Source organism: Asanoa ishikariensis, from assembly GCF_900107455.1.
GTDB classification, from domain to species: Bacteria; Actinomycetota; Actinomycetes; order Mycobacteriales; family Micromonosporaceae; genus Asanoa; species Asanoa ishikariensis.
In genome coordinates, this window is sequence record NZ_FNQB01000002.1 from 1,633,588 (window position 1) to 1,691,258 (window position 57,671).

At 70.6% G+C, this 57,671-nt stretch carries 49 protein-coding genes (2 of these 49 only partly in view); 30 read left to right on the forward strand and 19 right to left on the reverse strand.

Features of this window, described 5'->3' with window-relative positions; genetic code table 11:
• Positions 1-303 carry the 5' portion of a GNAT family N-acetyltransferase gene (locus BLV39_RS22050; protein WP_090797674.1) on the reverse strand. It extends 231 nt beyond the left edge of the window, so 303 of the gene's 534 nt are visible here — the first part of the coding sequence; it begins with the start codon at positions 301-303; the stop codon falls past the left edge of the window.
• 46 nt (positions 304-349) lie between these two features.
• On the opposite strand from BLV39_RS22050, the gene BLV39_RS22055 reads away from it, so the two are divergent.
• Entirely contained in the window at positions 350-1,102 is a 753-nt protein-coding gene (locus BLV39_RS22055; protein WP_239083787.1) for a 2-phosphosulfolactate phosphatase, read from the forward strand.
• Here BLV39_RS22055 and def read toward each other — a convergent pair.
• Positions 1,068-1,583: a peptide deformylase gene (gene def / locus BLV39_RS22060; RefSeq protein WP_090795870.1), complete on the reverse strand. Its 516-nt coding sequence runs from the start codon at positions 1,581-1,583 to the stop codon at positions 1,068-1,070. The genes BLV39_RS22055 and def overlap by 35 nt on opposite strands.
• Before the next feature lie 63 nt (positions 1,584-1,646).
• Between def and BLV39_RS22065 the strand changes: the two genes are divergently transcribed.
• Positions 1,647-2,156 (forward strand): winged helix-turn-helix domain-containing protein, encoded by a 510-nt coding sequence (locus BLV39_RS22065; RefSeq protein WP_204082829.1) that lies wholly within the window; start codon positions 1,647-1,649, stop codon positions 2,154-2,156.
• A complete protein-coding gene (locus BLV39_RS22070) occupies positions 2,153-2,680 on the forward strand; it encodes a GNAT family N-acetyltransferase (protein WP_090795878.1) in 528 nt (175 codons plus the stop codon). Before BLV39_RS22065 ends, BLV39_RS22070 begins: the two co-directional genes overlap by 4 nt.
• Here BLV39_RS22070 and BLV39_RS22075 read toward each other — a convergent pair.
• Positions 2,602-3,138, reverse strand: a complete 537-nt coding sequence (locus BLV39_RS22075; RefSeq protein WP_239083786.1) for an NUDIX domain-containing protein — start codon at positions 3,136-3,138, stop codon at positions 2,602-2,604. The genes BLV39_RS22070 and BLV39_RS22075 overlap by 79 nt on opposite strands.
• Positions 3,139-3,218: 80 nt before the next feature.
• Here BLV39_RS22075 and BLV39_RS22080 point away from each other — a divergent pair, with 80 nt between their 5' ends.
• Entirely contained in the window at positions 3,219-4,046 is an 828-nt protein-coding gene (locus tag BLV39_RS22080) for an SMP-30/gluconolactonase/LRE family protein (RefSeq protein WP_090795881.1), read from the forward strand.
• Here the strand turns inward: BLV39_RS22080 and pdxR are convergent.
• On the reverse strand, positions 3,995-5,350 hold the full coding sequence (pdxR, locus tag BLV39_RS22085; protein ID WP_090795885.1) for a MocR-like pyridoxine biosynthesis transcription factor PdxR: 1,356 nt from the start codon (positions 5,348-5,350) through the stop codon (positions 3,995-3,997). The genes BLV39_RS22080 and pdxR overlap by 52 nt on opposite strands.
• Before the next feature lie 47 nt (positions 5,351-5,397).
• Here pdxR and BLV39_RS22090 point away from each other — a divergent pair, with 47 nt between their 5' ends.
• The 4 genes from BLV39_RS22090 (at position 5,398) to BLV39_RS22105 (ending at position 8,368) form a co-directional block, all read left to right on the forward strand.
• Positions 5,398-5,847 carry a carboxymuconolactone decarboxylase family protein gene (locus tag BLV39_RS22090; protein WP_090797680.1) on the forward strand — a complete coding sequence of 150 codons (450 nt, stop codon included), beginning with the start codon at positions 5,398-5,400 and terminating at the stop codon, positions 5,845-5,847.
• Entirely contained in the window at positions 5,844-6,581 is a 738-nt protein-coding gene (locus BLV39_RS22095) for an isocitrate lyase/PEP mutase family protein (protein WP_090795888.1), read from the forward strand. Before BLV39_RS22090 ends, BLV39_RS22095 begins: the two co-directional genes overlap by 4 nt.
• A 16-nt stretch (positions 6,582-6,597) precedes the next feature.
• Positions 6,598-7,110, forward strand: a complete 513-nt coding sequence (locus BLV39_RS22100; RefSeq protein ID WP_204082828.1) for a DinB family protein — start codon at positions 6,598-6,600, stop codon at positions 7,108-7,110.
• A 67-nt stretch (positions 7,111-7,177) separates the two neighbouring features.
• Positions 7,178-8,368, forward strand: coding sequence for an endonuclease/exonuclease/phosphatase family protein (locus BLV39_RS22105; RefSeq protein ID WP_090795896.1), 1,191 nt, complete (start codon positions 7,178-7,180; stop codon positions 8,366-8,368).
• A gap of 67 nt (positions 8,369-8,435) precedes the next feature.
• Here the strand turns inward: BLV39_RS22105 and BLV39_RS22110 are convergent, their stop codons facing one another.
• Positions 8,436-9,353 (reverse strand): sulfite exporter TauE/SafE family protein, encoded by a 918-nt coding sequence (locus BLV39_RS22110; protein ID WP_090795900.1) that lies wholly within the window; start codon positions 9,351-9,353, stop codon positions 8,436-8,438.
• A 140-nt stretch (positions 9,354-9,493) separates the two neighbouring features.
• Between BLV39_RS22110 and BLV39_RS22115 the strand changes: the two genes are divergently transcribed.
• On the forward strand, positions 9,494-11,356 hold the full coding sequence (locus tag BLV39_RS22115) for an AMP-binding protein (RefSeq protein WP_090795904.1): 1,863 nt from the start codon (positions 9,494-9,496) through the stop codon (positions 11,354-11,356).
• Here the strand turns inward: BLV39_RS22115 and BLV39_RS22120 are convergent.
• Positions 11,353-12,669, reverse strand: coding sequence for an NAD(P)/FAD-dependent oxidoreductase (locus BLV39_RS22120; protein ID WP_090795908.1), 1,317 nt, complete (start codon positions 12,667-12,669; stop codon positions 11,353-11,355). The two genes, BLV39_RS22115 and BLV39_RS22120, sit on opposite strands and share 4 nt — an antisense overlap.
• Before the next feature lie 233 nt (positions 12,670-12,902).
• On the opposite strand from BLV39_RS22120, the gene BLV39_RS22125 reads away from it, so the two are divergent.
• The 13 genes from BLV39_RS22125 to BLV39_RS22185 all read left to right on the forward strand — a co-directional run bounded on the left by BLV39_RS22125 (position 12,903) and on the right by BLV39_RS22185 (position 33,859).
• Positions 12,903-16,046, forward strand: coding sequence for a fascin domain-containing protein (locus tag BLV39_RS22125; protein WP_090795912.1), 3,144 nt, complete (start codon positions 12,903-12,905; stop codon positions 16,044-16,046).
• Between the two features lie 119 nt (positions 16,047-16,165).
• Positions 16,166-17,326: a ThuA domain-containing protein gene (locus BLV39_RS45120; protein ID WP_373315376.1), complete on the forward strand. Its 1,161-nt coding sequence runs from the start codon at positions 16,166-16,168 to the stop codon at positions 17,324-17,326.
• Positions 17,327-17,419: 93 nt separating this feature from the next.
• Positions 17,420-20,290, forward strand: a complete 2,871-nt coding sequence (locus tag BLV39_RS22135; protein ID WP_090795920.1) for a ricin-type beta-trefoil lectin domain protein — start codon at positions 17,420-17,422, stop codon at positions 20,288-20,290.
• 76 nt (positions 20,291-20,366) lie between these two features.
• The gene (locus BLV39_RS44305; protein ID WP_090795924.1) at positions 20,367-22,481 is read left to right on the forward strand and encodes a ThuA domain-containing protein; all 2,115 of its coding nucleotides are present in this window, start codon (positions 20,367-20,369) and stop codon (positions 22,479-22,481) included.
• An 11-nt stretch (positions 22,482-22,492) separates the two neighbouring features.
• A complete protein-coding gene (locus BLV39_RS22145; RefSeq protein ID WP_090795927.1) occupies positions 22,493-25,324 on the forward strand; it encodes a PQQ-dependent sugar dehydrogenase in 2,832 nt (943 codons plus the stop codon).
• 127 nt (positions 25,325-25,451) lie between these two features.
• Entirely contained in the window at positions 25,452-26,759 is a 1,308-nt protein-coding gene (locus BLV39_RS22150; protein ID WP_090795931.1) for an L-fuconate dehydratase, read from the forward strand.
• 36 nt (positions 26,760-26,795) lie between these two features.
• Entirely contained in the window at positions 26,796-27,860 is a 1,065-nt protein-coding gene (locus BLV39_RS22155; RefSeq protein WP_090795935.1) for a sugar ABC transporter substrate-binding protein, read from the forward strand.
• Entirely contained in the window at positions 27,860-29,398 is a 1,539-nt protein-coding gene (locus BLV39_RS22160) for a sugar ABC transporter ATP-binding protein (protein WP_090795938.1), read from the forward strand. Before BLV39_RS22155 ends, BLV39_RS22160 begins: the two co-directional genes overlap by 1 nt.
• On the forward strand, positions 29,395-30,420 hold the full coding sequence (locus tag BLV39_RS22165; protein ID WP_090795942.1) for an ABC transporter permease: 1,026 nt from the start codon (positions 29,395-29,397) through the stop codon (positions 30,418-30,420). The genes BLV39_RS22160 and BLV39_RS22165 overlap by 4 nt, the downstream gene beginning before the upstream one ends.
• Before the next feature lie 9 nt (positions 30,421-30,429).
• Positions 30,430-31,101: a FadR/GntR family transcriptional regulator gene (locus BLV39_RS22170; RefSeq protein ID WP_090795946.1), complete on the forward strand. Its 672-nt coding sequence runs from the start codon at positions 30,430-30,432 to the stop codon at positions 31,099-31,101.
• 105 nt (positions 31,102-31,206) lie between these two features.
• Positions 31,207-31,662, forward strand: coding sequence for a hypothetical protein (locus tag BLV39_RS22175; protein ID WP_176985011.1), 456 nt, complete (start codon positions 31,207-31,209; stop codon positions 31,660-31,662).
• Positions 31,659-33,227, forward strand: a complete 1,569-nt coding sequence (locus BLV39_RS22180) for a multicopper oxidase family protein (RefSeq protein WP_090795949.1) — start codon at positions 31,659-31,661, stop codon at positions 33,225-33,227. The genes BLV39_RS22175 and BLV39_RS22180 overlap by 4 nt, the downstream gene beginning before the upstream one ends.
• A gap of 86 nt (positions 33,228-33,313) precedes the next feature.
• Entirely contained in the window at positions 33,314-33,859 is a 546-nt protein-coding gene (locus BLV39_RS22185) for a hypothetical protein (RefSeq protein WP_090795953.1), read from the forward strand.
• 14 nt (positions 33,860-33,873) lie between these two features.
• On the opposite strand, the gene BLV39_RS22190 is transcribed toward BLV39_RS22185, so the two are convergent.
• Positions 33,874-36,858 carry an EAL domain-containing protein gene (locus BLV39_RS22190; protein ID WP_176985012.1) on the reverse strand — a complete coding sequence of 995 codons (2,985 nt, stop codon included), beginning with the start codon at positions 36,856-36,858 and terminating at the stop codon, positions 33,874-33,876.
• Positions 36,859-37,137: 279 nt separating this feature from the next.
• On the opposite strand from BLV39_RS22190, the gene BLV39_RS22195 reads away from it, so the two are divergent.
• Entirely contained in the window at positions 37,138-37,746 is a 609-nt protein-coding gene (locus BLV39_RS22195) for a short chain dehydrogenase (RefSeq protein ID WP_090795959.1), read from the forward strand.
• Positions 37,747-37,755: 9 nt separating this feature from the next.
• Positions 37,756-38,598, forward strand: coding sequence for an ATP-grasp domain-containing protein (locus BLV39_RS22200; protein ID WP_090795963.1), 843 nt, complete (start codon positions 37,756-37,758; stop codon positions 38,596-38,598).
• Positions 38,599-38,607: 9 nt separating this feature from the next.
• Here the strand turns inward: BLV39_RS22200 and BLV39_RS22205 are convergent, their stop codons facing one another.
• From BLV39_RS22205 to BLV39_RS22220, 4 genes are read right to left on the reverse strand one after another with little or no spacing between them, the layout of a single operon-like run.
• Positions 38,608-39,720, reverse strand: a complete 1,113-nt coding sequence (locus BLV39_RS22205) for a winged helix DNA-binding domain-containing protein (RefSeq protein WP_090795966.1) — start codon at positions 39,718-39,720, stop codon at positions 38,608-38,610.
• Positions 39,717-40,361 carry a spermine/spermidine synthase domain-containing protein gene (locus tag BLV39_RS22210; protein WP_090795970.1) on the reverse strand — a complete coding sequence of 215 codons (645 nt, stop codon included), beginning with the start codon at positions 40,359-40,361 and terminating at the stop codon, positions 39,717-39,719. Before BLV39_RS22210 ends, BLV39_RS22205 begins: the two co-directional genes overlap by 4 nt.
• Positions 40,361-41,191, reverse strand: coding sequence for a dioxygenase family protein (locus BLV39_RS22215; protein ID WP_090795973.1), 831 nt, complete (start codon positions 41,189-41,191; stop codon positions 40,361-40,363). The genes BLV39_RS22210 and BLV39_RS22215 overlap by 1 nt, the downstream gene beginning before the upstream one ends.
• Positions 41,192-41,228: 37 nt before the next feature.
• The gene (locus BLV39_RS22220) at positions 41,229-42,278 is read right to left on the reverse strand and encodes a LacI family DNA-binding transcriptional regulator (protein WP_090795978.1); all 1,050 of its coding nucleotides are present in this window, start codon (positions 42,276-42,278) and stop codon (positions 41,229-41,231) included.
• A gap of 213 nt (positions 42,279-42,491) precedes the next feature.
• Here BLV39_RS22220 and BLV39_RS22225 point away from each other — a divergent pair, with 213 nt between their 5' ends.
• Together BLV39_RS22225 and BLV39_RS22230 are read left to right on the forward strand one after the other, a co-directional pair.
• Positions 42,492-44,117 (forward strand): glycoside hydrolase family 43 protein, encoded by a 1,626-nt coding sequence (locus BLV39_RS22225; protein ID WP_090795981.1) that lies wholly within the window; start codon positions 42,492-42,494, stop codon positions 44,115-44,117.
• A 203-nt stretch (positions 44,118-44,320) separates the two neighbouring features.
• Positions 44,321-45,514 (forward strand): endo-1,4-beta-xylanase, encoded by a 1,194-nt coding sequence (locus BLV39_RS22230; RefSeq protein WP_090795985.1) that lies wholly within the window; start codon positions 44,321-44,323, stop codon positions 45,512-45,514.
• Positions 45,515-45,544: 30 nt separating this feature from the next.
• On the opposite strand, the gene BLV39_RS22235 is transcribed toward BLV39_RS22230, so the two are convergent.
• Positions 45,545-46,603 carry an amidohydrolase family protein gene (locus tag BLV39_RS22235; protein WP_239083785.1) on the reverse strand — a complete coding sequence of 353 codons (1,059 nt, stop codon included), beginning with the start codon at positions 46,601-46,603 and terminating at the stop codon, positions 45,545-45,547.
• Between the two features lie 17 nt (positions 46,604-46,620).
• Here BLV39_RS22235 and BLV39_RS22240 point away from each other — a divergent pair, with 17 nt between their 5' ends.
• A complete protein-coding gene (locus BLV39_RS22240; RefSeq protein WP_204082827.1) occupies positions 46,621-47,958 on the forward strand; it encodes a type I glutamate--ammonia ligase in 1,338 nt (445 codons plus the stop codon).
• Here BLV39_RS22240 and BLV39_RS22245 read toward each other — a convergent pair.
• Positions 47,939-48,505: a TetR/AcrR family transcriptional regulator gene (locus tag BLV39_RS22245; protein WP_090795993.1), complete on the reverse strand. Its 567-nt coding sequence runs from the start codon at positions 48,503-48,505 to the stop codon at positions 47,939-47,941. The genes BLV39_RS22240 and BLV39_RS22245 overlap by 20 nt on opposite strands.
• 105 nt (positions 48,506-48,610) lie before the next feature.
• Between BLV39_RS22245 and BLV39_RS22250 the strand changes: the two genes are divergently transcribed.
• Positions 48,611-49,516 carry an SDR family NAD(P)-dependent oxidoreductase gene (locus BLV39_RS22250; protein WP_090795996.1) on the forward strand — a complete coding sequence of 302 codons (906 nt, stop codon included), beginning with the start codon at positions 48,611-48,613 and terminating at the stop codon, positions 49,514-49,516.
• Here the strand turns inward: BLV39_RS22250 and BLV39_RS22255 are convergent.
• From BLV39_RS22255 to BLV39_RS22265, 3 genes are all read right to left on the reverse strand, one after another.
• On the reverse strand, positions 49,513-49,956 hold the full coding sequence (locus tag BLV39_RS22255; RefSeq protein ID WP_090796000.1) for a hypothetical protein: 444 nt from the start codon (positions 49,954-49,956) through the stop codon (positions 49,513-49,515). The two genes, BLV39_RS22250 and BLV39_RS22255, sit on opposite strands and share 4 nt — an antisense overlap.
• A 112-nt stretch (positions 49,957-50,068) precedes the next feature.
• Positions 50,069-51,184, reverse strand: a complete 1,116-nt coding sequence (locus tag BLV39_RS22260) for a hypothetical protein (protein ID WP_090796003.1) — start codon at positions 51,182-51,184, stop codon at positions 50,069-50,071.
• Between the two features lie 56 nt (positions 51,185-51,240).
• Positions 51,241-52,128 (reverse strand): DUF4142 domain-containing protein, encoded by an 888-nt coding sequence (locus tag BLV39_RS22265; RefSeq protein ID WP_239083822.1) that lies wholly within the window; start codon positions 52,126-52,128, stop codon positions 51,241-51,243.
• Positions 52,129-52,446: 318 nt separating this feature from the next.
• On the opposite strand from BLV39_RS22265, the gene BLV39_RS22270 reads away from it, so the two are divergent.
• The gene (locus tag BLV39_RS22270; protein ID WP_090796007.1) at positions 52,447-53,355 is read left to right on the forward strand and encodes a ferredoxin; all 909 of its coding nucleotides are present in this window, start codon (positions 52,447-52,449) and stop codon (positions 53,353-53,355) included.
• Positions 53,352-54,650 carry an NAD(P)/FAD-dependent oxidoreductase gene (locus tag BLV39_RS22275; protein ID WP_090796011.1) on the forward strand — a complete coding sequence of 433 codons (1,299 nt, stop codon included), beginning with the start codon at positions 53,352-53,354 and terminating at the stop codon, positions 54,648-54,650. Before BLV39_RS22270 ends, BLV39_RS22275 begins: the two co-directional genes overlap by 4 nt.
• A 514-nt stretch (positions 54,651-55,164) precedes the next feature.
• Here the strand turns inward: BLV39_RS22275 and BLV39_RS44830 are convergent.
• The 3 genes from BLV39_RS44830 to ligA all read right to left on the reverse strand — a co-directional run.
• Entirely contained in the window at positions 55,165-55,296 is a 132-nt protein-coding gene (locus tag BLV39_RS44830) for a hypothetical protein (protein WP_275414273.1), read from the reverse strand.
• Between the two features lie 377 nt (positions 55,297-55,673).
• Positions 55,674-55,913 (reverse strand): hypothetical protein, encoded by a 240-nt coding sequence (locus BLV39_RS42435; protein ID WP_143049842.1) that lies wholly within the window; start codon positions 55,911-55,913, stop codon positions 55,674-55,676.
• Positions 55,914-55,950: 37 nt separating this feature from the next.
• A protein-coding gene (ligA, locus tag BLV39_RS22280) for an NAD-dependent DNA ligase LigA (protein WP_239083784.1) crosses the window boundary here: on the reverse strand, positions 55,951-57,671 show its 3' portion. Its footprint extends 433 nt past the window's final position; the window shows 1,721 of its 2,154 coding nt (coding positions 434-2,154); the start codon falls outside the window, past its right edge; it ends in the stop codon at positions 55,951-55,953.

A 57,671-nucleotide genomic window follows, 5' to 3' on the forward strand; every position in this document is an offset into this window, starting at 1 on the left:
GCCCCGGAAGTCCGGGAGCAGCGCGATGCCGATCTCCCAGTAGGGCGCCCGCCCGGCGTAGAGGCCCTCGTTGAAGCTAACGAACCCGGCCCGCTTGCTGCCGGCCACCTCGACGACCAACCGCCCGTCGCGTTCACCGAGAAAACCGTCCTCCGCGTAACGCTTCGCGACCCCCTGCGCGTCCAGGAAGCCCCGCCAGTCGAGCCCGATCAGCCCTGGCTCGACGCAGAACCGGCGGAACATGTCGAGGTCGTCTTCGTCGGACACCGGCCGCAGCCGGATCGCGATGTCGGTCACCACCATCCGGCCATCCTGCCGGCCGGAAACGCGCCTGTGTGACCCTGCTCGCGTGGAGGCATGGTCGCAGCGCGGGTACGGGGTCCGGTTCGAGTGGGGTCCGGAGGGGGCACGACGGCTTGCGCCGGGCAGCGCGTACGCGGTGGTCGTCGACGTTCTGTCGTTCACCACCTCGGTGTCGGTGCTGGTCGACGCCGGCACCCGGGTGCGTCCCCGGGCCTGGCACGCCGACCCCGACGAGGACGAAGCAGGAGTGCCGGTCGCGGTCGGCCGCCGCGCGGTGACGCCGGAACGCCCGTGGTCGCTGTCGCCGGCGGCGTTGCGCCGCGCGCCGCGTACACCGGAGCTCGTCCTGCCCTCACCCAACGGCTCGGCCATCGCCGCCGCGATCAAGGACCACTGCGGCCTCGTCGCCGGCAGCCTCCGCAATGCCGAAGCGGTCGGCCGGTGGTTGCGGCAATCAGGCGTAGGTACGCCCGACCGCCCGCTTACCGTGATCGCCGCGGGGGAGCGCTGGCCGGACGACAGCCTGCGCCCGGCCGTGGAGGACCTGCTCGGCGCCGGCGCGGTGATCGCTGCCCTGGGCGCCGCCACTCTCTCCCCGGAGGCGGAGACCGCGATGCGGGCGTACGGGGGAGCAGACCTCGAACGCACCATCATGGACAGTGCCTCGGGACGCGAACTGGCCGCGATCGGCTTCGCGGAGGACGTCGCGATAGCGGTGGAGGCGAACGCGTCGGACGCCGTGCCGGTGTTCCGGGACGGCGCGTTCAGCGCAGCAGACCCCGGATCGGGTGCGGGCTGAGCTTCACGCGGATGTCGCGCATCGCGGTGCGCCGGGTGGCCGGGTCGAGCCGGTCCAGGAACAGCACGCCGTCGAGGTGGTCGGTCTCGTGCTGGAGGCACCGGGCCAGCTCGTCGGTGCCGACCACCTGCGCCGGGCGCCCGTGCTGGTCGACGCCGTGCCCGACCGTGTGCAACCGCCGCCGGGTGTCGTAGTAGAGCCCCGGGATCGAGAGGCACCCCTCCGGGCCGAACTGCTCCTCGTCGGAGGGGAAGTCCAGGGCCGGGTTGACCAGGTGGCCGCGCACGCCGTCGACGTCGAAGACGAACACCCGCAGCGGCACGCCGATCTGCGGCGCCGCGAGCCCCGAGCCGCGCTGGTCGCGCAGGGTCTCGCTCAGGTCCTGGACCAGCGTGCGCAAGGACTTGTCGAAGTCGGTGACCGGGTCGGCCGCCATCGTCAGCACCGGGTCGCCGAAGAGCCGCACCTGCCGCACCGTCATTCGAGACCACCCCGTAGAAGTGACTTTGCAAAGCTTTGCAAATAGCAGGGTACGATGCGATGCGTGATCGGGCAAGACACGGAGATGGCGTTGCGGCACCCGCTGCGGGTGGCGCTCATCGACCTGCTGACCACCGCCGGCTCGGTGACGGCAAACGAGGCCGCCCGCCGGCTCGGCGAGAGCTCCGGCGCCTGCTCGTTCCACCTGCGACAGTTGGAGCGCTACGGCTACGTCGAGCCGGTCGCGGGAGCCCACGGCCGCGCGCGCCCGTGGCGCTTGACCACACCGCCCCCGGCGCCGAAACCGGCCCATGGGCTCGGATCTCTGGCCCGAGAGCTGGAGGACGAGGGCTACCACCGCTGGCTAGCGCGGCGCCACACAGCCCCGGAACGCTGGCGCCGCGACGAGGCGTTCAGCGAGGTGCTGCACCTGACCCCCGACGAACTGGCCATAGTCGCGGCCCAGATCAACGCCGTCCTCGCGCCCTACGCCGCCCGAAAACGCCCCCGCGGCAGCGGCCCAGTGGGCGTGGTCGCCCGCGTCTTCCCCCTGATCCCCGAGGCAGACGAATGATCGAGCTCGTGCATACGAGCGCCGCCGGCTCGGTCGCGCTGGGTGCCGCGTATCGCCTCCTGGAGGACGTCTTCCGGGGCGACTTCGGTGCCGAGGACTGGGAGCACTCACTCGGTGGCATGCACGCCTTCGCCTGGGAGGGCGCGACGTTGGTCGGCCACGGCAGCGTTGTGCAGCGCCGGCTTGTCCATAACGGACGCGCGTTGCGTTGCGGCTATGTCGAGGGCGTCGGTGTGCACCCGGATCACCGGCGGCGCGGATACGGCGGCGAGGTGATGGCTGCGCTCGAGTCTGTCATTCGGGCGGGCTACGACCTGGGCGCGCTTGGCACCACCGACGAAGGTGAGCCGTTCTATCGCTCCCGAGGCTGGCTGACCTGGGCCGGCCCGCTCGCCGCCCTGACCCCCGACGGCATCCGGGACACCCCGGACGAGCAGGGCGCCGTCTACGTCTTCCCGGGCGTCATGCCGCTCGACCTGTCCGCGCCGCTGATCTGCGACTGGCGCGACGGCGACGTCTGGTAGCCACCCTCCAGATAGACCCCGCCCTCGGTGAGGAGCGCCTCGCGCACCCGCCGGGCCAGCCGCGGCCGCAGGAAACCGTCCAGTGAAGCCAGAGCCACGAACTCGAAACCCGACAGCTCGTCGGGTGGCAGCACGATAGAAGCCACGGCCGCCGGGGAAACCGTTCCGCCGTCGAACAGGAACATCAGCCCCGCGTCCCACGGTCCGTCGGCCGCCACCCAGTCGACCACCAGCAGCCGCCCCACCGGGAAGTCGACGCCGAGCTCCTCGCGCACCTCCCGGCGTGCCGCCGCCAGCGGGGACTCGTCGGCCTCCACCGAGCCACCCGGCACCTCCCACCCGGTCTTGTAGGTCGGGCGGACCAGGAGCACCCCACCGGCGCTGTCGCGGAAGAGCACGCCGGCCGCCGCCCGGACGCGGGCCAGGCCCGCGATGTGTGCGGTCAGATCGAAAGTCACCCCCGGAATTCTCCCGCGAAATGTCGAAAAGAAGGCGACAGCCGCTACGTCACAGGTAAAGACAGGCAAGGGAGAGGGTTATGGCTGAGCTTCGTACCCTGGTGTCCGGTGTCGCGATGGGTGAGTCGCCGCGGTGGCGGGACGGGCGGTTGTGGTTCTGCGACTGGGGCGCCGGCCAGGTGGTCCGCGTCGAGCCCGACGGCACCACAGCAGTCGTCGCCGAGGTGGCAGACATGCCGATCTGCATCGACTGGCTGCCCGACGGCAGGCTGCTCGCCGTGTCCGGCCAACAGGGCCTGCTGCTGGCGGTCGGCGACGACGGCCCACCCGACCAGCACGCCGTCCTCGGAGCGGGGCGGTGGAACGAGATCGCCGTGGACGGGCGCGGGAACGTGTTCGTCAACGACATCGGCTTCGACTTCCCGGGCGGCGAGTTCCGGCCCGGCCGGGTCTGCGTGCTCACGCCGGGCGCGGATCGGCCCCGTGAGGTCGCCGACGGGCTCGCGTTCCCCAACGGGATGGCGATCCGGGGCGACACCCTGATCGTCGCCGAGTCGTACGCCGGCCGACTCACCGCCTTCGACATCGCGCCGGACGGTGGGCTCAGTGGCCGGCGGGAGTTCGCCGCCGTCGAGGGCTCGGCGCCCGACGGCATCTGCCTCGACACCGACGGGGCGGTCTGGTTCGCCGACGTGCCCAACCGGCGCTGCGTGCGGGTCGCCGAAGGCGGCGCGATCCTCGAAACGGTGGACGCCGACCGAGGCTGCTTCTCCTGCGCGCTCGGCGGCGCCGATGGGCGAACCCTGTTCATCACCGCCAACCAGTGGGGTGAGGACGGCGCGGGGGAGGGCGTCGTCTACGCCACCGAGGTCAACAGCCGGGCCAGCAGGTCGAGCGCCGCGGGATAGCGGCTCTCGCTCGGTGTGCCGTACCCGACGATCAGCCCTTGTGGATGGTCACCGGTGAAATGCCAGTGGCTGCCGAGGTCGCCCAGCGCCAGTCCGCGCCGGGCGGCCTCGTCCAGCACCTCCGCCTCCGTCGGGCCGCCCGGTGGCAGCGGCAGCAGCGCGTGGAGCCCGGCCGCTACGCCGCGCACCGGAGCGCCGCGCAGCCGGGTCAGCAGCAGGTCGCGCCTGGCCCGGTAGCGGGAGCGGGCGGCCCGCACGTGCCGGTCGTACTCATGACTGGTCAGCAACGAGGCCAGGGTGAGCTGGCCGATCACCTCGGTGTGGTAATCGGTGTGCCGCTTGGCCTCGACCACCGGCTCGACCAGCCGCTCCGGCAGCACCACCCAGCCCAGCCGCAGCGCCGGCCCGAGCGTCTTGGCCGCGGTGCCTACGTAGGCCACCTGCTCGGGCGCGACCCCCTGCACCGCGCCGACCGGCTGCCGGTCGTAGCGGAACTCGCCGTCGTAGTCGTCCTCGATGACCAGCCCGCCCCAGTCGACGACCGCCCGCCGCCGCGCCGGCGCCAGCGCGGCACCGAGCGGGAACTGGTTGGCCGGGGTCAGCACCACCGCGTCCACGGTGGACTCCAACAAATCAGTGCGGGCGCCGTGGGTGTCGACCGGCAGCGGCACGACCCGGGCACCGGCCCGGCGCACCACCGCGCGGTGGAAGGCCAGACCCGGATCCTCCATCGCGACCACCCGGTGCAGCCCGGCCAGCAGTGCGAGCGCCTGCACGTAGCCCGACGTGACCACGATCCGGTCGGGATGGGCCAGCACGCCGCGCACCCGGCCCAGATAGTCGGCCAGCGCGGCGCGCAGTGCGGGATGCCCGCGCGGGTCGCCGTAGTCGTAGGTGGCGGCGGGCGCGTCGGCCAGCGCCCGGCGGGCGGCGCGCAGCCAGGCCGCCGCCGGGAAGAAGGACACGTCGGGACTGCCGGGCCGCAGGTCGAACCGGGGCGGCACCGCGGGCGCGAGAGCCGGGAAAACGGGAGAAGGCGGCGGCAGCGCGGCCACGGTGGTGCCCGATCCGGTCCGCGCGGTCAGGTAGCCCTCGGCGACGAGCTGGTCGTACGCGGCCGCCACCGTGTTCCGGGCGATGCCGAGCTCAACAGCCAGCGTTCGGGTGGCCGGCAACCGGCTGCCGGGTGTGAGCCGCCCCGACCGGATCGCCGTGCGGAGGGCGCGCTCCAGTCCGGCCCGCCGACCGCCGGCGGGCACGTCGAGATGAAGGTCGACACCCCAATCGGCCCAATCAGTTGCCACAGTATTGGACCTTAGCGCGGGTCCAATCCTCGCCTAGCGTCATGAGCATGACAACGACGACAGTCCGCCTCGCGGCCGACAAGCTGGCCCCGCACATGAACAGGGCGATGAACGCCTTCGACGCCGCCTCCCGCAAGACCTCGCTGGAAGCGCCCCTGCTGGAGCTGGTCCGGGCCCGCGCCTCGCAGCTCAACGGCTGCGCCTACTGCGTCGACACGCACAACGCGGACGCCCGCGCCGGCGGCGAGACCGAGCGCCGGCTCTACGCCCTGCCGGTCTGGTCGCAGACGCCGTTCTTCACCTCCCGCGAACGGGCCGCCCTCGCGCTCACCGAGGCGATGACCCGGCTGACCGACGGCCCGGTGCCGGACGCGGTCTTCGGCGCGGCCCAGGCCGAGTTCGACGAGACCGAACTGGCCGAGCTCGTCTGGTCGATCACGGTGATCAACGCCTGGAACCGGGTGGCTGTCACCACGCACGCCTGGCCCTTGTCATGACCCACGCCGACACCCTGCGCGCGCTGCACCGGCCCGGGAGCCCGGTGGTGCTGCCCAACGCCTGGGACGCGGCGTCCGCGCGGGCGGTGGAGGCGGCCGGGTTCCCGGCCGTCGCGACTAGCAGCGCCGCGGTGGCGCTCAGCCTCGGCTATGCCGACGGTGAGGCCACCCCCGTGCGGGAGATGCTCGACGCGGTCGCCCGGATCGTCCGCGCGGTCGGCGTCCCGGTCACCGCGGATGTCGAGCGGGGGTACGGGCTGCCGCCCGCGCAGCTCGCCGAGCGCCTGCTGGCCACCGGTGCGGTGGGCTGCAACCTGGAGGACTCGGACCCCCGCACCAAGCAACTCATCGATGTGGACAGACATGCCGACTTCCTCGACGCCGTGCGGGAGGCGGCGGGCGCCGACCTGGTCATCAATGCGCGGGTCGACGCCTACATCCGGGTCCCGACCGACCCGCTGCCGGTGGCACTGGAGCGCATGAGACGTTTCCTGGCCGCCGGCGCCGACTGCGTCTACCCGATCGGCGCCACCATCAGAGAAGACATCACCGCGCTGACGGCAACAGGCCCGGTGAACATCCTGTTCACCCCCGCCACGCCGACCCTCGCCGAGCTCGCCGCGCTCGGGGTGGCCCGGGTCAGCTTCGGCGACGGCATCCATGAGGCGCTGGCCGCCGAGCACGCCCGGATGCTCGCCGCGATCGTGGCAGGGACCTCGCCGTACCCGGAATGAGCGTTACCGTGGCTGGGTGACCGACGTGCGCGAGCCCCGGCATGACCTGGCCGACCCGAAGGTCCTGTTGTTGGACTTCCTCGACTACTACCGGGTGGTCGTCGGGCGCAAGGTGGTCGGCCTGGCGCCGGAGGAGCTCAACCGCAGTCGGCTGCCGTCCGGGTGGACTCCGCTGCAGCTTCTCAAACACCTGGTCTACATGGAGGAACGCTGGCTCCGCTGGGGTTTCGCGGCGGAGCCCGTGCTGCTCCCGTGGGGCGACCAGGACGACGACGGGAAGTGGCAGGTCCGTCCGGAGGAGACGGTCGACCTGCTGCTGGCCGCGATGGATTTGGCCGGCGCCCGCACCCGGGAGATCGCGGACCGTTCCGCGCTCGACGACAAGGCGGCGGTCGGCGGGCGGTTCACCACCGAGGCCGAATGCCCGTCGCTGGGCTGGATCCTGACGCACGTCCTCCAGGAGTACGCCCGGCACGCCGGCCACCTGGACGTCGCCCGTGAGCTGATCGACGGCAGCGTCGGCGAGTAGGACACTTTCGGCGCTAGCGTCGGGCGGCTGACACCAACGCGCGTACGGCGGTCGTACCGTGCGGTGCGTGACCCTCCGGCTGGCGACGTTCAACGTCGAGAACCTGTTCGCGCGCGCCAAGGCGCTCGACACCCGGGAGCGTGCGGAGGGCCAGCCGGCCCTCTCGGCGTTCGAGACCTTCAACCGCATCGCGGCCAACCCGGTCTACTCCGACCAGGACAAGGCCGAGATGATCGCGGCGCTGACCACCCTGCGCGTGCTGATCGAGACGGCACAGGGCCTGCGCCTCAATCCGAACCAGTTCGACAACGCGTGGGCACTGCTGCGGGAGAACCGGGGCGACTTCCTCGCCGCGCCGGCCAACGCGCCGCCGCGGGTCGTCGCCAACGGGCGGGGTGACTGGCTGGGCTGGGTCGAGCTGACCGTCGAGCCGGTCGACGAGACCTCCACCCGGATGACCGCCAAGGTGATCGACGACCTGGCGCCCGACCTGCTCTGCGTGGTCGAGGCCGAGAACCGGCCGGCCCTGGCCCGGTTCAACGACGAGCTGCTCGGCGGCCGGTTCGCGCACTGCATGCTGGTCGACGGCAACGACCCGCGCGGCATCGACGTCGGGCTGTTCTGCACCGACAAGGTCAAGGTGCGCTGGGTGCGCAGCAACGTCGACGTGCCCGACCCCAAGCGCAAGGGCAAGCGCCTGTTCAGCCGGGACTGCCCGGTCTACCAGCTCCGGCTGCCCGGCGGGGAAGACCTGTTCCTGCTGCTCAACCACCTCAAGAGCCAGTCGTTCAGCAGCGGCGACCCGGACCCGCTGCGCACCCGGCAGGCGCTCGAGGTCCGCTCGATCTACGACGGGCTGCGGGCCGAGGGTGCCGACTTCGTCGCGGTGCTCGGCGACCTCAACAAAGGCCCCGACGGTGACCGGCACCCGACGCTGGAGGCCTTGATCGGACCCGACTCACCACTGGTCGACGTGTACGGGCACGACAGGTTCAGCCAACTCTGGGGTGACAAGGACCCCGACCACGAGCGGCCGGGCAGCTTCCAGTCGTGCTCGCTGAAGAACCGGCTCGACTACATCCTGCTGTCGCCGGAGCTCGCCGGGAAGGTGGCCGACGGCGGGGTGTTCCGCAAGGGGCTCTGGGGCACGCCCAGCAACCAGAACCCGCCCAAGCACTGGACGGTCTTCCCGGAGATCACCGCCGGCCGGCACGGCGCCTCCGACCACGGCGCGGTCTGGGTCGACCTCGACCTCTGAGGGGCCGAAGGAAGGGACCCTTGTCAACGCGCTAAGCGTTAACAAGGGTCCCTTCCTTGCGAAAAGCTCAGACGCGCGCCGGCTCCGGCTCGTCGGCGACGACGGAGGCGGCGGCCGCGCGGTTCTCGGCCCGGTAGGCACGCACCGAGTACGTGACCGCCGCGGCCCAGGCCACCCAGATGACCGCGTAGACGGAGTAGCGCACGCCGTCCGAGGCGTCGATCCAGTCGCTGCGCAGCAGGGTCCGCACGTTGGTCAGGATGATCACGCCGCCGACCGCGGAGCCGAGCACCCGCGGCGGCACGTGCCGGACGAGCCAGGCGGCGATCGGCGCGGCGATCACGCCACCGGCCAGCAGGGCGCCGACCCAGGCGAAGTTGATCTGCTCGGAGCCGATGCCGATGATGAAGCCGATGCTGGCGGCGATCGCGACCAGGAACTCGCTGGTGTCGATCGAGCCGATCGTCTTGCGGGGCTCGAGCCGGCCGCTGGCCAGGATCGCCGGCGTGCCGACCGGGCCCCAGCCGCCGCCACCGGTCGAGTCGACGAAGCCGGCGACCAGGCCGAGCGGGGTGAGGAAACGCTTGCGCAGCGGCTTGCCGAGGTTGCCCTTGGGCAGGCCGGAGATGGTGAACCGGGTCAGGATGTAGAGGCCGAGCGCCAGCAGGATCAGCGACATGACCGGTGCGGCGGTCTCGGTCGACAGGTTGGACAGGAACGTCGCGCCGGCGAAGGCGCCGACCGCGCCCGGGATGCCGATCTTGGCGACGACCTTCCAGTCGACGTTGCCGAACCGCCAGTGCGACGCGCCCGAGACGAGCGTCGTGCCGATCTCGGCGAGGTGGACGGTGGCCGACGCGGCGGCCGGGTTGGTGCCGATCGCGAGGAGGAGGGTCGTCGACGTGACGCCGTAGGCCATGCCCAGGCTGCCGTCGACGAGCTGGGCGCCGAGCCCGACCAGCGCCAGGAGGACCAGCTTGCGCATCGCTGCCACCGCCTTTCCCTAGTTTGTTGATAGAGAATAGGTGTCCCATCGGGAAACCGGCAAGACACGTCTCACGAACCAGGAATTTCCCAGCCGTCACAGGCGCCCCGAAAACCGCGCGCAGGACCGATGATGGGCTGATGGGTGCCTACGCCGACGCGTACCGGATGAGCCTCACCGACCCGAGCGCCTTCTGGCGGGCCGCCTCCAGGGATATCGAGTGGTACCGCCCGCCGGTTACGGTCCTCGACGACAGCGCGCCGCCGTTCTACCGCTGGTTTCCCGACGGCGTGCTGAACACCTGCTTCAACGCCGTCGACCGGCACGTCCGGGCCGGGCGGGGAGAGCAGGCGGCGATCGAGTACGACAGCCCGGTCACCGACAGCCGGCGCACCCTGACCTATCGCGAGCTCCAGGACCAGACCGCGCGCTTCGCCGGCGTACTCCGGCATCTCGGTGTCGACCGCGGCGACCGCGTGGTGATCTACCTGCCGATGGTGCCCGAGGCCGTGGTCGCCATGCTGGCCTGCGCCCGGCTCGGCGCCGTGCACTCCGTGGTGTTCGGCGGCTTCGCGCCGCGCGAGCTGGCGGCCCGGATCGACCACGCCCGGCCGAAGGTCCTCGTGACCGCCTCGTGCGGCATCGAGGTCAAGCGGGTGATCGAGTACCTGCCGATCGTCGAGCAGGCGCTCGCCCTGGCCACCCACGCCCCGCACAGCGTGGTGCTGCTCCAGCGACCGCAGGCACCGGCCACCCCGCGGGCCGGGCGCGACGTCGACTGGCACGACGCGCTCGGGGAGGCCGAGCCGGTCGACTGCGTGCCGGTGGCCGCCACCGACCCGCTCTACATCCTCTACACCTCGGGCACCACCGCCCGGCCGAAGGGCGTGGTGCGCGACAACGGGGGCCACGCGGTGGCGCTGCGGTGGAGCATGCGGCACGTCTACGACACCCATCAGGGCGAGACGATGTGGACCGCTTCAGACATCGGATGGGTCGTCGGACACTCTTACATCGTGTACGGGCCGCTGCTCGCCGGCTGCACCTCGGTGCTCTACGAGGGCAAGCCGGTCGGCACCCCGGACGCCGGCGCGTTCTGGCGCGTGGCCTCCGAGCATCGGGTCAAGACGATGTTCACCGCGCCGACCGCGTTCCGGGCGATCCGCCGCGACGACCCGACCGGCGCCCACCTCGACCGCTACGACCTGAGCGAGCTGCGCTACCTGTTCCTGGCGGGCGAGCGGCTCGACCCCGACACGTACACCTGGGCCCGGGATCGGCTCGGCATCCCGGTGGTCGACCACTGGTGGCAGACCGAGACCGGCTGGCCGGTGGCCGCCAACCCGATGGGCCTCGAACCCCACCCGCCGCGGCCCGGCTCGGCCACCGTCCCGATGCCCGGGTACGACGTGCGGGTGGTCGACGACGACGGCCAGCCGGCGCGCGAGGGGCAGATCGTGATCAAGCTCCCGCTGCCGCCCGGCACGCTGCCCACGCTCTGGCAGGACGACGAGCGCTACCTCGCCTCCTACCTGACCGCCCACCCGGGCCACTACCTGACCGGCGACGGCGGGTACGTCGACGACGACGGCTACCTGTTCGTCATGGGTCGCACCGACGACGTGATCAACGTGGCCGGGCACCGCCTGTCCACCGGCGCGATCGAGCAGGTCGTGGCCGCCCACCCGGCGGTCGCGGAGTGCGCCGTCATCGGCGTCGCCGACCAGCTCAAGGGCCAGGTGCCGAGGGCGCTCGTGGTGCTGAAGGCGGGTGCCGAGCCGAACGGGCTGGACGCCGACCTCAAGGCGCTGGTCCGGGAGCGGATCGGCGGGATCGCGGCGCTCAGCCGAGTCGACGTGGTGGCCGCCCTCCCGAAGACCCGCTCCGGCAAGGTCCTCCGCAAGACCATGCGGGGCCTGGCCGACGGCGTCGACGAGCCCGTGCCGGCGACGATCGAGGACCCGGCGGTCCTGGACGCCCTCCGCGCGATCTTGCGGAGCTAGCGGGTTCGGGCCGGCGTCGGCGGCCGGACCGGTAGCTCCGGTGCCGCGTTGTTGAGCGGGACCTCGGGGCCGCGGATCAGGCCGAGCTGCACCGCCTGGCGGGGGAGCAGCGCGTGCAGCAGCCAGTCGCCGACCACCCGGATCCGGTTGCCGGGCAGCGACAGCAAGTGGTAGCCCCGCGTCACCACCATGCCCGGGATGCCCGAGACGTGGATGCCCAGCGGGTTGGCGGTCGCGTCGATCCCGCCGAGGTCGACCACGAAGCCGAGGTCGCGGTGCCGGTAGGGCTTGCGCTTCCCCGTGCCGTACTCCGCGGCGATGTTGTGCGCGACCTGCTTGCCGTGCCGGACCGCGTGCTGCGCGGTCATCGGGGTCGCCCGGCCCGGGTGCTGCGGGTCCGGCACCGCGGCCGCGTCGCCGATCGCGTAGACCCGGGGGTGGCCGGGCACGTTGAGGAACTCGTCGACCACGATCCGGCCCTTGTCGGTGGGCAGGCCCAGGTCCTCGACCACCGGGTCGGGGCGAACGCCCACGCACCAGATCAGCGAACGGGTCGGGATGTAGCGGCCGTCGGTCAGGCGTACGCCGTCGAACAGCGCCTCCTGCACCGAGGTGCCGAGCAGCACCTCGACGCCGCGCTCCTCGAGCACCCGGTGCGCGTCCTTCGACATCCGCTCGTCGAGCTCCGGCAGCACCCGTTTGGCCAGGTCGAGCAGTATCCACTGGGGCTTGATGGGGGTCTTCTTCTGCTTGGCCAGCATGTCCGTGAACTGCACGCCGTGCGCGGCCACCTCGGTGCCGGTGTAGCCGGCGCCGACCACGACGAAGGTGCAGCGAGCGGTGCACTCGCCGGGGTCGGACTCGGTCAGGGCCATTTCGAGCTGGCGGACCATGTGGTCGTGCAGGAACAGCGCCTCGGGCACGCCGCGGAAGCCGTGCGCGTGGTCGGCGACGCCGGGGATCGGCAGCAGCTTGTTGACGCTGCCCAGCGCTATCACGAGCCGGTCGTACTTGACGTGCCCCTCGCCGCCCTCCGGGTCCGTGTAGTGCACCCGGTTTTCCTTGAGGTCGAGCGAGTTGGCCTCGCCGAGCACCAGCCGGACCCCGGGCAGCGCGGCGGTCAGCGAGACCGCGATCTGCCGAGGCTCCAGCACGCCCACCGCGACCTCCGGCAACAGCGGCACGTAGAGCAGATAGTCCGTGGGGTTGATCAGCGTGATGTCCGCCCGGCCACGAGCCAGCCGGACGAGTTTGTGTGCTGCGTGATACCCGGCGAAGCCGCCGCCGACGATGACCACCCTGGGACGAGCCATGCCACCCACGTTAGTGGCCCTTGGGGGGTCCGGCGCCCTTTGTGCCAAATCCGCCCGGTGCTCATACCTCCGATGTCTCGTGACCACGCTGCGGAGAACGCTCGGGAAAGACATCGATGCTCGGGGATTGACGGCCGAAGACATCCAATGTTAAATCCTTGTCACAGATGAAGGTCGATGCCCATTTCGGCGAATGGGCACCGCCCGAAACGATCTAGAAGGGATCGTGTCGGATGAAGGTGCGTTCGCCGAACTGGCGACCAACTCTGCGCGCCAGCGTGCTCCTCCTCGTGCTGACCGGTGGCCTCGTCGTCACCGGGCCGGGTCCCGCTCTCGCGGCACCCACCGACGCCGCCTACAACGCGGGCACCGGCGCACTCAACGTCGACTACGCGAACTATCTGTCGAAGCACGACATCGTCTACAACCGGCCCAACACCAACCCGCTGCACGGCCTGACCGTCGGCAACGGCAAGACCGGCGCGATGGTGTGGAACCAGAACGGCCTGACGGCGCAGGTGTCCGGTGTGGACCTGGCGCAGCAGTCCACGTACGCGGCCGGCAACCTCAACCTGTTCACCTCGCCGCAGCTCGACAGCGGCTACACCACGTTCCAGCAGCGGCTGTCGCTCTACGACGGCACGCTCACCACCAAGTACGACAGCAACCGCACGGTGACCGTGCTCGGCGCGCCCAACTCCGAGGTGATGGGCATCCACGTCGAGGACTCGCGGCCCGGCGTGACGAGCATCGGGTTGGACCTGTCGCTCTGGGACATGAACACCGTCCAGAACATCGCCGACGTGCCCAACCTGACCACCTGGCGGACCGTCAGCACCTTCGCGGACTCGACCGGTGTCGGCCTGTCGCGCGGTCAGGCGGACCCCAACAACTTCGGCTACACGTTCGCGGCGACCGTCGAGGGCGCTGCCTACACCTCGCAGGCCGTCAACGGCACTCGGGTGCGGCTGAACATCACGCCGACGTCGAGCTACACCATCTGGTTCACCGCGGCCAGCCGGGTCAACTCGCCCGGCCAGAACTCGGTGCAGCAGGCGAAGAACCAGCTCGCCGCCGTCAAGGCCACCGGTTACACCAGCACACTGAACGCGTACAAGAACTGGTGGCATGCCTTCTGGGCCAAGTCGTTCGTCCAGTACGGCGGCAGCGCCGACAACGACTACCTGGAGAACGCCTACTACCTGTTCACGTACATGATCGCGGCCGGCGGCTACGGCAACTACCCGTTGCACTTCATCAACGGGAACTTCCGGGCCACGCAGGACAACTCGAAGTGGTCCAACGGCTACTGGTACTGGAACCAACGCGACGTCTACAACTCGTTCTACAGCTCGAACCATACGGAGCTGATGCGGACGTTCAACAACCTCTACTCACGGAACTACGCGGCGATCAAGAGCTACACGCAGACGAGGTACGGCTCCGACTCGCTGTGGGTGCCCGAGACGATGGGCTGGGACGGCAACGCCCGCGGCACCATCAACAGCGACTACGTGAACGACACGTACTCGACGGGCACCGAGGCCGCCTACAACATGTACCTGTACTACCGGTACACGAACGACACGGCGTACCTCCAGAACGTCGCGTACCCGTATATGCGTGACGCGGCGCGGTTCTACCAGAACAGGCTGTCCCGCAACGGAGCCCAGTACTACATGGCCAGCTCCAACGCGCACGAGACCTACTGGGACGTGAAGAACGCGCTCACCGACCTGGCCGCGATCCGGCTCCTCTATCCGCTGACGATCCAGGTGTCCACCCAGCTCGGACTCGACAGTGGACTGCGGGCCGGCTGGCAGGACGTGCTGAACAACCTGGCGCCGTACCAGATCTCGAACGGTGCCTATCTGCCGCACGACCCGCCGACCTCACCGACGCGCAACGGCGAGAACGTGGCGCTGGAGCTCGTCTGGCCCTACGACCAGAGCGGCATCGGCTTCCCCGACACGCAGACGTCCATCAACACCTGGAACGTGCGGCCGCACCCGTACGGCAACGTGTGGGCCAACGACCACGTGCACGCCGCCCGGCTCGGCCTCGGGCCCCAGGCACAGTCCGGCATGAAGACGATGCTGCAGAAGTACCAGAACTACCCCAACGGCATGACCAACAACACCAACGGGGTGTACGAGTACATCGGCATCCACCTGGCGGCGATGAACGAGTCGCTGATGCAGTCGTACAACGACAAGATCCGGGTGTTCCCCGCGATCCCGTCCGACTCCGGCTTCGTCGGCAAGTTCACGCTGCTGGCCAAGGACGGCTTCCTGGTCAGCGCGGAGCGCGAGGCGCAGGAGACCAAGTACGTGGGCATCCGCAGCCTGCACGGCAAGCAGGCCCGGGTGGTCAACCCGTGGGGCACCCAGCAGATCCGGGTCCGTCGCACCAGTGACAACGCCATCATCACCACGGTCTCGGCGGCCGAGGTGACGTGGGCGACCGCGGCGAACACGAGCTACGTCGTGGAGCGGGTGGCCAAGCCACTGACGTCCTACTCCGCGACCACGTTGACCGGCACGGCCAACCAGGGCGCAAAGTCGCTGTCCGGCACCGCCTCCACCTTCGGCCTCGGGCCGGCGGGGCAGGGTGGCCTGGTCAACGACACCGACCTGACCTACGGCGCGAACTGGTACCACACCACGGCCCGCGGGTACGGCGACTACAACGACGACACCCACCACAGCAACACCGTCAACGCGGAGGCGTCCTACACGTTCAACGGCACGGGCGTGGAGTACCTCTCGGAGCGGTTCAGCGACATGGGCAACGTCGACGTCTACCTCGACGGCACGTTCCAGGCCAACGTCAACCTCAACGTGACCGGCGCACGCCAGGCGCAACAGGTGGTGTGGAGCCGCACCGGGCTCACCAACGGCCAGCACACGATCCGGATCGTCAACAAGACGACCTCGGTGGGGATGATCGACGCGTTGCGGATCCTGACCGGCGGGGGCAGCAACCCGACGGGCGGCACCGCACTGCGGGCGGCGGCCAACAACCTGTACGTGACCGCCGCGGGCACCGCACCCCTGATCGCCAGCGCGGCGACGATCGGCGGGTCGGAGCGCTTCGACGTGGTCGACCTCGGCGGTGGCAACGTGGGGCTGCGGTCCCGGGCCAACAACATGTTCGTCTGCGCGGAGAACGCCGGCGCCAACCCGCTGGTCGCGAACCGGGCATCGGCCGGGGCCTGGGAGACGTTCACCCGGGTCAACAACTCCGACGGCACGATCAGCCTGCGGGCCAACGTCAACACCAAATACGTCGTCGCGGAGAACGGCGGTGCGGGCAACCTCATCGCCAACCGCGACGCGATCGGACCGTGGGAGAAGTTCACGCTCGTCGCGGGCTGAACCCACAGCGGGGCCAGGGGAATGGCACACCCTGGCCCCGACACCCGTCCCTACCAACCGTTCCAGCCGGCAGCGGCGGCCCGGCTCCTAGCCAACCCCCACATGAGCGGAGGAGCAGAGTGTTGAAACGATTGGTGGCGGCCCTTGCCGGGCTCGCCGTGGTGCTGGTAGCGGCGCTGTACGCCGCACCGGCGAACGCGGCGCCGGTGACCAAGGTTCTCGTGTTCTCCAAGACGGCCGGTTTCCGGCACTCGTCGATCCCCAACGGCATCGCGGCGATCCAGCTACTCGGTTCGCAGAACGGCTTCTCGGTGACGGCCACCGAGGACGCCGCCCAGTTCACGACCGCCAACCTGGCGCAGTACCAGGCGGTGGTCTTCCTCTCCACGACCGGTGACGTGCTGAACGCGACCCAGCAGACCGCGTTCCAGTCGTACATCGCGAGCGGTAAGGGCTACGTGGGCGTGCACGCCGCCGCCGACACCGAGTACGACTGGGCCTGGTACGGCGGCCTGGTCGGTGCCTACTTCCAGTCGCACCCGGCGATCCAGCAGGCGACCCTGCGGGTCGAGGACACCACGAACCCGGCGAGCGCGCATCTGCCGGCCAACTGGACTCGGTCGGACGAGTGGTACAACTACCGGACCAACCCGCGGGCCAACGTACGCGTGCTCGTGCGGCTCGACGAGGCCACCTACAGCGGCGGCTCGATGGGTGACCACCCGATCACCTGGTGCCAGAACTACGGCGGTGGCCGGTCGTTCTACACCGGGCTCGGGCACACCGAGGCGTCGTACACGGAGTCGAACTTCACCCGGATGCTGCTCGGCGCGATCCAGTGGGCCGGCGGCGCGGTCAGCGCGACCTGCACGCCCGCCACGACGCCGCCGGTGAGCGGCACAGCCGTGCGGGCGGGGGCGAACAACCTGTTCGTCACGGCGGGTTCCGGCAACCTGATCGCCAACGCGAGCGCGGCGTCCACCAACGCGCAGCGCTTCGACGTGGTCGACCTCGGCGGCGGCAACGTCGCACTGAAGTCGCGCGCCAACGGCATGTACGTCTGCGCGGAGAACGCCGGCGCCAACCCGTTGGTCGCCAACCGGGCATCGGTCGGTGGCTGGGAGACGTTCGCGCGGGTCAACAACTCCGACGGCACGGTCAGCTTCCGCGCCCAGGCCAACGGCCGCTACGTGGTGGCCGAGAACGGCGGAGCCGCGGCCCTGATCGCCAACCGCACCACCATCGGCGCCTGGGAGAAGTTCACCCTCACCACCAGCTGAAGGAAGGGACCCTTGTTATCGCTTTTCGCATAACAAGGGTCCCTTCCTAACGCCCTCTGCTCCGTACCCCTACCCAAAATCAGGAGCATCCACATGCGACGTACGTCCCTGCGCCGCAGACCGCGCCTCTTGAGCGCGCTCGGCGCCGCCCTGCTCACTGCGGCCAGCCTGACGGTGCTGACCGTCACGCCCACACCGGCGGCTGCCGCGCCGCCCGCGACCAACCTGTTCGAGAAGGTGAAGCTGGACGGCGGCACCTCGATGGGTGAGCCGATCGAGCTCGCCGTCGCGCCGGACCAGAAGGTCTTCTACATCAACCGGGGCACGTCGTCCGGCGGCGGCCAGGTCCGGCTCTACAACCCCACGACGCGGACCACGACGGTCGCGCTGACGATCGCGCTGGACGCCCGCTTCGAGGACGGCCTGATCGGCATCACGCTCGACCCCGGCTTCGCCACGAACCGCTGGCTCTACCTGTTCTACTCGCCCGCCCAGGCGAGCCTGGTCAACCGGATCTCCCGGTTCACCTTCAACGCGACCACGAACGTCATCGACCCGGCGTCCGAGGACATGATCATCGAGTGGCCCACCGAGCGGCGGCTGTGCTGTCACTCGGCCGGCTCGATGACCTGGGACACCGCCGGCAACCTGTACTTCGCGGTCGGCGACAACACCAACTCCGGTGGCGACTCGGCCGGCATGGCGCCGATCGACGAGCGCACCAGCCGGGACGCGCAGTACGACGCCCAGCGCACGTCGGGCAACACCAACGACCTGCGCGGCAAGATCAACCGGATCAAGCCGACCACCGCCGGCACGTACACGGTGCCGAGCGGCAACCTGTTCGCGGCCGGCACCGCGGGGACCCGGTCCGAGATCTACATCATGGGCACCCGCAACCCGTACCGGATCTGGGTCGACAAGAAGGCCAACAACACCCTGTACTGGGGCGAAGTCGGTCCGGACGCGGGCGCGACGGTCGCCAACCGGGGTCCGGCGGCCTACGACGAGTTCAACCGGGCCACCGCGCCGGGCAACTACGGCTGGCCCTACTGCGGCGGCCCGAACGTCGCGTACAACGACTGGGACTTCGCGGCCAACGCACCGCGCGGCTGGTTCCCCTGCGGTGGCACCACCGGCCCGGTCAACAACTCGCCGCGCAACACCGGCCTCCAGCAGCTTCCGCCGACCAAGCCGGCGCTGGTCTGGGAGCAGCACGGCGGCAGCAAGGAGTGGCCGGCCCTGGACAGCCCGGGCGGCTGTGGCTCGCCGAACCACACCGAGGTCTACCACTACGACGCGAACCTGGTCTCGGACGTCAAGTGGCCGGCCTACTACGACAACAAGTGGCTGATCTCCGAGTACTGCCGCAACTGGATCAAGGAGGTCCAGTTCAACAACGGCAACCCGGTGACCGGCACGCCGACCGTGATCGAGCCGGTGCTGGCCGGGATGCAGCTCGTGCACCCGATCGACATGGAGTTCGGCCCGGACGGGTCGCTCTATCTGCTCGAGTACGGCAACGGCTACTTCTCCGGTGACGTCGCGGCCGGCCTCTACAAGATCAATTACGTCGCCGGTGGACGCGCGCCCATCGCCGTCGCCTCCGCCAACCGCGACAACGGTTTGGCGCCGCTCGCCGTCACGTTCTCCAGCGCGGGCAGCACCGACCCCGACGGGGACCCGCTGACCTACCAGTGGGACTTCGACAACAACGGCACGGTCGACTCGACGGCCGCCAACCCGTCGTTCACCTACACGACCAACGGCGACAAGCGGGCCCGGCTGACCGTCAACGACGGCACCGGCCGCAGCGGCACCACCCTGCTGCCGATCGTGGTCGGCAACAACCGGCCGACGGTCGCGCTCAACGGCCTGCCGGCCGGCGGCATGATCTCGTGGGGCGAGAACGTCACCTCCACGGGTACGGCCACGGACCCGCAGGACGGCACCATCCCGTGTGCCAGCGTGGTGATCCGGGCCGCGCTCGGCCACCAGGAGCACGCGCACGAGGAGGGCCAGGGCACCGGTTGCGGGTTCACCGTCAACACCGGTCCCGTGCACGCCGGCCCCGACTCGACGCTGTTCTTCGTGCTGCGGTCCAGCTACACCGACCGGGGTGCGACCGGCAGCGTGCCGCTGACCGGGGAGAAGGAGATCACCCTCTGGCCCAAGCAGTGGCAGGCCGAGCACTACGTCACGCTCAACGGCCCGCAGGTGATCAACGCGTCCGGTGCCGAGGGTGGCAAGCGGCTCGGTGACATCCAGAACGGCGAGTACGTGCGGCACCACGCCGTCAGCCTCAAGGGGATCACCCAGCTCCGGACCCGGGTCTCGTCCGGCGGCGCCGGCGGCACGATCTCGTTCCGCTACGACTCGACCACCGGCACCGAGGTGGCCCGGGTCGCGGTGCCGAGCACCGGTAGCTGGGACACGTACACGGACATCACCGTCCCGGTGAACAAGCCCGACGACAACACCCACGACCTCTACATCGTGTTCACCGGTGGCAGCGGGGCGTTCCTCGACCTCGACAGCTACACGTTCGTCGGATCGGGTGTCAGCACGCCGGGCACTGGTGGCCCGCGTACCGGCGCCATCCGGGCGCTCGGCAAGTGCGCCGACGTGAACGGCGGCGCGACCGCCGACGGCACCAAGGTGCAGATCTGGGACTGCAACGGCGCGACCAACCAGAGCTGGACCGTCGGCACCGACGGCACCATCCGCTCGCTCGGCAAGTGCCTCGACGTCCAGTCCAGCGGCACGACCAACGGCACGAAGGTCCACCTCTGGACCTGCAACAGCACCGGTGCCCAGCAGTGGGTCACCGCCGCCAACGGCGGCCTGCGCAACCCGCAGGCCAACAAGTGCCTGGACATCCCGGGCTCGAACGTCACCAACGGCACCCAGCTCCAGATCTACGACTGCAACGGCACCGGCGCCCAGAACTGGACGCTGCCGTAAGGCCGGAGCGCTAGCCGCGCGGGGTCCGGTCGCGCCGACGGCCGGGCCCCGCGCCCCCTACCCATTAGGAGTAAGCATGCGCATCCGCGCCCTCGCCGCGGCCGCGGCGCTCGCCCTCGTGGCGGGCCTCGCGGTCGCCCCACCGGCCCAGGCCGCCCCGCTCACCAAGGTCCTGGTGTTCTCCAAGACCGCCGGCTTCCGGCACTCGTCCATTCCCAACGGCATCGCGGCGATCCAGCAGCTCGGTTCGCAGAACGGCTTCTCGGTGACCGCGACCGAGGACGCCGCCCAGTTCACCACCGCCAACCTCGCGCAGTACCAGGCGGTCGTCTTCCTCTCGACCACCGGTGACGTGCTCAACGCGACGCAGCAGACCGCGTTCCAGTCGTACGTGACCGGTGGGGGCGGCTTCGTCGGTGTGCATGCCGCCGCCGACACCGAGTACGACTGGCCGTTCTACGGCGAGCTCGTCGGTGCCTGGTTCGCCTCGCATCCGGCCAACCAGACCGCGACGATCCGGGTCGAGGACCGCGGCAACGCCTCGACCGCGCACCTGCCGGCGACCTGGTCCCGGCTGGACGAGTGGTACAACTACCGGACCAACCCCCGGTCCACCGCCAAGGTGCTGGCCAGCCTGGACGAGTCCTCGTACTCCGGCGGCTCGATGGGTGGCGACCACCCGATCACCTGGTGCAAGAACGTCGGCAACGGCCGGTCCTGGTACACGGGGCTCGGTCACGTCGAGGACGCCTACACCGACGCCAACTTCACCCGGATGCTGCTCGGCGGCATCCAGATCGCGGCCAACAACCGGCCGGCCGACTGCCGTGCGGAGACCGGCTACACCGCGCTGTTCGACGGCACCCAGGCCAGCCTCAACAACTGGCAGCAGGCCGGGCCGGGCAGCTTCACGCTGGCCAACGGCACGCTCAGCTCGGTCGGCGGCATGGGTCTGCTCTGGTACCCGGTGCGGACGTTCAGCAACTACTCGCTGAAGGTCGACTGGATGATGCCGGGCGACGACAACGGCGGCGTGTTCATCGGTTTCCCGAACCCGAACGGTGACCCATGGAACCCGGTCAACCAGGGTCACGAGATCCAGATCGATGCCACCGACGCCGACCCGTCGCGCACCACCGGCAGCGTCTACAGCTTCTCCGGGCCGAACTACGCGCTGCGCGACGCCGCGCTCAACCCGCCGGGATCGTGGAACACCTACGAGATCGGTGTGCACGGGCAGCGGGTCGAGGTCTGGCTCAACGGCGTCAAGGTGAACGACTACCAGTCGACGCGGGCCATCTCCAACGGCTACATCGGTGTGCAGAACGACGGCGCCGGCGCTGACATCAACTACCGCAACATCCGGATCAAGGCCGACGGCGGCACCCCGCCCGCCACCGACATCGCACAGGGCAAGCCCGTCGTGGTGTCGAGTGTGGAGGGTGGCAACCTGGCCGCGTACGCCACCGACGGCAACTCGTCGACCCGCTGGGGCTCCGCCTACAGCGACCCGCAGACGGCCACCGTGGACCTCGGGCAGTCGTACAACCTCTCCCGCGTGCGGTTGAACTGGGAGACGGCGTACGGGCGGGGCTACCAGATCCAGACCTCGCCCAACAACTCCACCTGGACGACGGTCTACTCGACCACCACCGGCGACGGCGGGGTCGACGACATCACCCTCACCGGCACCGGCCGCTACGTGCGGATGAACGGCACGCAGCGGGCCACCGCATGGGGCTACTCGCTCTGGGACTTCAACGTGTACGGAACCCCGGGTGGTGGCACCGGGCCCACGCTGTTGTCCCGCAACCAGCCGGTGACCGTGTCCAGCGTCGAGCCGGGATCGGCCCATGCCGGCTCCAACGCCGTCGACGGCAACACCGCCACCCGCTGGGGATCGGCCTACAGCGACCCGCAGTGGATCACCGTCGACCTGGGCTCGGCGCGGACCGTCAACCGCGTCCGGCTCCAGTGGGAGGCCGCCTACGCGCGGGCGTACCAGGTCCAGACCTCGACCAACGGCTCGACCTGGACCAACGCCTACGCCACCACGACCGGTGACGGCGCCGTCGACGACGTCACCCTCACCACCCCGCCCACCGCCCGCTACGTCCGCGTCAACGGCACGCAGCGGGCCCTGACCCAGTACGGCTACTCCCTCTGGGAGTTCGAGGTCTACGGATCATGAAAGGACCAGGTATGCGCCCAACCCCTCGGCGCTGGTCGCGGCTGCTCGCCGTCGGCCTGCTCGGCATCGCCAGCTCCACGCTGGCGGTGACCTCGACCGCGGCACCCGCCGCCGCGGCGGACATCCCGGCGGCCGACTACCAGGCCGTCCAGCTCGCCCTCGGCTCCGCCGAGATCGGTGAGGCGATGTCGCTGGCCGTGCTGCCGGACCGCACGGTCATCCACACCGCCCGCAACGGCACGGTCCGGGTCACGGACCCGGCCGGCAACACCAAGGTGGCCGGCACCATCCCCGTCTACACGCACGACGAGGAGGGCCTCCAGGGCGTCGCGGTCGACCCGGGCTTCGCGACCAACCGCTACGTCTGGCTCTACTACTCGCCGCCGCTGTCGACGCCCGGCGGTGACGCGCCGACCACCGGCACCGCGGCCGACTTCAACGCGTGGAAGGGGCACCTGAACCTGTCGCGGTTCACCCTCAACGCCGACAACACGCTCAACATGGGCAGCCAGGTCGTCACGCTGACCGTCGACAACGACCGTGGTCAGTGCTGCCACGTCGGTGGCGACATCGACTTCGACTCGGCCGGCAACCTCTACCTGACCACCGGTGACGACACCAACCCGTTCGAGAGCAACGCGTTCACGCCGATCGACGAGCGGACCAACCGGAACCCGCAGTTCGACGCGCAGCGCTCCTCGGGCAACACCAACGACCTGCGCGGCAAGGTCCTGCGGATCAAGCCGACCGCGGCGGGCGGCTACACCATCCCGGCCGGCAACATGTTCGCGGCGGGCACGGCGAACACCCGGCCGGAGATCTACGCGATGGGCTTCCGGAACCCGTTCCGGATGAGCGTCGACAAGCCGACCGGCATCGTCTACCTCGGCGACTACGGCCCGGACGCGGGCGCCGCCGACGCCAACCGCGGCCCTGGCGGCCAGGTCGAGTTCAACCGGATCACCGCGCCCGGCAACTACGGCTGGCCGTACTGCACCGGCAACAACTCGACGGCCGAGACCTACAACGAGTACACGTTCCCGTCTGGGCCTTCGCAGGCCAAGTACAACTGCGCGGGCGGGCCGACCAACAACTCGTTCCGCAACACCGGCCTCACGACGTTGCCCGCGGCCAAGCCGGCCTGGATCCGGTACGGCTTCGACTCGACCCCGCCGGAGTTCGGCGGCGGCTCGGAGTCGCCGATGGGTGGCCCGGTCTACCGCTACAACGCGTCGCTGAACTCCGCCGTCAAGTTCCCGCAGTCGCTGGACGGCCGCTACTTCGCCGGTGAGTACGGCCGGCAGTGGATCAAGGCGATCGCGGTCAACAGCAACGGCACCTACGGCGAGATCTCCGACTTCCCGTGGGACGGCACGCAGGTCATGGACATGGCCTTCGGTCCGGACGGCGCGCTGTACGTGCTCGACTACGGCACGGGCTCCAACAACCAGGCGCTGTACCGGGTCGAGTACATCGGTGGCGGCAACCGCAGCCCGGTGGCGGTCGCCTCGGCCAACCGGACGTCCGGACCGGCGCCGCTGAGCATCACCTTCTCCTCGGCCGGATCCTCGGACCCGGAGGGTGGCGCGCTGTCGTATCTCTGGACGTTCGGCGACGGGACCACGTCGACGGCGGCCAACCCGACCAAGACCTACACCACCAACGGCACGTACACGCCGACACTGCGGGTCACCGACCCGACGGGCCTGTCCGGAACGGCGAGTCTCGTCGTCACCGTCGGCAACTCCGCTCCGACCGTCAACCTCAGCGTGCCGGCCGATGGGACGCTGTTCAACTTCGGTGACACCATTCCGTACACGGTGAGCGTCTCGGATCCTGAGGACGGCACCATCAACTGCGCGCGGGTGTCGGTCACCTACTTCCTCGGCCACGACAACCACTCGCACCAGATCACCTCGAAGACCGGCTGCTCCGGCACGCTGACCGTGCCCACCGACGGCGAGCACGACGCGGCGGCCAACATCTTCGGCATCTTCGTCGCGTCGTACACCGACAACGGCGGTCTGACCACGACCAACCAGAAGACGCTGCAGCCCCGGCACCGCCAGGGTGAGCACTTCGCGGCGCAGTCCGGTGGCGTGCAGATCGCCAACCACGCCGCGGCCGAGGGCGGCTCGACGGCGGGCTACATCGACAACAACGACTGGATCTCGTTCCGGCCGTACAGCCTGTCGGGGGTTTCGAGCATCACTGCCCGGGTGGCCTCCGGCACGACCGGCGGCACCATCGAGGTGCGCAGCGGCTCGCAGACCGGCACGTTGCACGGCACGCTGACGGTCAGCGCGACCGGTGGCTGGGAGACCTACGCCAACGTGTCGGCGAACCTGACGAACCTGCCGGCCGGGTCCACGCAGCTCTTCTTCGTGTTCAAGGGCGGCGCGGGCAACCTGTTCGACCTCGACGCGTTCACCCTGAACTCGACGGGAACCCCGCCAACCGGTGGGTCGACGCTCAAGGCGTTGGTCAACAACCAGTTCGTCAGCGCCGCCAACAGCACGACGCCGCTGATCGCCAACAAGGCGACGGCGGGCACCACCGAGCGGTTCGACGTGGTCGACCTGGGCGGTGGGAACGTCGCGCTGCGCTCGCGGGCCAACAACATGTTCGTCTGCGCGGAGAACGCCGGTGCGGGCGCGCTGGTGGCCAACCGGGCCACGGCCGGCTCGTGGGAGACCTTCACGCTGGTCCGGAACTCGGACGGCAGCGAGAGCTTCCGGGCGACCGTCAACAACATGTACGTGGTCGCGGAGAACAGCGGCGCCGGCTCGCTGATCGCCAACCGGGCGGCCATCGGGCCGTGGGAGAAGTTCGACCTGGTCTAACTCGCGGATAGATTGGATGAATCGCCTCGGCAACGGGGCGATTCTTCCTTTGTGGAGATCGAAGGTCTTGCCATACATCCGACCACCTGGTAAACATCGGATCTATGAATGCGCGTGAGGATCGTCGATGACCGCCCGCTTCGTGTCACTGGACACCTACGACGTGCGGTTCCCGACCTCGCGTGAGCTCGACGGCTCCGACGCGATGAACCCGGACCCGGACTACTCGGCGGCCTACGTGGTCCTGCGGACCGACGAGGTCGACGGGAACGAGGGCCACGGGTTCGCGTTCACCATCGGGCGCGGCAACGAGGTGCAGACCGCGGCGATCGCCGCGCTGCGGCCCTACCTGGCCGGCCGCCTGGTCAAGAACGTCCTCGACGACATGGGCGCGTTCTGGCGCGAGCTGGTGCACGACTCGCAGCTTCGGTGGCTCGGTCCGGAGAAGGGCGTCATGCACATGGCCATCTCGGCCGTGGTCAACGCCCTGTGGGACCTCAAGGCCAAGCAGGCGGGGCTGCCGCTGTGGCAACTGCTCTCCTCGATGCCGCCGGAGGAGCTGGTCTCCCTGGTCGACTTCCGCTACCTGACCGACGCGCTCACGCCGGGGGAGGCGCTCGAGCTGCTCCAGCCCGGCGCCGCCGGCCGCGAGGAGCGGGTCGCCGAGCTGTTGGCGCACGGCTACCCGGCCTACGCCACCTCACCGGGCTGGCTCGGCTACGAGGACGCCAAGCTGCGCCGGCTGTGCCAGGAGGCCCTCGACGCGGGCTTCACGCAGATCAAGCTGAAGGTCGGCGCGGACCTGGCCGACGACATCCGCCGGCTGCGGATCGCCCGCGAGGTGTGCGGCCCGGACATCCGGATCGCGGTCGACGCGAACCAGCGCTGGGACGTCGGCCAAGCGATCGAGTGGGTCGGTGAGTTGGCGCCGTTCGACCCGTGGTGGGTCGAGGAGCCGACCAGCCCGGACGACGTGGTCGGCCACGCCGCGATCGCCCGCGGCATCGCGCCGATTCCCGTGGCGACCGGCGAGCACGTGCAGAACCGCGTCGTGTTCAAGCAGCTCCTCCAGCTCGGCGCGGTGTCCTATGTGCAGCTCGACGCCGCCCGGGTGGCCGGCGTCAACGAGAACATCGCGATCCTGTTGCTGGCGGCCAAGTTCGGCGTGCCCGTCTGCCCGCACGCGGGCGGCGTCGGCCTCTGCGAGCTGGTGCAGCACCTCTCCCTCTTCGACTACGTCGCGGTGTCCCGCTCGATGGACAACCGCGTCATCGAGTACGTCGACCATCTCCACGAGCACTTTCTCGATCCCGTGCAGATCCGCGCCGGTCGTTACCTGGCACCTCAGGCACCCGGCTTCAGCTCGACCATGCGTCCCGAAAGCCGGGCCCGGTTCGCCTTCCCCGACGGGCCGGCCTGGTCACGCACCGTCTGACCCCCGCAACACCCCTACCCACCACAGAGGACTGCGATGATCCTGAACAGACGCGCCGTCGTCAGCGTGGCGGTCGTTGCCGCTTTCGCCGCGGCGACCGCTGGTTGCAACTCGTCCGACACCGGCTCCACCGGCGGCAGCGGCACCGACGCCGGCGCCGCCAAGCCGCCGATCGCGGTCGACCTGCCCCGGGCCGACTCCGACTTCTGGAACTCGTACGCCAAGTACATCCCGGAGTACGCGAAGGAAAGCGACATCAACCTGATGACGCCGACCAACTCGCAGAACGACATCGCCAAGCTGGTCGCCAACGCGCAGGCCGTCACCGCGCAGGGTGCCAAGGCGATCGTGATGGCGCCGCAGGACACGGGCGCCATCGCCAGCACGCTCACCATGCTGGAGAGCAAGAAGATCCCGGTGGTCTCCGTCGACACCCGGCCCGACAAGGGCAAGGTCTTCATGGTGGTGCGGGCCGACAACCGCGCCTACGGCCAGAAGGCGTGCGAGTTCCTCGGCGAGAAGCTCGGCGGCAAGGGCAAGGTCATCGAGTTCCAGGGCTCGCTCTCGTCGGTCAACGGACGGGACCGGTCCGAGGCGTTCGCCGAGTGCATGAAGACGAAGTTCCCCGACATCACCATCTTCGAGGAGCCGACCGAGTGGGAAGGCCCGAAGGCGGCCGCCGCGCTGCAGACCCGGCTCGCCCAGCACCCTGACCTCAAGGGCGTCTACATGCAGGCCGGTGGCGTGTTCCTGGCGCCGACGCTGCAGGTGCTCAAATCGAAGAACCTGCTGGTGCCGCCGACCGACCCGAAGCACATCTTCATCGTCTCCAACGACGGCATCCCGCAGGAGTTCGAGGCGATCCGCAAGGGCGAGATCGACGCCACCGTCTCGCAGCCCGCGGACCTCTACGCCAAGTACGCGCTGTTCTACGCCAAGGCCGCGGTCGAGGGAAAGACCTTCACCCCTGGACCTACGGACCACGACAGCACCATCATCGACGTCGGCAACGGCGTGCTCGAAGACCAGCTTCCGGCGCCGCTCGTGACGAAGGACAACGTCGACGACGCGTCGTTGTGGGGCAACCAGATCGGGAAGTGATGACCGACGTACTGACCGACGCGGCCGGGGGTGGGGCTGCCGCCCCGCACCCGGCCGTCTCGGCCCACGAGATAACCAAACGCTTCGGCGCGACCACGGCGCTGTCCGAGGTGAGCGTGGCGATCCAGGCCGGCACGACCCACGCCCTGGTGGGACGCAACGGCGCGGGCAAGTCGACGCTGGTCTCGGTGCTCACCGGGCTGCACCGGGCCGACGAGGGCACCGTCTCCTTCGGCGACTCACCGGCACCGGCCCCGTCCGACCGGGACGGGTGGCGACGGCACGTCGCCTGTGTGTACCAGCGTTCGACCATCATCCCGGCGCTGTCGGTGGCGGAGAACCTGTTCCTGAACCGGCAGGCCGCCGGCGGCCTGATCAAGTGGGGCGGCCTGCGTAAGCGGGCCGGCGCGCTGCTCGAGGAATACGGCGTCGACGTCGACCCGGGCGCGCTCGCCGGTGACCTCAACGTGGAGCAACGCCAACTCGTCGAGATCGCCCGGGCGCTGTCCCTCGGCACCCGGTTCATCATCCTCGACGAGCCGACCGCGCGTCTGGACGCGACCGCGATCGAGCGGTTGTTCGGCCGGATGCGCACGCTGGCCGCGGCCGGCGTCACCATGCTGTTCATCTCGCACCACCTGCGCGAGGTCTACGAGGTCTGCGACACCGTCACCGTGCTGCGCGACGCCCGCTGGGTGCTCACGGAGCCAGTCTCGGCGGTCAGCCACGACGCGCTGGTGGCCGCGATGACGGGCGAGGCGGTCGGGCTCACCGAGGTCGCGCCGCGTTCGGTGCCCGACGCGCCGCCGGTGCTCTCGTTGCGCTCGCTGACGCTGGCCGACGCGTACACGGAGATCGATCTTGATATCCGGCCCGGCGAGATGGTTGGCGTGACCGGCTCCGGCAGCAGCGGCAAGGTGTCGCTGGCGGAGACGGTCGGCGGGTTGCGGCGCGCGGACAGCGGCACGGTCAGCGTCGGCGGGGCCGCGGTCGGCTCGGGTGTGCCTTTGGCTTTGAAGGCCGGCATCGGGCTCGTTCCCGAGGACCGGCACCGCGAAGGGCTCGTGCCCCTGTTGTCGGTCGCGGAGAACGCGACCCTGCCGATCGGCGACCGGCTCGGGCCGGCGGGTGTCGTCGTGCCGCGCCGGCGGACCAGCGTGGCCGAGGAGATGATCCGGCGGTACGACATCCGCACCGAGAGCGCGGCGGCCCCGGTCGCCAGCCTCTCCGGTGGCAACGCGCAGAAGGTCGTGCTGGCCCGCGCGCTGTCCACCGACCCGCGGGTGCTGGTGCTGATCAACCCCACCGCCGGCGTCGACGTGCGCTCCAAGGAGTCGCTGCTCGGTGCCGTGCGCTCGGCGGCCGACCAGGGCACGGGCGTGCTGATGGTCTCCGACGAGCTCGACGACCTGCGCCACTGCGATCGGGTGCTGGTCATGTTCCACGGCCGGGTGACGGCCACGCTCTCCCGAGGCTGGGATGACGCGCAGGTGGTCGCGGCAGTCGAGGGTGTTTCTTCCGAAGGAGCTTCGTCATGACCGGGACTACGACAGCGCCGGTTTCACCGCCGGAGGCGCCGGTCAGGCGGCGGCTGACCGGGCCGCGGCTGGCGCGGATGCGGGACCTGGCGCTCGTACCCGCGATCATCGTGCTGGTCCTGGTCGGTGCGCTCATCGATCCGGTGTTCCTGAGCAGCGCCAACATCACCAACGTGCTGCAACAGCAGACCGAGCTGTCGCTGCTGGTGCTGGCCGAGGCGATCATCCTGATCGGTGGCCGGTTCGACCTCTCGCTGGAGTCGACCGTCGGCCTCGCGCCGGCGCTGGCTGTGGCGCTGGTCATCCCGGCCGCCAGCAACGGGATCGGCACCGAATGGGCCACGGCCCTGGCGATCCCGATCTGCCTGCTCGTCGGCGTGGCCATCGGCGCGTTCAACGGGCTGCTGATCCTGCGTTTCGGGCTGTCGGCGTTCATCGTCACGCTCGGCATGCTGATCGTGCTGCGCGGCCTCCAGATCGGCATCACCGGCGGGCAGAACCTGTTCGAGCTGCCGATGTCGGTGCTCTACCTGGGCAACGCGGTCTGGCTCGGCCTGCCGGCCTCGATCTGGATCTGCGGGATCCTGTTCGCGATCGGCATCGCGGTACTCGGTTTCTTCCGGCACGGGCGCGCTGTGTACGCCATCGGCGGCAACCGGGACGCGGCGCGCGCGGCGGGCATCCGGGTGGACCGGGTGATGTGGATCGTGTTCATCGTCGGCGGCCTGCTCGCGGCGCTGGCCGGCCTGCTGATGACCGGGCGGCTCGGCTCGGTCGCGGCGGCGCAGGGCGACGGCATGATCTTCACGGTGTTCGCGGCGGCCGTGATCGGCGGGGTCAGCATGGAGGGCGGCAAGGGCACGCTGTTCGGCGCGCTCTGCGGCGTCATCGTGCTCGGCCTGATCAACAACATCCTCACGCTCGCCGGCGTCTCGGCACAGTGGATCCAGGCCATCTACGGCCTGATCATCCTGGTGGCACTGATGCTCGCCCGGTTGACGACAGGCAAAGCCCAGGACTGAGGTGACGGCGTGGCGTTGACCGACGAAGCGATCGACAAGATCAAGGAGATGATCGTCTCCGGGGCACTCGGCCCCGGGGACCGGCTCCCCAAGGAGGCGGATCTCGCCGAGCGGCTCGGGCTGTCCCGCAACTCGTTGCGCGAGGCGGTCAAGGCGCTGTCCATCATCAAGATTCTCGACGTGCGGCAGGGAGACGGCACGTACGTCACGAGCCTGTCGCCCGACCTGCTCCTCGAGTCGCTGAGCTTCGTCGTCGACTTCCACCGCGACGACACCGTGCTCCAGTTCCTCGAGGTGCGCCGCATCCTGGAGCCGGCGGCGACGGCGCTGGCGTCTCTGCGGATGCTTCCCGGGGACGTCGCCAAGCTGCAACGGACGCTCGACGAGCTCGGCGCGTCGCCGTCGGTGGAGGCGCTGGTCGCGAACGACCTCGAGTTCCACCGCGCGATCGCGGCCGGGTCCGGCAACGCGGCGCTCTGCTCGCTGATCGACGGGCTCTCCGGGCCGACCACGCGGGCCCGGATCTGGCGCGGGCTCACCCAGGAGGGCGCGGTCGACAAGACGCGCGAGCAGCACCAGGCGATCGTCGACGCGATCGCGGCCCACGAGCCCGACCTGGCCCGCTCGTGGGCGACGGTGCACATCGCGGGTGTGGAGGAGTGGCTACGACAGGCGCTCTGATACGTCGTGTGACGTACAGTCGGATACTCCCTGCCGAGTACGAACCTGTCGTACGCCCGCCATAGAGTCATCGCGTCCAACACAGACTCTTCAGACGGGGTTCCGATGCGTTCGCTCTACATCTGGTTGTCCAGGTTGATCGCGCTCGGCGTGGTGGTGCAGGTGCTGGTCATCGCCTGGAGCGCGTTCGACATCCAAAGCAAGGCAAATGACGGCGTCCCCTTCACGGAGGACACCGAGGCCAACATCGGCGCGATGCTGCACTCGGTGATCGGCATGATGGTCATCCCGGTGCTGGCGCTGCTCTTCGCCATCGTCTCGTTCTTCGCCAAGGTGCGCGGTGGAGCGGCTCTGGCCTGGGGCGTGTTCGGTCTGGTCGTCCTACAGATCGCGCTCGCCTTCGCGTCCTTCGCGGCGCCGGTGGTGGGCACGCTGCACGCGCTCAACGCGTTCGCCGTCGCCGGCCTGGCCGGCATGGCCGGGTCGCGTGCGACCAAGCCCGATCCCTCGGTTGCCGCTCCGGCCAGGAGCAGCGATCCCGGGGTCCCCGCCGGGGCATGACGGCAACGGACAACCCGGCCGAGCGCGCGACACCCTCGGCCGGGTCGGACAACCATGCCCAAGCGACGGCTGACCTGGCTCCCGAGCCGTCCGGCGGTGCGGAGGCCGCCGGTTGGCGATCCTGGCTGCGTTGGGGTGCGGCGGTCCTGTCCGTGGTGCTGGTCGGGACGCTCGGTTATCTCTGGTTCGACAGCCGCGTCCCGTCGACGTTGTCGGTCATGGAGATGGGCTACGCCGACTGGGGTGGCGGTGCGGTGCCGGCGGGCGGGCATCAGCACGCCGGCGGGATCAGCGTCGCCGGCCTGACCGGGCCGGCCGGCACGCCGGCCGTCTCGCTCTCGCTGACGGCGCGGGCGGAGACGTTCACGCTGCCCACGGGCGAGCGGGTCGAGGGTTACACGCTCAACCACGCCTCGCCGGGTCCCGAGATTCGGGCGCGGGTCGGTGACCTCGTCCAGGTCGAGCTCGTCAACGAGTCGGTGCCCGACGGGGTGGCGCTGCACTGGCACGGGGTGCGGGTGCCGAACGCGGAGGACGGGGTCGCCGGGGTCACCCAGGACGCGGTGCCGATCGGTGGGCGGCATACCTACCGGTTCGTGGTGAGCGATGCCGGGACCTACTGGTATCACTCCCATCAGGTCTCGCACGAACAGGTGAAAGGCGGACTGTTCGGGGCTCTGGTGGTCGCGCCGGCCGCTGGCGATGCCGGGCCCGACGTCGTGGCGCAGGTGCACACCTACGACGGGCGACGGACGGTGCAGGGGGCGACGGGGTCGCTGTCGGTGCCTTCGCCTGCCGGCGTGGCGACCCGGGTGCGGGTGGTCAACACCGACAACGGGCCGTTGCGGCTGTCGGTGACCGGCGCGCCCTATCGCGTGGTCGCCGTCGACGGTCACGACCTGCACGGGCCGTCGGATGTCAGCGATCGAGGTCTCTCGGTTGCGGCCGGCGGTCGGGTCGACCTGCTGGTCACGCCCGTCGGTGGTGCTGTCCGGGTTGATCTCGGGGCCGGTTCCTCGCTGGTGGTGGGGCCTTCGGGTGCCGCTGCTCCGGCCGCGGTCACGCCCGCGACGATGCTCGACCTGCTGTCCTACGGCACGCCGGCGCCGGTCTCGCTGGATACCGGGCATTTCGACCGTTCCTTCGAGTTGACGATCGACCGCCGTCCCGGCTTCCTCGACGGGCGGCCCGGTCTGTGGTGGACGATGAACGGCCACCTCTATCCCGACGTGCCGATGTTCATGGTCCGCGAGGGCGACATCGTGCGGATGACGATCACCAACAACTCGGGCGAGGTGCATCCGATGCACCTGCACGGGCACGTGGCGCTGGTGCTGTCCCGCGACGGGGTCGCCGCCACCGGCAGCCCGTGGTGGACGGACTCGCTCGACGTCGCCGAGGGGGAAAGCTACGTGGTCGCGTTTCGAGCCGACAATCCCGGCATTTGGATGGACCACTGTCATAACCTGCCGCATGCCGCGGACGGGATGGTCGCGCACTTGGCGTACGAGGGCTACACGACTCCGTACGTGATCGGCGGAACGGCCGAGAACGAACCCGAGTGATTAACCAGTCACCATGAATGACCTTGCATATTTCGTGCATCCCGGTAGCGTTGCCTGTCGATCAATGATCGGGGAGCGGGCGGGTTATGCACGTCGACGTCGAGAAGGTTCTGACCGGCACGCGACGCGAGGAGGCCTGGCACCTCTACACGACGGCTTTCGAAGAGCTCCGCTATGCGGCGGTCCAGCGGCACCTCATGCACCGCGGGGAGTTCGACGAGGTCCTGGCCGACGACAGGGTCGAGAAATACGTCTCCCTGACCTCGGACGGCAGGCTCGCGGGGTTGTCGACGTTCACCAACGACCTCGACGCGATGCCGCTGATCTCCCCGGACTACTTCGCCCACCGCTGGCCGGACCGCTACGCGGAACGCCGCATCTGGTACCTGGGCTTCGTCGCCATCGCCGCCGACCAACGCCGGTCGGGCGTCTTCGAAGCGCTGATCGAGAAGATGTGGCGGGTTGTCCGCGCCAACGCCGGCATCGCGGCCCTGGACCTGTGCGCCCGCAACGAGTCCCGCCAGCTTGACGCCGCCATCACCAGGACACTGACGGCCCTGACCCCCGACGTGGTCGCCACCCGCCTGGACACCCAGGCCTTCTGGTCCTGGGAGCTCCCGACCGCCTCCTAGGGCGGTCCTGCCGCTCAGTTCTCGTCGGTGTCGGCGTCGGTCAGCGGGTCGGAGGTGTCGACCGGCGTGCGGGCGACGTGGCGGGCGACCTCGACCTCGTCGACCGATTCGCCGCTCGGGACGTCCTGCGCCGCGCGACGTCGGTTCTTGACCGGGACCGGTGGCACGGCGTTCGCCGCCTCATGACCGGCATTCTCCCGCACCGACGACGACCCGTTCGCCTCCTTCGGCGCGGCCGCATCGGGTGGTGCCGCCGGCACCCAGCCGTTGGCGTTGGTGCTCACCGTCCCCGCCCCGGCCGCCTCCGGTGCTTCTGTCCTGGCCAGGATCCGGCCCAGCCGCCCGTTCACCGTCCATTTGGGACTGGTCAGGGCGTCCGGCTGGCCCTTCCCGTTGGCGGTCCTTGCCCCGGTGCCGATCGGCTCGTCCGGCTCGTCGCCGTTCGCGGCCCGGGGCGAGGTGGACTCGGCGCCGATCGGTCGGGCGTCCGGGAGCGCCGTGCCGGAGCCGGGCTTCGGGCCGGTGGCCGGGCGGGCCGGGGAGACGGGTGGCTCGCCCGGGATCGGGTCGAGCAGCCGGCGCGCCGCCTCGGCGTCGTCGCCGTTCGCGTTCGGAGCCGGACCCAGCCGCGGGAACCCCTCGACCGCCTTGGAGCGCTTCGGCTCCTCGGGCGCCGGGCGGTCGGCGTGGGCCAGGTCGCCACCTCGACCGATGGCGGCCGGGCGGCGGAGGCGGGCGAAGGTCTCCGGGTCCTGCGGGCGGCCCCACAGCCAACCCTGCCCGTACACGACGCCAAGAGCTTGCAGCACGTCGCGCTGTGACTGGGTCTGCACGCCCTCGGCGACCACGGTCAGGCCGAGCGCCGAGCTCATCGCGACCACGGCACGGACGATCTCCTCGTCCTCCGGGTTGGTGCCGAGGCCACCCACGAACGAGCGGTCGATCTTCACGCCGGTGACCGGATGGCGGCGCAGGTAGCCCAGCGCGGAGAACCCCGTGCCGAAGTCGTCGACGACGAGCCGCACACCCAGGCCGCGCAGGTCGGCCATCACCTGGTCGGTGACCTGCGAGCCGTCGACCATGACCGACTCGGTGATCTCCAGCATCACCGACTCGCCGGACAGGCCGTTCTCGACCAGGGCCTCGGCGAGCTCGCCGGGCAGGCGCGGATCACGGAGCTGGCGCGGCGAGACGTTGATCGACAGCCAGAACTCGTCGTTGACCACGTCGTTCCTGCGCCATTCGGCGAGCTGGCGCAGGGCCTCACGCATCACCCAGCGGCCCAGGTCGGTGATCAGCCCGGTCTCCTCCGCGACCGGGATGAACTTGGTCGGCGCGATCGTGCCCTTCGTCGGGTGCTCCCAGCGGATCAACGCCTCGACACCGGTCAGGCGGGCGCCACTGAGCCGGACGATCGGCTGGTACGCGAGCCGGAGCTGGTCGTGCGCGAGCGCGTGGCGGAGCGAGAGCTCGAGCTCGATGCGGTCGCGTACCCGGTCGTGCATGGTCGAGTCGAACAGCACCCAGCGGCCGCGCCCTTCGGCCTTGGCCTGGTACATCGCGGTGTCGGCGTCGCGCAGCAGGCCCTCGGCGGTGACCAGAGGCGCGCCGGCGTCGTCGGTCTTGGCGACCGCCGAGCCGGCGATGCCGATCGAACCCGACACCACCACGTCGGACGCGGTGGCCTGCAGCGGCAGGGTGAGGCTGGCCAGCACCCGCTCGGACAGCGCGATCGCCTCGTCGGCGGTCGACATGTGCGCGATCACGAACTCGTCGCCACCGACCCGGGCGACCGCGGCGCCGGCCGGCACCGTGCGGCGCAGGCGGCGGGCCACCTCGACGATCACCCGGTCGCCGGCGTAGTGGCCCCACGAGTCGTTGACCAGCTTGAACCCGTCGAGGTCGAGGAAGAACAGCCACAGCGGACGGTCCGGGTCGGTCGGCCGGGCGAGGATCTGGCCGACCTGGTCGACGAGCAGCGCGCGGTTCGGCAGCGCGGTGAGGTGGTCGTGCGTGGCCTGGTACTCGTACTCGCGCTGCGCAGCCGCGTACGCCTGCACCGCGGACACCGACCGCAGCAGCAGCAACGCGACCATCAGCGCGCCGCCGACGGCCAGCACGACCCGGTCGAGCCTGCTCAGGTCGGGGATCGTCGCCGTCAGCACGAACGGCACGGCCAGGGCCGGGATGAGCAGCAGCAGGCGGCGCCAGGACCAGGCCTGGACCGGCAGCGGGGTACGGCGGCCGATGTGCCGCATGGACGGATGCAGCGCGCAGGCGCCGATCAGCACGAAACCGAGCAGGAAGGGAAGGTCGATGAGCCGGTTGCCGTTGAGGGTGCCGTTGACGCCGATGATGGCGTAACCGATGTCGCCGGCCAGCAACAACACCATCGAACCGATGAGCATGAGGTAGCTGGGGCCGCGGACCGCGGTGGTGAACGCGACGTTGGCGACGAGCAGCACCAGCACCAGGTCGAAGATGGGATACAGCCCGGCCACGGTGGACACCGCGGCGGACCGGTCGGCGATGCCCGCCGCCGGCACGCTGAACAGCAGCGCGAAGATCAGCCCCGCGCCGAGCCCGAGCAGCATCCCGTCGATGACGGCGTGCCGTTTGGGCCCGTGCTTGACCGTCAGGAAGCCGACCAGGGCCGCGAACATCAGCACATATCCGGGCAGGGTGAAAGCGTCGCCCATCAGTTCGGTGGCGCCGCGCTGCTCGGTCGACCAGGGCCGCAGGATCGCGCCGATCACGAACAATATGGACGCGGCCCCGAGCAACAGCCAGGGCCACCGAGGTCGCGCGCCGTTGCGGCCGGACCCGATGACCAGCGAGGCGGCGGCACCCGCTCCGACGACCGCGAACGTGATGCCGCTGGCCGTCGTGCTGTCGACGACGAGATATGCGATCGCGGCGGCCAGACCTACCAGGACGAAAAGCCCAGCCAAGAATGCGGGGGCCTGCGACTTCGCGACGGCCGAGACCGCACGTGGCATTTCATCGCCCCCTGCGCGGACTTCCGGCGACATTTTCCCAAGCGAACCACGACTGTAGCAGGGTTGATCGGCGCTAAGTGACTGTTCTTCGCGTTTGTCGGCCAGATTCGGAATGGGAGCGCTATCGATGTCGAATTGACTGGACCGAGCGCCGTCCCCGTCCCATCAACAGGACCCATTCTGGACAGTTCGTGGCCGATGACCCGCTTGCCGGCCGGTAGGCAGGGGCGGTGTGTTCGTATGGGACGCACACGAGGCGACGGCGACAGGAGGTCCGGCATGAAGGTGATCCTGGTAGGCAGCGGGGCGATCGGGGCGGCGGTACGCGAGACGCTGGAGACGCACGGGCACGAGGTGGTGACCGTCGGGCGCACGTCCGGTGCGCACCAGGCAGACCTCACCGACAAGGCGAGCCTCGACGACCTGTTCGCCCGCCTGGCCCCGTTCGACGCGGTGGCCAGCGCGGCCGGCGAGGTCTCTCCGGGGCCGCTCGCGGAGGCGTCCGACCAACAGTGGGCGGACTCGATCGCGGGCAAGGGCATGGGCCAGATCAACCTGGTACGCGCGGCGCTGCCGCACATCGCGGACGGCGGCTCGTTCACGCTGGTCTCCGGCGTGCTGAGCGACGAGTACACGCACCACAGCACCCTCGGCAGCACCGTCAACCACATGGTCGAGGGCTTCGTCAAAGCGGCGGCGACGGAGTTGCCCCGTGGCCTGCGCATCAACTGCGTGAGCCCGACGGTGCTGACCGAGTCGACGCACTACTACCCGTTCTTCCCGGGCTTCGCGCCGGTGCCGGCCGCCGAGGTGGGCCTCGCCTACCTGCGGGCGATCGCCAACCCGATCACCGGCCGCATCCTGCGGCTCCACAAGACCAACTCCTAGGAGCGAAGCGTGATCCTCCTCGTTCCCGGCGACCCGCTGCGACCGCGTCGCCCCGACGAGCATTTCGCGCCAGAGGCGGCGGCCGCGCGGGTCGCCGGCCTGGACGTCGCGGTGGTCGACCACGACGCGTTGACGCGCGGCGGTGCCGGGCGGGCCGTCGGTGCGGTGCCGGCCGGCAGCGGCGTGGCGGTCTACCGGGGGTGGATGCTGCGCGGGCCGGAGTACGCGGCGTTCGCCGAGTCGCTCGCCGTGCGCGGCGTGCGTCTGCGGACCACGGCCGAGGAATACCGGAAGGCGCACGAACTGCCCGGCTGGTACGCGGCGCTGGCGACCGTCACACCGTTGTCGGAATGGACCGAAGGCTGGCGCCGGGCCGATTTCGAGCGGGCGCGCATCGGGCTGGGTTCGGGGCCGGCGGTGCTGCGCGACTACAGCAAATCCATGAAGGCCTACTGGCACGAGGCGACGTTCATCCCGGACCTCGACGACGCCGAGGCCGGGTGGCGGGTGGCACAGCGGTTCCTCGAACTGCGCGAGGACGAGGCCGTCGGCGGGTTCGTGCTGCGACGCTACGAGCGCTTCGGGTCGGCGGAGGTGCGCACCTGGTGGATCGACGGCGAATGCGTCCTTGTCGGCGCGCACCCGGACACCCCGCACGAGATCCCGGGGACGGAGGTCGATCTGGTGGCGGTGGCACCCTTGGTGGCCGGGCTGGGACTGCCGTTCGTGACGGTGGACCTCGCGCTGCGCGCGGACGGCGTGTGGCGGGTCGTCGAACTGGGCGACGGCCAGGTCAGCGACCGCCCCGCCAGCATGCGACCCGAGGACCTGATCGCGCGCATCGCGGACTGAGGCACTCGATTACGTTCCGATCGTCCGGACCTCGGCGGACGGGATGCCCTTGGTCCACCAGTGGCGGTAGCGGCCGTAGACGGTCGGGTCGCGGTCCGCGAGGAAGGCCGACAACGCACGTGCCTCCGTGGCCAGGCCGGTCCACGTGGCCTCGTCGAGCGGGTGGAAGGCGGTCGCCTCGATGCCCGTGCCGTCCTCCGCCGGGCGCCACACGCCCGCCACGTAGCCGTCGACCAGCAGCGTCGGCAGCACGTCGCCGTTGCGGCGCACGACGAGGGCGCGGTAGTCGGCCGGGATCAGGCGAGTTCGGTCGGCGTACGCCAACAAGACGTTGTCCCACATCGGCAGCAACCGCGGCGGTGCCGGGGTGTCCTCGGGTGGCAGCGTCGCGCCGGCCAGGTCAAGCAGACCGTCCGCGGCCGTCAGCTCGTCGCCCAGGGCCGCGACAGCCGCCTTGACCCGGGCGCTGTTGAGCCGCGTGAACGTCATGATGTCCGATGTGGATGCTGGCCCGAAGGCGGCCAGATAGCGGCGCACGAGCACGCGCACCGAGTCGTCGTGCGAGGCGCGGCCCGGCGCCGTCACGAACGAGGCCGGGTGCCGGAACGACCACGGGCCACCCGTCGGCCGGTAGTGCAAGGGCGCGAACGTGCGCAGCGCCCACCACATCCGGCTCGGGTCGTCGACCCGGCCCTCCAGCATCGCCTGGATCTCCGTGCCGGACCGAGGCTCTTTCGCGAACTCGGCCAGGTGGTCGAGCGCCGCCAGTGCCTGCGCGTCGGTCAGGTCGCTCTCCAGCCAGCGGTAGTCGGCCAGCCGCGACGCCCGCAGCAACGGCGTCATCGCCGCGTGCAGGCCGGCCCAGTCACCTCCGTGCACGGCGTGCAACGTGACCCGCATCAGGCTGGAGCGGACCACCGTGCCGTCGGCGAACGCCCGATCGACGTCCGCGGCGTCGAGGCCCGCCACCCGGTTCCACAGCGCCAGGTAGGGCGACGCCGGCTCCTGCGCCTGCAACGCCAGCAGCGCGGCCACGGCGTCCGCCACCGGCAGCGACGAGCGGCGCAGCAGCGACTGCCGGTCGAGGCTCGCCCGGTTGAGTCGGCGGGCGGTGAAGGTCATGAGCAGCGGCGGGCCAGGTAGACCACGTCGGGCTCGCCGCGGTCGACCTCGGTGAGCAGGGTCTCGACCGGGCCGATGGTCGCCGTCAGACGGGTCAGGTAGGCGGCGGATGCGCTCGCGCTCCAGACCGCCAGCACACCGCCGGGACTGAGATGGGCGCGCAGCAGCGCCGTGCCGGCGTCGCCGTAGAGAGCGGCGTTGTCGCCGAAGACCGTCCAGTCCGGACCGTTGTCGACGTCGAGGCAGATGACGTCGAAGAGCTCGTCTGTGGTGGCCAGCCAACGGCCCAGGTCGGCGGTGACCACCCGGACCCGCGGATCGTCCAACGCTCCCGCGCTGAAGCTCGCCAGGTGGGTGGCGTGCCAGGCGACGACGTCCGGCTCGATCTCGATGACCACGATCTCCGCCGCTGTCTTGGACCGAACCGCCTCGGCCAGGGAGAAGCCCACCCCGAGGCCACCGATCAGCAGGCGGGCGCCGGGTGCGGCGGCGGACAGCGCGGCCCGGACCAGCGTGCGTTCCGACGTGCCGGAGCGGGTGTCCATCAGGAACACGCCGTTGCTGATCAGCTCGAAGTGCGCGCCGTCGCGGCGCAGGACGAGCTCACCCCGGTCGGTGACGACGCGCTCGACGGTCTCCATCAGGCGGCCCGCAGGACGAAGTCGTGCTCGACCAGCGTGCTGCCGTCGGGCTGCGGCACGAACTCCTTCACCAGACTCGCGCGTACGCCGAAGACCGCATCGCTGTCCAGATTGGAGTCCTCGGCGTCGAACAGGTGGGTGGTCACCGGGTCGTGGCCGTCGGCCGAGACGATGACGTGGATGTGCGCGGCTCGCCACGGGTGCCGCCCGCTGGCCCGCAGCAGGACGCCGACGGGGCCGTCGTCCGGCACGGTGTAGCTGACCGGGCGGCTGGTGCGGAAGACGAACTGCCCGCCGTCGTCCGCGCGGAAGCGGCCACGCATGTTGCCCCGGGGCTGCGCCGGGTCCTGCACGTCGTACATCCCGTTGGAGGCGCACTGCCAGACGTCGAGCACCGCGCCGGACAGCGCGCTTCCGCCGAACGTGCGGACCCGGCCGCGTACGAGCGTCGGCACCCCGCCCGGGTCGGCGACCGCGATCGAGTCGCCGGCGGCCCGCCACGGTGCTCCGGGCACGTAGAACGGGCCGAGCACGGTCGCCTCGGTGGCCGCGTCGGCGGGATGCGCGATGGTCTCGATCAGCGACGAGAGCCCGAGGGTGTCGGAGAGCAGGATGAACTCCTGCCGCTGGTCGTCGCTCATGTGCCCGACGGCGGTCAGGAACCTGATGCCGGCCGCCCATTCGGCGGGCGTCAGACCGACCTCGCGCGCGAAGCCGTGCAGGTGCCGCACCGCGGCGTCGAGCACCTCGCGCAGGCGTGGATCGGGCGTGCCCGCCATCCGCTCGAGCACCTCCCGGGTCAGCGAGGCCGCCGGATCGCTGCGCGTCATGCCCAGAGACTACGGACCACGATGGACCCGGACGAGGTCATTTCGCCGGCGCCACCGCGCTGTCGCGGACGATGAGCTCGGTGGCCAGCTCGACCCGCGGGCTCTCGATCTGCTCGCCGCGGGCGAGCCGCAGCACCGTGCGAGCGGCCAGCAGACCCATCTCGGCCAGCGGTTGGCGGACCGTGGTCAGCGGTGGCGAGCACCACCGCACCTCGGGCAGGTCGTCGAAGCCGACCACGCTGATGTCGTCGGGCACCCGCAGGTGCCGCTGCCGCACCGCCTCGTAGACGCCGAGCGCCATCTGGTCGCTGGAGGCGAAGATGGCGGTCGGCGGGTCGGCCAGCGCGAGCAGCTCGGTGCCGCCCGCGAAGCCGGCCTCGTGGTAGAAGTTGCCCGGCCGGATCAGGCCGTCGTCGATCGGGATGCCCGCCGACTCTAGCGCCGCCCGGTAGCCGTCGAGCCGGGCGCGGCTGCACATCAACTGCGGCGGTCCGGCGATGAATCCGATCCGCCGGTGACCCAGACCGATCAGGTACTCCGTGGCGTGCAGGCTGCCGACCCAGTTGGTCGCGCCGATCGTGGGCGCCTCCTGCGACGGCACGCCGGCCGGGTCGACGATCACCACCGGGATGTTGAGCCGGCGGAGCTCGCTCTGCAGCGGCGGCTCCAACGTGGAGGTCACGAAGATGACACCCTCGGTCGACCGGGTCCGGATGTTGTCGAGCCACTGCTTGGCCGACGACGTCCGGCGGTGGATGGCGGACACGACGGTGCCGACGCCGGACGCGTGGGCGACGTCCTCGACGCCACGGATGATCTCGACCGCCCACGGGCTGTCGATGTCGTTGAAGACCAGGTCGACCAACCCCGAGTTGGCCCGCATGCTGGGCGGTCGGCGCCGGTAGCCGTGCTGGCTGAGCAGGTCTTCGACCCGCTTGCGGGTGTTCGGCGAGACGTCGGCGCGGCCGTTGAGGACGCGGGACACCGTCGGCACGGACACGCCGGCCAGGCGCGCGATCGCCGCGATCGTCACGGTCCTCTTGTCACCTGCGGCAGTGGCACCAGACACGGATCGCCCTTTCGTCATGGGTGGAGCCTACGGACGTCGATCAGTCCGTCAACCCGCCGAAACTTTCAGGTCGATTTCCGGTATGTCGGCGACGTTACGACGACCGCAACTGCCGGTCAAGGAACTGTCGGATCTCGATATAAGCCGTTACCGTGTTCGGGACGCTCGCCCATCGGATGGCCGAGCGGCTTCCGGAAGTCCCCGGAAGCGGACCCGAAAGGGGAGCTGCCCATGTCGACCGAGACCGCAGCCACCGTCACCGCCGCCCGGTCGATCCAGAACCCGGTCCTGCGCGGCTTCAACCCGGACCCGTCGCTGCTGCGGGTGGGCGCCGACTACTACCTGGCGACCTCGACCTTCGAGTGGTACCCCGGGGTCCGCCTCCACCACTCCCGCGACCTGGTGCACTGGCGCGCGATCGGCGCCATCATCACCGAGCGTCGCCTGCTCGACCTGCGCGGCAGCGGTGACTCCAACGGGGTGTGGGCGCCCGACCTGACCTACCACGACGGCCGCTTCCACCTCGTCTACAGCGACGTGGCCAGCTTCGCCAGCGGCTACTGGGACCCGCTGAACTTCCACACCAGCGCACCGTCGATAGACGGGCCGTGGGACGACCCCGTGCTGTTGCACGGCCACGGCTTCGACGCGTCCCTTTTCCACGACGAGGACGGCAGCACCTGGCTGCTCAACCTGAGCGCCGACTGGCGGCCCGGCCGCGACCGCTTCGCGGGCATCGAGATCCAGCGGTACGACCTGGCCAAGCGCGAGCTGGTCGGTCCGGCCCGGATCATCTTCTCCGGCACCGCCGCCGGGCTGACCGAGGGACCGCACCTCTACCGCCACGAGGGCTGGTACTGGCTGGTCACCGCCGAGGGCGGGACGAGCTGGGAGCACCAGGCCACGGTGGCCCGGTCCCGGGAGCTGTTCGGTCCGTACGAGCCGGACCCGAACGGGCCGCTGATCACCTCGTTCGGCCGCCCCGAGCTGCGGCTGCAGAAGGCCGGACACGGCAGCCTGGTCCAGGTCCCGGGCGACGGCTGGTACTTCGCACACCTGGCGGCCCGCCCGGACACGCCGCTGGGCAACTGCGTGCTCGGCCGGGAGACGGCGATCCAGCGGGTCGACTGGGCACCTGGCGGCTGGCCGCGGATCGCCGGCGGCGTCCCGGCCGACGAGGTCGCCGCACCCGCGCTGCCGGCGCACCCCTGGCCCGACGAGCCGGCCACCGACCACTTCAGCGAGCCGCGGCTCGCGCCGTGGTGGTCGACCCTGCGCCGGCCCGCCACATCTGACTGGGTCGACCTGACCACCCGCCCGTCGCACCTGCGGCTGCACGGTGGCCAGTCGCCCGTGGGTCGGCGGTCGCCGAGCCTGGTCGCCCGTCGCGTCGGCTCACTGCACTGTGAACTGTCCACGGTGGTCGAGTTCGACCCGCGTGACTACCGGCAGCTCGCCGGCATCACCGCCTACTACAACTCGCTCAACTGGCATTTCCTCTACCTGACCCGGACCGACGACGGCCGGGTGGTGCTGGAGCTGCTGAGCAGCGATCAGGGCAAGCGCACCGCGCACCCCGAGCTGACCGTCGAGCGCGGCGATGCCACGCGGGTCGGCCTGCGTGCGACGTTCGACGGCCCGGTCGTGCGGTTCGGCTACGACCTGGGTGACGGGTGGCAGGACCTGCCGGTTGCGCTGGACGCCACGATCCTCTCCGACGAGCACGCCGCGCTGGTGGTCGACGGTGAGCCGGCCGCGTGGGGCTTCACCGGTGCGTTCCTCGGCCTCTGGGTGCAGGACCTGGGCGCCGACGGCGGGTACGCGGACTTCGACGAGGCCACGTACACGGAGGCCTGATCCATTCAGCGGCTGGGCATCCGAAACTTCCGGTGGCCGTCCGTCGCCGGAACCGCGTGCTCTCGTCCGAATTCCGGAACTCTTTTGGATTGACGGGGAGCGATCTCGGCCGCTACGTTTCGGGAAAGTTACGGAACTCGATCCGCAACTATCGGCGTCGCTCGCGATCGGCACCCCCACCGGTCTTCCCGAGAGGAGCGCACATGAAGCTGCATCGATGGTTCGCCGCCGGCGCGGTCGTGATCGCGGCCGCGGCCGTGGCAGGCGCGGCACCCGCCACGGCGAGCCACCCGGTCGACCCCGCCCAGCAGAGCCTGCGCGCGCTGGGCCTGCGGCACGACCTTTACATCGGCACCGCCGTCGACATGGCGGCCCTGGCGGACACCGCCGACCCCCAGTACCGCGCGACGGTGTCCAAGGAGTTCTCCTCGGTCACCGCGGAGAACGTGATGAAGTGGGAGTCCCTCGAACCGACCCGCGGCACGTACAACTTCGGTCCTGCCGACGAACTGATCGCGTTCGCCAAGCGCAACAACCAGAAGGTCCGCGGCCACGTGCTGGTCTGGCACAACCAACTGCCCGCCTGGCTCACCACCGGTGTCAGCGACGGCTCGATCAGCAAGGCCGAGCTGCGAGACATCCTGCGCAACCACATCACGACCGTCGTCAAGCACTTCAAGGGCAAGATCTGGCAGTGGGACGTCGTCAACGAGGCGGTCAGCGACCCCTGGGACAGCCCGCCCACGTTGCACTACAAGGGATTCTGGGCACAGAACCTCGGCCCTGGCTATATCGCCGACGCGTTCCGCTGGGCCCGCGCGGCCGACCCGAAGGCCCTGCTGTTCTACAACGACTACAACATCGAGGCGTTCGGCTCGGGTGACCCGGCCAACGACAAGACCCAGTTCGTCTACGACCTGGCCAAGTCGCTGCGGCGCGACGGTGTCCCGATCGACGGCGTCGGCAGTCAGGGCCACCTCGGCACGCAGTACGGCAACTACGACACCCTTCAGGTCGCCGCCGCGCTCAAGAAGTTCTCCGGGCTCGGCCTGGCCACGGCCTTCACCGAGGTCGACGTGCGCAGTCAAATGACGGCGGGCGTGCAGGCCGGCGACTCCAACGAGATCAACCCTCGCCTCCAAGCTTCGGCGGCCAACTACAGCGTGCTGCTCCAGGCCTGCCTGGCCGACCGGCACTGCCTCTCGTACACCGTCTGGGGCTTCACCGACAAGCACTCCTGGGTGCCGACGTGGTTCACGAACCCGCCGGAGGGCCTGGCCACGATCATGGACGAGAACTACCAGCCCAAGCGGGCGTACAACGAGCTGAAGGCGGACCTTATCTACAGCGGTCCGCCCTACGTTCTCCCGCGCGTGCCCCAAAAGCCCCGGCGCTGACGCGCGGGCGGTGAGAAGGCGGAAGGGACCCTATCGGCCAGGGCCCCTTCCGCCCACCGTCGGATAGACCCGGTGCGCGTTCTCGGTGGTGCGCGGGATCAGGTCGGCGTCGGCCGCCGCACGGAACAGCACGGCACCGAGGAAGTGCAGCTCCGGCAGGGCGTACCCGTCGGAGGAGTAGAGGAACTTGCCGTAGGGGCACAGCTCCAACGCCTCGGCGAGCACCCCCGGCGCCCGCGCACCGACGTTGTGCGTGGCCAGCCCGAGGTCCATGTGCACGGCCGGGAACACCTGGGCCAGATAAGCGGCGTTCCGGTGGTACGGGTAGCAGTGCAGCAGCAGCACCGGCACCTCTGTCGACTCGGCCGCCCGCAGCCACGGAGCCAGCAGCAGCGGGTCGCCGAGACGCAGGTCGGTGTCGCGGTCGCCGAGTCCGGTGTGGAACTGCAGCGGCAGCCCGGTGTCCAGCGCCGCGAAGGCCAGGAACCGGTGCAGCACCTCGTCGGCCAGCCGCCCGGCCCCGTCGGCCAGCCAGCGTCCCGCGGCCTCGCGTACCTCCGCCTCACTCGGGCGTTCGTCGCCCAGCGCGAGGCCGACCCGGTAGGCTGCCACCGACTTGAACGCCACGGTGTCCGGCCGGGCGGCCGCCGCGGCGAGCGCCTCGTGGACCGCGCCCGCGAAACCGGTGGCGGTGCCGACCTCGAGCTCCTCGGCGACCGACTCGAGGCGGACCACCTCGTGCGCCGTCGCGCCCGCCGCGGCGGCCAGCTCCGCCGGCGTGGTCAGCGGCTCGGGGAGGAATCCGGTGTCCACCAGCACCGCCGCGAGCCCCGCGGCCCGCAGCAGCCGCCCCGTGACCTCCTCGTGCCCGAGCTCCGCGCGCCGTGCCAGATAGTCGTCGGGGTCGGCGGTGGCCAACAGGTCGAGCACGGGGAAGCAGTGCCGGCGCAACGCGTCGCCGAGCGCCGAGTCGAACAGCGTCGTGCCCGGCGCGGGCCGGTCGGCCTCCGAGAGCCGCGCCTCGAACTCGGCCCGGTCGAGCTCGCGCCGCACGACGCCGTGGCAATGATGGTCCACCAGCAGGTCCATCGTCATAACCTAGGTCCGTGGACGCCACGCAGCGGGATCGACGTGCCGCGCAGGCGCGCGTCGCCGCCGACCGGCTCGTCGCCGACGGCATCGACGGCGTCGCTCTGACCTGGGTGGACACCAGCGGGGTCACGCGGGTCAAGGCGGTGCCGGCGGCCCGCCTGCCGCACGCGGCCGCGTGGGGTGCGGGCGCGGCACCGGTCTTCGACACCTTCCTCGTCGACGACGGCTCGGTGCGCGGCCGCTTCGCCGGTGGCCCGGTCGGCGACCTGCGGCTGCACCCCGACCTCGACCGGCTCGTGCCGCTGGCCGCCTCGCCGGGCTGGGCCTGGGCTCCGGCGGAGCGGTTCGACCAGGCCGGCGAGCCGCACCCGCTGGACGGCCGCTGGCTGCTGCGCCGCGAGGTCGACCGGCTCGCGGCGGCGGGGCTGACGGTGTGGGCCGGTTTCGAGGTCGAGTGGTGCGCGTCCCGGGGGACCGGCGACGACTTCGTCCCGGCGACCACCGGTCCGGCGTACGGGATGACTCGGCTCGTCGAGCTGGCGCCCTACCTGCGCGCGATCCTCACAGCGCTGGCCGCACAGGGTGTCACGGTCGAGCAGATCCATCCGGAGTACGCGCACGGCCAGTTCGAGGTCGCGCTCGCGCCGGAGCACCCGGTCGCCGCCGCCGACACGGTGGTGCTCGTGCAGGAGACGATCCGCGCGGTCAGCTCCGCGCACGGGCTGCGCCCGTCGTTCGCGCCCGTGGTCAGCGCCGGGAAGGTCGGCAACGGTCGGCACGCGCACCTGAGCGTGCTGCGCGACGGCGTGAGCGCGATGACGGGCGGGGCCGGCCCGTTCGGTCTCGACCGCGACGGCGAGGGCTTCGCCGCCGGCATCCTGTCCCGGCTGCCGGCCCTGCTCGCGCTCGGCGCCCCGTCGGTGGCCTCGTACCTGCGGCTGGTGCCCGAGCGCTGGGCCGGCGCGTACGCCTGCTGGGGTCTGGAGAACCGCGAGGCGGCGCTGCGGATGATCGCCGGGCCGAACGCCAACATCGAGGTGAAGTGCGTCGACGCGGCGGCGAACCCGCATCTGCTGCTCGCCGGTCTGCTCGCGGCGGGCCGGGCGGGCGTCACGGCGGGCGCGCGGCTGCCGGATCCGGTGCCCGTCGACCCCCATGACGCCAGCGGCACCGAGCGGCTGCCGGCCTCGCTGACCGCGGCGGTGGCCGCGTTCGAGGCGGACGAGGTGCTCGCACTTGCCCTGGGCGAGGCGCTGGTCGACACCGTCGCGGCGGTCCGGCACGGGGAGATCACGCTGTTCGAGGGCGCCGACGACGAGACTGTGGTGGCCGCTACTCGCTGGCGCTATTGATCCCGTCGCTATTGATCCCGTGCAGGAGCAGGTCGATCAGGCGGCTGGCCAGCTCGCGCTCGCGTTCCGCGCCGGCGATCAGGGTGATGCCGCCCAGGCCGAGCAGCACGTCGTACGGGTCGACGCCGGCGCGAACGACGCCTTCGGCCTCGCCCGCCTCCAGCAGGGTGGCCAGGGCGCCGCGTAGCTGGGCCCGGGTCTGCGACCGGTCGTCGGCCGAGAGCAGGACGGCACGCAGCGCCTCGCCCATCCCGCGCTTCGCGGCCATGAAGTCGACGAACCGCTCCATCCAGGCGGTCAGCGCGACGGCCGGCGGTGCGGTGGCCAGCAGTTCGGGCGCGGCGGCGCACAGCCGCTCGACCTCGTTGCGGTAGACCGCCTCGATCAGTGCCTCGCGGGTCGGGAAGCGCCGGTAGAGGGTGCCGATGCCGACCCCGGCCTCGCGGGCGATCGCCTTCAACGAGGCGTCCGTGCCCTCGCGGGCGAACGCGTCCGCCGCGACGGCGAGCAGGCGGTCGTGGTTGGCGCGCGCGTCGGCCCGCAACATGCCTCCCGGGTGTGACGTGGATCGCTGGTTAACCGGAGCCGGGTCCGTTTATGGTTCGGCTTAGCGGAGCCGGGTCCGTTTACAGCTTAGCCCCTGGGAGGAACCATGATCACCACTCCGTTCGGCGCCACCTCGACCGCCGCCGACGTGCTCTCGGGCGTCGACCTGACCGGGCGGCGTGCGGTCGTCACGGGTGGGTCGTCCGGCATCGGCGCGGCGACCGTCCGCGCGCTGGCCGGCGCCGGTGCGGAGGTGACCCTGGCCGTCCGCGACGTCGCCGCGGGGGAGCGGGTCGCCGCGACCACCATCGGCCCGCCACCGGCCGTCGCGCCACTGGATCTGGCCGACCCGGCCTCGGTGGCGGCGTTCGTGGCGGCCTGGTCGGGTCCGCTGGACATCCTGGTCAACAACGCCGGGATCATGGCGACGCCGCTGCTGCGTACGGCACGGGGTTGGGAGCTTCAGCTCGCGACCAACCACCTCGGGCATTTCGCGCTGGCGGTCGGGCTGCATGCCGCGCTCGCGGCCGCCGGGGACGCCCGGATCGTCTCGGTGAGCTCGGTCGGGCACGTCAACGCCGGCATCGACTTCGACGACATCAATTTCGAGCGCCGGCCGTACGACCCGTGGGTGGCCTATGGGCAGTCGAAGACGGCGAACATCCTCTTCGCGGTCGAGGCGGCCCGCCGCTGGGCGGACGACGGGATCGCCGTGAACGCGCTGAACCCCGGCCGGATCACCGGGACGAACCTCAGCCGGCACATCGGGGATCTCGCCAACGCGCCGGCGTCCTTCGAGCCGGGAAGCACCGACGTGTCGTGGAAGGACGTCGAGCAGGGAGCGGCGACCTCGGTGCTGCTCGCCGGTTCGCCACTGGTCGCGGGCGTCACCGGGCGCTACTTCGAGGACTGCGCTGAGGCGGCACCGCACCGGCCCGGCGTGCGGCGTGGCGTGGCCGCGTACGCGTTGGATCCCGAGGCGGCCGAGCGGCTCTGGCAGTTGTCCGCTTAGAACCGGCTCGCGTACAGCGGGGCCGGGCTGCTGTCCCACATCGGCATGGTCCAGGTCAGGCCCGCGTCGCGGGCGGCCCGGCGGACCTCGTCGAGGAAGACGGTGACCCGGCCACCGATCCACTCGAGGTCGGCGGGGCCGAGCAGCGGCACCGCGCCCACCCGGGTCTCGGCCAGCACGCACGGGCGGCCGTCGCGGGCGACCTGGCGGATCGACTCACCCGTGCGGTCGAGGTGGGTGAGGACGACCGGGACGATGAGCTCCGCCACCATCGCGGTCCAGTGTGGATTGACCAGCAGGCCGTGGTGGGTCAGCGCACGTAGCGGGCAACCGTCGCCGACCACCCGGGCGGCCAGGAGACCCGCGCCGCCCCGTACCCCGGCATCGAACCGGTAGACGCAGGTCAGTTGGCGGATCCGGGTCGCGCGTCGCTTTTCCATGATCTTCCCCTTCGGGACCGTTCACGGCAGACGGTGTGCGGGTGGTTCTGCCGCGTCGGGCCGGACACCGTTTCCGGTGCCCGGCCCTTCCGCAGCGGTAGTGCTCGTGTTACTAGCGGGTGACGACGACCCGGACCGAGTCGAACGCGGGGATCTGGTTGGCCCGCACCATCATCGGGATGCGGTGCGAACCGTCACCGGCCCACGCGGCGCACTGGGCGACACCGGTCGCGGCCAGACCAGGCACGGTCACGGTCACAGTGTCGGGGGCAGCGCCGCCGCCGCCGTCCTCAACCGCCTTGAAGAAGGCCGGCACCGGAGCCGGGTCCTGGGCGCCACGGCCGCTCAGCAGGCGGCAGGCCATGTGGAAGTGACCGCGGACCAGGCCCTCCTCGGTGAGGAAGGAGCTCTCCTTGTAGTAGCCACCCGCGCCGGCCGGCAGGAACCGGTCACGGACCAGGTTGCGGGTGCTCACCTGGATGTCGAACGGCTGGTTGATCCGGGCCCGGGCGGGCGCCCGGCTGATCAGCAGCGTCGGGTTGTTCTCGACGGAGCCGACCTCACCGAACTGGGTGGTGACGCAACGCGGGCCGGCCTGGAAGCCGTCGTGCTGCTGGAGGCTGCTGCCGTCGCAGGTGTTGCCGAGCGGCTCCGGCAGCGCCGGGGGCGGCGGGGGAGCGGCGGGCGAGGTCGGGCTGGTGGTGGGATCGCTGCCATTGCCCGTGCCCGTGCTCGGCGAGGTCGTGCTGCCGGGGCTCGAACCGCCGTTGTTGCCACCGCCGTTGTTGCCGCCACCGTTCGAGCCGCCGTTGGAGCTGGACGGCGTGGTGGTCGGTCGGCAGTTCCGGTTCCGGTCGTTGTTCTGGCGCCGCTGCTCGGCCTGGGCCTTCGCGGCGGCGGAGGCCGTCGCCTTGGCCGCGGCCGCCGCCTTGGCGTCGACGGCGGGGGCGTCGCCCGTCGTGCCGTCGCCGGCCGCACCGGCCACCTCACCGGCCGGAGCGTCAGCCGGCGGCGTCGCGTTCGGGTCCTGCTCGGTGCTGTGGTCGTGCGCTGCGGCGGCGGCCGATGTCGGCTGACACCACGGCAGGTTGTTGCCGCTGTTGTGACCCCGGCGGCTGCCCGCGAGCGACACCTGTGTGACAGCCACGAGGCCGGCGAATACCGCCAGCGTCGCGAACACGGCGATGTACCGCCGGTTCTTGCGGGGGGCCTGCCTACTTCTGGTCATTACGTGTCACCTTCCATGTGGACACACGCCGTTGCGGTTTGTTTGTTTTTGTGGTGTTACCGAGGACGCGTTACGCGGATCATGGTGATGACGCCGGCGATGAGCGCGGCTCCCAACACCAGCCAGATCACTGTCGGACTGACACCGCTCTTGATGTAGCCCGCGGCGGGAACGGGGCCGCCGGCCGGCTCGGGGGGAAGCGGAATGTGTTGCCAGTCGACCAGGGAAGTGCTTTCCAGCAGCGTGAGGTGCGTACTCACGAACTGGTTCGACTGTTGAGCCAGCTCACGGACGAGGTCGTTGCGGGTGCCGGCGCGGACGAAGGCGATGGCGGAGTAGACCTTGCCGTGCGCGACGCGCAGCCGGTCGACGAAAATTTGGTCGAACTCGTCGCCCTCGGCGTCGCGCATTTCCTGCAGCCAGAACTGCTGGTCGGCGTTGGGCTCGTTCGGGATCTCGATGCCGAGGCGCTGGGCTGCCGTGACGTCGAGCTTGTCGAGGACGGCGTGCTGCTCGGCAATCATCTTGCCGATCTCCTTGACCCGCGGGTTCTTGCCCTTCTCCACGGCCATCTCGCCGGCGGGCTGTTCCCACAGGCCGGCGAGCCGCACCTTGACCACCAGGTCGACGTCCGAGGGACCGACCGGACCGTATTTTCCGTTCTCGGCGATAGCCACGTCCGGCGGCACCGGAACCGGCAGCTTCTCCGGACCCGGCGACGGCGCGAGGTAGCGCAGCTTGCTCGTGTCCTGCATGGCATTCATCGCGGCCAGGTGTGCGGCGGCGTTGCTGTTCCAGGTGGCCTGGTTCATCGCCGCCATGTGCTCGGTGTGGCTCATCCCCGCCATGTGGCCGGGATGGGTCATGGCGCCGCCACCCACGGCCGCCACCGGGGCACGGTAGTGGTCGTTGGCCAGGGCCGCGGACGCCGGCACCAGCGCCACCAACGACGCCACCGCGATCGCTCGCGCTCCCAACCCGACCAGCTGCCGGACTTCCACTTTCACTCCTCCGGGGACGGCGGCCGTAGCCGCACCTCGACACGCAGAGAGACGATAAACGTCTGTCAATTAGAGAAGGCTTAAGTGAAGGAAGGCCTAGGCCACTCCTAAAGCAAATTTATAGTTCGCGAACCGACTGTCCGGTGACCGTTCCTGTGCGTGTTGGCCACGGAAAACTTCCCCCGAAACGCGCGACGGCACCAGATTGACAATTCGTCGTGCCGCACCATACTTGCGTTGTCCCCACATCCCCTCACGAACATGGGAGGAACCGCCGTGCGCAACGCACAGGAGAGCGTGCACATCGTCGCGGCCACAGTTGGGTTCGTGTCGCTCTTCCTGCTCTGGCTGGCGGTCCTCTGGGGACTCATGCTCCGCAACGGTTGGGCCCAGAGCCGGATCAAGCACGCCACTGTGTACGGAATCCACCAGACCATCGCGCTGCTCGGCCTCACGCTCGGCGTGGTGCACGGGTTCACGCAGCTCGCCGGCCCCATGGGCACGGTCAGACTGGTCGACGTGGTTGTGCCTTTCACCAACCCGTACGACCCGATCGGCATCGGCGTCGGCGTGATCTCGCTCGAGCTCTTCGCGGCCTGCACCCTTTCGGTGCTGATCCAGAAGAAGATCGGCTACACCCGCTGGCGGGCGTTCCACGCGTTCAACTACGTCGCCTACATGCTCCTGGTCGGACACGTGCTGATGTCCGGCTCCGAGATGGCCGCGGGCATCCGCTGGGGCGCCGTCCTCGGCTCCTTCGTGATCACCCTGCTGTTGTGGATGACCACGACACCCTGGTGGCTCGGTTGGCGCCAGGAGCGCAACAACCGACGCAACGACCGCGCCGGCGTCGGCGACGAGCTGCTGGTGAACGTGGACGGCAACCGGTGCGCGCGGTTCGGGTTCTGCGAGCACGAGGCGCCCAAGGTGTTCGCCCTGCGTGGCGACGGACGCCTGGCCTACAAGGCGACCGTGCCGCCCGAGCTCGCGAATGACGTGATCAGAGCCGTGGAGGTGTGTCCGGCCCGAGCGATCCAGCTCAACCGGACCGCGACCACGGTGGTTACCCAAAAGAAGACTGAGCCGGCCGAGGAACCACTGACCGGCCCCACACGGATTCCGGCGGGCTCGGGCGCCGGACCACGTCGACGTAGCAGGGGAGACCGATGACGCGGCGGAACAGGCGCGCGGACTACGGCCGGATTCTGATCGTCGGAACGGGACGCGCTGGCGTTGCCGCGGCCGAGGAGCTTCGGCGCCAGGGATACCCGGGCGAGATCGCGATGGTCGGTGCGGAAAAGGAAGGCCCGTACGACCGTCCGTCGTGCTCCAAGGGCATCCTGACCGGCCACAAGCGCCCGCAGGACACCCGGATGCCGTTCCACGACGAAGACCTGACCTGGTATCTGGGCCGGCGCGCCGTGGACCTCGACCCGGACAACCGCCGGGTGGAGACCGACACCGGCGAGTCCTTCGCGTACGACGGTCTGGTCATCGCCACCGGCTCGTCGCCCAGCATGCCCAAGTGGGCCGCCGAGCCGGGTGTGCACCTGCTGCACAACCTCGAGCACGCCTGGTCGCTGCGCCGCGCACTGCGCGACGCGGAGCGGGTCATCATCGTGGGCGGCGGCATCACCGGCAGCGAGGTCGCCTCCGCGGTGCGCTCGATGGCCCGCAACTGCGTGGTCATCGACTCCAAGCAGCAGGTGATGGTCCGGGCGCTCGGCGAAGAGGTCGGCAACCACGTCACCGATGTGATGCGTGGCGAAGGCGTCGACTTCCGCCTCGGCCACCGGGTGGCCTCCGCCAACCGGTTCCGCGACGGCTGGATGGTGCAACTCGACGACGGCGAGAACCTGGTCGGCGACGTGGTGGTCGCGACCACCGGTGGCCGCCCGGACACCGCCTGGCTGGAGAACGCGGGCATCGACCTGTCCAAGGGCGTCGTCTGCGACGAGAGCCTGCGGGTGGTCGGCCTCGAAGATGTCGTCGCCTGTGGAGCGGTCGCGACCTGGCCCAACCTGCGGTACGGCCCGCAGCTACGCAAGGCCGAGCACTGGATCAGCTCCCTCGAGCAGGGCCGCGGCGCAGCCCGCACGCTGCTCGCCGAGGACGGCGACCCGGGCCCGGTCACGGTCATCCCGCGCTTCTGGACCGAGCAATGGGGCCTGCGCATCCAGGTCTGCGGCGAGCTCGTACCCGACGGCGAGGTCTCGATCAGCGAGATGAAGCGGCACCGCCGCGACACCGCCCGCGCCGGCGTCGTGGTCGGGTACCACCGCGACGACCGCCTGGTCGGCCTGGTCTCGGTCAACGCGGCGCACGCTTTCACCTCGCTCGCCCGCGCGATGATCGCGACCCCGCTGCCGGCCGTGCAGGCAACCCCGATGCCGCTGCAGACGGACAAGCCGCTCAACACCGAAATCGCCGAGCCGGCCCGCCGCCGCCTCGCCTCGGTGGCCTGACCCGCGACAATGTGAATTGTTAATATTACGGTCGGTCACTTAAGAAAGAAATAAGCAAAGAATAGGGTTGGCCGGAGCATTTAGCTCCGGCCAACCTCGCATTCAGCGGTAAGCGATGCGCGCGATGGTAGGCAACCGCCTGCCAGCGCCCTATGGACCTAGCCCGAAGTGGTGGACAGCGTTCGGTGGCCACACCCACTCAACGGTTTCCGCTCGCGACCACGACCTGGTCGTGTGGCAGTGGGAACTCGCGGTCGGGTCACGCCAGGGTGAACGTGGTGGTGTCCGGGCCGGGTGTTGGTGTGGCGGCGGCTTGGTCGCGCGGCGGGGTGCGGCGGCGGCTTGGTCGCGGCACTCGCCCGGCGGCCCGCACCGCGGCGACCGCAGCGCGCAGCCCGGCGTTCTCGCGGCCGGGGGGTCGCAATCTGGTCGTGCGGCGGTGGATGCGGCCACGGGCAGGTCGCAAGAGGGTGGTCGTGGTGGCGGCCCCGGCCGCGCGGGGTGCGGTCGCGATCTAGTTGCGCGGCAGCGGTGTGGCCGCGAGCGGGTCGTGACTGCGGGGTCGACGGTGACCCCGATGTCCAGGCACCGGGTCCCAGCCGGTGATGCCGACGGCCAGCGGCGCGCCGGGCGCGAGCGGCACCACGGGGTGCACCCAGTGGACGGCGGGGCCGGACAAGGGGGGGCGGGCGCGGCGCGTCGCGGCAAGGAACCTCGACGATCAGGTCGTCTGTCATAACGCGTCATCGGCACGGGTGTGCCGCGACCGAGGGTCCGGTCCATGATCCTGTGCGTCTGGTCGACAACCCGCACAGCATCCGCCCACGATCATGTGTGGCTGGTCGGGTGCTGGCGCGGCGTGGCGCCCAGACCCGGCGCACACGATCACGCAAACCCATCCCGCCATACAGATCCACCACACAGGACCACGCCCACCCGCCCAGCCACCAACCCGGCCCGATCACGATCAGGCGAGGCAAGCCCTTGCAAGTGATCCAGGGACGCCACTAGGCGGTGGCGCGATCAGGGCACCCATCCGGGTGGTGGCGGGAGCCGGGCGCTGCCGGGTGGTGGCGGGAGCCGGGCGCGGCCGGGTGGTGGTGGGAGCCGGGCGCGGCCGGGTGGTGGTGGGAGCCGGGCGCTGCCGGGTGGTGGTGGGAGCCGGGCGCTGCCGGGTGGCGTCGGCCGCGTCGTCGCCGACTCCGGCTGGCGGCCGCCGTCGGTCGCCGTGATGAAGACATGCGGCCGCGTGCGGAAAGCCACCGAGCGGCTCTTCACCCCGCGCCCCCAGCGGCGGCGTTCAGGCGGGGGCGGGTAGGGCTTCTTCTAAGAGCGAGGCCACGCGGGCGGTGTCGCCGGCGGTGTGGGCGGCCAGTAGGTCGGCGAAGCGTTCCGCTGGCATGACCGGGACGCCCAGGTCTTCGGCCTTGGCGGCCTTGGAGCCGGCGCCGTCGCCGACGACGACCAGGTCCGTGCGCTTTGAGACTGAGCCCGAAGACTTGCCGCCGAGGCGTTCGACTGCCTCGTTGCCCTCGTCGCGGGTCAGGCCTGGCACTGAGCCGGTCACCACCACCGTCATCGACGTGCCGTCGGGCTTGCGGAACGGGGCAACTGCGGCGCCCGCGTCGCCGTCGATGTCGCCGGTGGCCGTGGGCGCGGCGCCGGGGTCGACCGGCTCGGCCATGTTGACGCCTCGGGCGGCGAGCTTGTCGATGACCGGGCGTAGCTCGACGAGCTCGGCCGCGATCGTCACCGCTCGCTCAGGGCCCACGCCCTCGACTGTTTGTAGGTCTTCGACTGTCGCGGCTAGCAGGGCGTCCATCGTGGTGAAGTGGCGGGCCAGCCGGCGGGACATGGAGCGGCCCGTCATTCGTAGGCCCAGGCCGGTCAGCACCCGCGAGAACGGTTGGGCCTTGGAGCCCTGGATGCTCGCTACCAGTTTGCCCGCGGAGACGTCGCCCATGCGGTCGAGGGGCTTGAGTGTTGCCACGTCCAGGTCGTAGAGGTCGGCGGGGTCGGTGACCAGGCCGGCGCGGACCAGGAGGTCGATGATCTTGTCGCCCAGGCCTTCGATGTCCATCGAGGTGCGGGCCGTGTAGTAGGCCAGCGACTCGTGCGCACCGCAGGCCCGGCCGCGGGTGCAGCGCCAGCGTTTCTGGGTGCGGTTGATCTCGCCGCCGCAGCGTGGGCACTCAACAGGCGGGGCGAAGGGCTCCGAGGAGTCCGGGCGCTCGTCGAGCTTGGCGCCGGTCACCTCCGGAATGACGTCGCCGGCCCGGCGGACGAAGACCGTGTCGCCGGCCCGGACGTTGCGGCGGGTCAGGTCGTCGAAGTTGTGCAGCGTCGCCGAGGTGACCGTGACGCCGCTGATCTGGACCGGCTCGAGGACCGCGACCGGTGTGATCACGCCCGTGCGGCCGACCTGGACCTCGATGCGCAGCAGCGTCGTGGTGCGGGTGTCGGCCGGGAATTTGTAGGCGATGCCCCAGCGCGGCGCCCGGCTCGACGAGCCGGCCTCGTCACGGTCGAGAGCGGCGTCGGCCTTGACCACGGCGCCGTCGACGCCGAAACCGAGCGTGAGGCGACCCGCATCCAGGCTCTCGATCGCCGCGACCACCTCGGAGATCGTCGCGCACATCGGCATGCCGGCGGCGGAGCCCGCCGTCGTGGCCACGCCCAGCGACGCGACATAGCCCATCGCGCCGGCGTGTGACAGGTGGGCGGTCGGGTCGAGCCCGTGCACCGCGTAGGCGAAGAAGGACAACGGTGCCGAGTAGGCCCGGTCGACCGCGCGCAGGGTGCCGGCGGCCGCGCTGCGCGGGTGGGCGAACGGCGGCTCGCCGTGGCCGGTGCGTAGCTCGTTGGCCAGCGCGAAGTCGGCCTCGGTCATGAAGACCTCGCCACGGATCTCCAGGGTGACCGGCTCGGCCAGCCGGTGCGGCAGACCGACCGCCCGCCGCGCCTGGCCCGTGACGTCTTCGCCGGCCCGCCCGTCGCCCCGCGTGATCACCTGGGTGAGCT

Excerpts from the sequence above, each read along its gene's own strand:
- def (WP_090795870.1), bottom strand. The coding sequence starts at position 1,583 with ATGACGGTGCGGCAGGTGCGGCTCTTCGGCGACCCGGTGCTGACGATG.
- BLV39_RS22070 (WP_090795878.1), top strand. The coding sequence starts at position 2,153 with ATGATCGAGCTCGTGCATACGAGCGCCGCCGGCTCGGTCGCGCTGGGT.
- BLV39_RS22080 (WP_090795881.1), top strand. The coding sequence starts at position 3,219 with ATGGCTGAGCTTCGTACCCTGGTGTCCGGTGTCGCGATGGGTGAGTCG.
- BLV39_RS22090 (WP_090797680.1), top strand. The coding sequence starts at position 5,398 with ATGACAACGACGACAGTCCGCCTCGCGGCCGACAAGCTGGCCCCGCAC.
- BLV39_RS22095 (WP_090795888.1), top strand. The coding sequence starts at position 5,844 with ATGACCCACGCCGACACCCTGCGCGCGCTGCACCGGCCCGGGAGCCCG.
- BLV39_RS22110 (WP_090795900.1), bottom strand. The coding sequence starts at position 9,353 with ATGCGCAAGCTGGTCCTCCTGGCGCTGGTCGGGCTCGGCGCCCAGCTC.
- BLV39_RS22115 (WP_090795904.1), top strand. The coding sequence starts at position 9,494 with ATGGGTGCCTACGCCGACGCGTACCGGATGAGCCTCACCGACCCGAGC.
- BLV39_RS22120 (WP_090795908.1), bottom strand. The coding sequence starts at position 12,669 with ATGGCTCGTCCCAGGGTGGTCATCGTCGGCGGCGGCTTCGCCGGGTAT.
- BLV39_RS22125 (WP_090795912.1), top strand. The coding sequence starts at position 12,903 with ATGAAGGTGCGTTCGCCGAACTGGCGACCAACTCTGCGCGCCAGCGTG.
- BLV39_RS22135 (WP_090795920.1), top strand. The coding sequence starts at position 17,420 with ATGCGACGTACGTCCCTGCGCCGCAGACCGCGCCTCTTGAGCGCGCTC.
- BLV39_RS44305 (WP_090795924.1), top strand. The coding sequence starts at position 20,367 with ATGCGCATCCGCGCCCTCGCCGCGGCCGCGGCGCTCGCCCTCGTGGCG.
- BLV39_RS22145 (WP_090795927.1), top strand. The coding sequence starts at position 22,493 with ATGCGCCCAACCCCTCGGCGCTGGTCGCGGCTGCTCGCCGTCGGCCTG.
- BLV39_RS22150 (WP_090795931.1), top strand. The coding sequence starts at position 25,452 with ATGACCGCCCGCTTCGTGTCACTGGACACCTACGACGTGCGGTTCCCG.
- BLV39_RS22155 (WP_090795935.1), top strand. The coding sequence starts at position 26,796 with ATGATCCTGAACAGACGCGCCGTCGTCAGCGTGGCGGTCGTTGCCGCT.
- BLV39_RS22160 (WP_090795938.1), top strand. The coding sequence starts at position 27,860 with ATGACCGACGTACTGACCGACGCGGCCGGGGGTGGGGCTGCCGCCCCG.
- BLV39_RS22165 (WP_090795942.1), top strand. The coding sequence starts at position 29,395 with ATGACCGGGACTACGACAGCGCCGGTTTCACCGCCGGAGGCGCCGGTC.
- BLV39_RS22175 (WP_176985011.1), top strand. The coding sequence starts at position 31,207 with ATGCGTTCGCTCTACATCTGGTTGTCCAGGTTGATCGCGCTCGGCGTG.
- BLV39_RS22180 (WP_090795949.1), top strand. The coding sequence starts at position 31,659 with ATGACGGCAACGGACAACCCGGCCGAGCGCGCGACACCCTCGGCCGGG.
- BLV39_RS22185 (WP_090795953.1), top strand. The coding sequence starts at position 33,314 with ATGCACGTCGACGTCGAGAAGGTTCTGACCGGCACGCGACGCGAGGAG.
- BLV39_RS22190 (WP_176985012.1), bottom strand. The coding sequence starts at position 36,858 with ATGCCACGTGCGGTCTCGGCCGTCGCGAAGTCGCAGGCCCCCGCATTC.
- BLV39_RS22195 (WP_090795959.1), top strand. The coding sequence starts at position 37,138 with ATGAAGGTGATCCTGGTAGGCAGCGGGGCGATCGGGGCGGCGGTACGC.
- BLV39_RS22205 (WP_090795966.1), bottom strand. The coding sequence starts at position 39,720 with ATGACCTTCACCGCCCGCCGACTCAACCGGGCGAGCCTCGACCGGCAG.
- BLV39_RS22210 (WP_090795970.1), bottom strand. The coding sequence starts at position 40,361 with ATGGAGACCGTCGAGCGCGTCGTCACCGACCGGGGTGAGCTCGTCCTG.
- BLV39_RS22215 (WP_090795973.1), bottom strand. The coding sequence starts at position 41,191 with ATGACGCGCAGCGATCCGGCGGCCTCGCTGACCCGGGAGGTGCTCGAG.
- BLV39_RS22220 (WP_090795978.1), bottom strand. The coding sequence starts at position 42,278 with ATGACGAAAGGGCGATCCGTGTCTGGTGCCACTGCCGCAGGTGACAAG.
- BLV39_RS22225 (WP_090795981.1), top strand. The coding sequence starts at position 42,492 with ATGTCGACCGAGACCGCAGCCACCGTCACCGCCGCCCGGTCGATCCAG.
- BLV39_RS22230 (WP_090795985.1), top strand. The coding sequence starts at position 44,321 with ATGAAGCTGCATCGATGGTTCGCCGCCGGCGCGGTCGTGATCGCGGCC.
- BLV39_RS22235 (WP_239083785.1), bottom strand. The coding sequence starts at position 46,603 with ATGGACCTGCTGGTGGACCATCATTGCCACGGCGTCGTGCGGCGCGAG.
- BLV39_RS22245 (WP_090795993.1), bottom strand. The coding sequence starts at position 48,505 with ATGTTGCGGGCCGACGCGCGCGCCAACCACGACCGCCTGCTCGCCGTC.
- BLV39_RS22250 (WP_090795996.1), top strand. The coding sequence starts at position 48,611 with ATGATCACCACTCCGTTCGGCGCCACCTCGACCGCCGCCGACGTGCTC.
- BLV39_RS22255 (WP_090796000.1), bottom strand. The coding sequence starts at position 49,956 with ATGGAAAAGCGACGCGCGACCCGGATCCGCCAACTGACCTGCGTCTAC.
- BLV39_RS22260 (WP_090796003.1), bottom strand. The coding sequence starts at position 51,184 with ATGACCAGAAGTAGGCAGGCCCCCCGCAAGAACCGGCGGTACATCGCC.
- BLV39_RS22270 (WP_090796007.1), top strand. The coding sequence starts at position 52,447 with ATGGGAGGAACCGCCGTGCGCAACGCACAGGAGAGCGTGCACATCGTC.
- BLV39_RS22275 (WP_090796011.1), top strand. The coding sequence starts at position 53,352 with ATGACGCGGCGGAACAGGCGCGCGGACTACGGCCGGATTCTGATCGTC.